The sequence below is a fragment of the Enterococcus sp. DIV0174 genome (assembly GCF_050529065.1).
GTDB lineage: Bacteria > Bacillota > Bacilli > Lactobacillales > Enterococcaceae > Enterococcus_B > Enterococcus_B thailandicus.
The window spans coordinates 2,075,318-2,132,988 of the sequence record NZ_CP172881.1 but is presented as its reverse complement, the minus strand read 5'-3'; the positions used below and the strand labels follow the sequence as shown (position 1 = coordinate 2,132,988).

Genomic DNA, 57,671 nt, shown 5'->3' with positions numbered 1-57,671 from the left:
TTACGATAAATTTATTCGAACAACGGATGATTATCACAAAGTAGCTGTTCAAAAAATCTTTGATCGTTTACTAGAACAAGGCGATATTTATTTAGGTGAATACGAAGGCTGGTATTCAGTTTCTGATGAAGAATTCTTTACAGAAACACAACTAGCTGAAGTTTACAAAGACGATGAAGGCAACGTGATTGGTGGGAAAGCCCCAAGCGGACATGAAGTTGAATTAGTCAAAGAAGAATCTTATTTCTTCCGCATGAGTAAATACGCGGATCGTTTGCTTGAGTACTATGAAGCACATCCTGAATTTATCCAACCAGAATCACGCAAGAAAGAAATGATTAACAACTTTATCAAACCTGGTTTAGAAGACTTGGCTGTTTCAAGAACGACATTTAGCTGGGGAATCCCTGTGACACGTGATCCAAAGCACGTTGTATATGTTTGGATTGATGCATTATCAAACTATATTACAGCGTTAGGTTATGGTTCAGATGATGATAGTTTGTTTGAAAAATATTGGCCTGCTGATGTCCATATGGTTGGGAAAGAAATCGTTCGTTTCCACACAATTTATTGGCCAATTATGTTAATGGCGCTAGACTTGCCATTACCTAAAAAAGTTTTTGGACATGGTTGGTTATTGATGAAAGACGGCAAAATGTCCAAATCAAAAGGAAACGTTGTTTATCCTGAAATGTTAGTTGAACGTTACGGCTTAGACGCATTACGTTATTACTTATTGCGTGCAGTTCCATTTGGCTCTGATGGTGTCTTCACACCAGAAGATTTTGTTTCTCGTGTAAATTACGATTTAGCCAATGACTTAGGTAATCTATTGAACCGCACTGTTGCGATGATCAACAAATATTGTGAGGGTATCGTTCCTGATTATGCTTCATTAGTAACGCCTTTTGATAGTGAACTGTCAACAACTGCTGCAAACGTAGTTGGACGTTACCATGATGCCATGGAAAAAATGGAATTTAATACAGCTTTAGCTGAGGTCTGGGTATTGATTTCTCGTGCGAATAAATACATTGATGAAACAGAACCTTGGGTATTAGCAAAAGACGAAGAAAAGAAAAATGAATTGGATAGCGTAATGGTTCATTTAGCTGAAACATTACGAATTGCAGCCATTCTGTTGCAACCAATCATGACTGAAACACCAGTCAAAATCTTCAAACAATTGGGATTGGATGCGGAATCCATGAACTTGGAAGGCTTACACTTTGGTGAGTTTCCTTCTGGAACAAAAGTTATTGCTAAAGGTACACCAATTTTCCCACGTTTAGATATGGACGAAGAAGTTGCTTATATCCAAATGAAAATGTCTGAAGGAACCCAAAGTACAGAGGACACAGTGAAGTGGGACCCAGAAGAAACAGAATTTGTTTCTTCAAAAGAAAAACAAATCAAATTTGATGTATTCGACAAAGTTGAATTAAAAGTTGCTGAAGTTATCAGCTGTCAAAAAGTGGAAGGTGCAGATAAATTACTGCAATTCCGTTTAGCCGCAGGGGATAGTCAGGACCGTCAAATTTTATCTGGAATCGCAGAATATTATCCTGATCCAAGTGAGTTAATCGGCAAAAAGCTTGTGATCGTGGCAAACTTAAAACCACGTAAGATGCGTGGTCAAATCAGCCAAGGAATGATTCTCTCAGCAGAAGCACCGGATGGCTCATTGCAAGTAGTTGAAGCGCCAAAAGGCATGCCAAATGGTTCAGAAATTGCGTAAATAAAAAAGGAATCCAATCGTAATGATTGGATTCCTTTTTATTTACATATAAATGATTTTGTATCACTTTACTGAAGGAAATCTTTTCAATCGTTTTTTCAAGCGAGTAGGTAGCAACGCACTTAAAACGGTGAAAGGAATCGCAAAGATGTACCAAGAAATTGTTCGTCCAATGCCATATCGTTGGTAGAGGCTCATTAACATCAAGTGAAGTAAGCACAAACCAATAATTAACGAACCGGCGAGAAACCATTGATTATCCCATTTGAAATAACGTAAGCTCATGACAAAAACAGGATAAAGGTAAAAATAGATGCCAACCAAGGTGACACGCCAATTTTTAGTAAAGGTTCCAATGTTAAGCAAAAAGAAAATTGCAGATAAAATAATTCCTAGCGGTGGGAAAAGACTAACTAAAAAAGAATAGACGATGCTCCATAGAATCAAACCGGGTCCTCTGAATAACGCGACTAAAATTACTAGACCAGTGAGTAAAAGGAGCTGTTGACTAAACGAAGCGATGGTCAAAAGACCAAAAAGAATCAGCGTGGCCCAATGCCAGCGCGACTGTTGTTGTTCTTTTCGTGTAACTGAAACATGATCTGTGAGAAAATTTGCTAATTTTGGATGTGAACGTTGAAAGTCCAAAAGCAAAACCTCCTTTAAATAGAAACTGGCTAAATTGTAATCAAAAAGGAAAGAAAAAACATCCGACTTAAGGGGGATTTTTTTGAAAACCCTTTATTAGATTTGTGCGTAGCCAAGGGGAAAAAACTCGGTTATACTAGCAATTATATTAATAAAAATAGGAAAGAGGATGAGGAATGGGAAATAAATTAAAACGTGAAATTAATTTGTTTGGCGCATTAGCAACAGTTATGGGAACTGTTATTGGAGCAGGAGTTTTTTTTAAGACCGCTTCAGTAACTGCTAGCACACAATCACCGAGTTTAACACTTTTTGTATGGTTATTGGGTGGCTTTTTGACCATTTGTGCCGGGTTGACTGTTGCAGAATTAGCCACAGCAATTCCAGAAACAGGTGGAGCAGTTAAATACATAGAGGCTGCGTATGGAAAATTACCAAGTTTCTTATTAGGTTGGGCGCAAAGTCTGATTTATTTTCCAGCAAACATTGCGGCTCTTTCAATTATTTTTGCAACACAGTTGACGAATCTCTTTCAGTTATCCACTGATTATCTGGTATTGATTGCAGCTGTGACTGCTTTGTCAGTAACTGGATTGAATTTATTGGGGACAAAAGTTGGTGCAACTGTTCAATCTGCTACACTTATTATCAAATTGATCCCGATTGCAGTAATTGTTGTTTGGGGGTTAATGGTTCCCGGATCTGGTACGGTTCAGCTCTTTCCAATTGAAGCGGGGAAAGATGTTTCCTTTATGGAAGGATTGAGTAGTGCGTTACTGGCTACTTTGTTTGCGTATGATGGTTGGCTAGGTGTCGGCGCAATTGCTGGTGAAATGAAAAAGCCAGAAAAAGATTTGCCTAAAGCAATTATTTTAGGATTAAGTTTTGTGACAGTGGTCTATTTGTTGATTAACTTTGTTTTCTTGAAGACTTTACCAATCGAAGGAATTGCTGGAAACTTGAACGCAGCATCGGATGCTTCAGCAGTGATTTTTGGTTCATTTGGTGGAAAGTTAGTTACGATTGGTATTCTGATTTCTGTTTATGGCGCGCTGAATGGCTACACGTTGACTGGAATTCGTGTTCCTTATGCGATGGCCTTAGAAAATGAACTGCCATTCAGTAATCAGTTAACAAAATTATCAAAGAAATTCACAGTTCCTTACGTGCCAGCAATGTTTCAGTTGGTGATTGCCTGTATCATGATGACGATGGGTTCATTTGATTTTCTGACAGATATGTTAATTTTTGTGATGTGGCTGTTTAGTTTACTGATATTTATCGCTGTTTTTGTTTTACGCAAGAAAGCGCCAGAGATGAATCGTCCTTACAAAGTGCCGCTTTATCCGGTGATTCCGCTAATTGCGATTATTGGCGCAATTTTTATCTTAGGAATGACAATCTTAACGCAGACATCACTTGCGATGATTGGGATTGGCGTGACGTTATTAGGAATCCCAGTTTACTTATATAAAAATAAGAAATAAATAAAAAAGAGATTGGGGCTTACTCAATCTCTTTTTTACTTGTCTAACGCATTGCTAAGCTTAAAGATGGTTTTTTTAGCACATTTCTTCAGTTTATTCGTAACAAAAGAACTTGAAAATGAATTGTTGTTCATCAGGTAGTTTCCTGAAAAAATAAAATAAAAAGCAGTGATTTCTAAAAAGAATTTCTTGTTTGCTAGAATGAGAAACTTGAAGTTCTGAAACTCTCACAATCTTTTTTTCCGTCCCACTTCTGTCTCAACCGTTTATGTGCTAAAGTAGGAAAGAAAAGGAGCGATTTGAATGATATTTGATTCTCATACTCACTTAAATGCGGAACAATTTAATGAAGACATTCCCGAAACAATTGAGCGTGCTAAAGAGCTGGGCGTGACAAAGATGGCTGTGGTTGGCTTTGATCAACCAACGATTGAAAAATCCTTACAGCTTAGTCAAGACTACCCAAATATTTATAGTATCATTGGCTGGCATCCAACTGAGGCTGGTAGCTATACCAAAGAAGTTGAACAACAATTACAAGAACGATTGACGTTACCTAAGGTTGTGGCATTAGGAGAAATTGGTTTGGATTATTATTGGATGGAAGATCCAAAGGAAGTTCAAGCAAAAATTTTTCGTCGTCAAATTGCGATTGCCAAAGAAATGAATTTACCAATTAGCATCCATACGCGTGATGCGATAGAAGATACGTACCAGATTTTAAAAGAAGAAAAAGTCCACAATATTGGTGGAATCATGCATAGTTTTAGTGGTGACTATGAGTGGGCACAGCGCTTTCTTGATCTGGGTATGCATATTTCCTTTAGTGGTGTTGTGACATTCAAAAAAGCTTTAGATGTCCAAGAAGCTGCAACGAATGTTCCTTTCGATAAGATGTTGGTAGAAACGGATGCCCCTTACCTTGCGCCGGTACCTTATCGTGGTAAGCGAAATGAACCTGGGTATACTCGCTATACGGTTGAAAAAATTGCGGAACTTCGCCAAGTACCTTTTGAAGAAATTGCTACACACACATGGCACAATGCACATCGCTTATTTGGGATTTCAGAAAAATGAGTAAATTGACTATTGAAGAAATTGTAGTCGTTGAAGGAAAAGACGATACCAGACGATTGCAAGAAGTCGTGAATGTCGATACGATTGAAACAATTGGTTCAGCAATTAACGAAGCGATTTTGATGCAGATCGAGCATGCACAAGAAACAAGAGGGGTGATTGTTTTTACAGACCCAGATTTTTCAGGCGAAAAAATTCGTAAAACAATTATGGAAGTCGTACCACAAGCGAAACATGCCTTCTTACCTCGAAAGCAAGCTCAGCCAAAGAAAAAGGGTAGCTTAGGTGTTGAACACGCAAGCAATGAAGCCATTCTTGAAGCATTGAAGAAAGTTGTGACACCTAGCGAGGAAGAGTTTGACGAAATCCCTAGACAGATGCTTTTGGACTATGGTTTAATAGCGGGAGCACAAGCCAAAGAAAAAAGAGAAAAACTTGGGGATGAACTTAGGATTGGTTACACCAATGGCAAACAATTAGCGAAACGCTTGAAAATGTTTCGCATTACACCAGAAGAATTGACACAAGCAATGAAAAAAGTGGAGGCAAAACATGACTGAATATCGTGAGATCGCAACACCCTCTCGAACAAAAGAAATCTTGAAAGAACATGGATTTCAATTTAAAAAAAGTTTAGGACAAAATTTTTTAACAGAGCCTAACATTCTACGAAAAATCGTTGAAACAGCTGAGATCAACCATGAAACAAATGTAATTGAAGTAGGGCCAGGAATTGGCGCACTGACTGAACAATTAGCCATGAATGGAAATCAAGTCGTCGCATTTGAAATCGATGATCGTTTGATTCCAGTATTAGCAGATACACTTCACCGTTATCAAAATGTTAAGGTTGTTCACCAAGATATTTTAAAAACGGACTTGGCTACTGCTGTCAAAGAATATTTTACAGAAGATTTACCATTAAAAGTGGTCGCAAATCTTCCCTATTACATTACAACGCCAATCATGATGCACTTTCTTGAATCGGACGTACGTGTGGATGAAATGGTTGTTATGATGCAAAAAGAAGTTGCAGATCGAATTTCTGCAAAGCCTGGTACCAAAGCTTACGGCTCACTTTCAATTGCCGTGCAATATCATATGGATGCGTCCTTAGCATTTATCGTTCCTAAAACAGTTTTTGTACCACAACCAAACGTTGATTCAGCGATTTTAAAATTGACACGCAGAGAAGAACCAGCTGTTGAAGTCACGGATGAAAAAGAATTTTTCCGTTTGACGAAAGCCTCATTCCAATTGCGTCGCAAAACATTATGGAACAATTTGCAACACGCTTATGGAAAAGACGAAGCAACCAAAGCGTGGTTGACTCAAAGTTTAGCTGATGCAGGAATTGATCCAAAACGTCGTGGGGAAACACTGTCATTAGAAGAATTTGCTGCATTAAGCAATGCGATGATGGCGAATAAACAAGGGTAAGAAGTATTGTTCAAAAAATAGTTATCACAGAAAAGCGGAGCAGGATGCTCGCGTTTTTCTGTGATTTTTTTATCAAGTAGGATAAAATTTGGAGGAAAATGCGTACTTATAATAGGGATAGGATGAAAAAAGCAGCACAACTAAGTCACTTTCTAAATCATCTTTCGAATGACGAAAGGATGCTTTTGAAGTAAGTTAGCAACACAATTATTTTAATTGGAAAAGAAGAATGACTTGATAGCTCTATAATAAAATTGATGAGCTGACAGACATATCCAATTTGAAAAACATTTATACGATCCAACTAAGTGAGTAAAAAAAGAATTTGTCGAAGATTGTTGGCAACTTCTTTAAGTGTCTTGACAGATACATGGAATATCAGTACAATAAACAACATCAATGTGTCAAGACACATAAGGAGAGAAAAAATGAAAAAAAATTCTGTTCGTCACTTAACTATTTCTGCACTGCTGATTGGGATGGGAATCATCATTCCTTTAGTTATGCCAAAAATCATGATTCCACCAGCATCTTTTACCTTAGCTTCGCATGTGCCATTATTCTTAGCAATGTTTTTTTCACCAGGGGTAGCTGTTGCTGTCGCTTTAGGAACAACGTTTGGGTTCTTTTTATCGACACCAGTCATTATTGCATTAAGAGCATTGTCACACATTATTTTTGCAGTAGTTGGTGCTTGGTATTTGCAAAAGAAACCTGGAATCGTCTTGAAGGATGGAAAATTTACGCTAGCAAACTGGAAATTTCAAGGCTTTAATTTTGTCATTGGGGTTATCCATTCAATTGCCGAAATGTTGGTTGTGAGTGCTTTTTACTTTATGGGTAATATGCCTGATACGTATTATTCAGAAGGTTATTTCTACACAGTATTTATTTTGATGGGAATCGGTGGATTGATTCACAGTTTGGTTGACTACAATATTGCTTACTTTGTTGCGGGCACGTTGAGCAAATATTTTGATATTCCTGTATTTACTGCAGCGAAAGAACAGGCGAGGAAGATGGAGAAGCTTGGCTAAAAATAATTGAATGAGAAAAATTGATTAGATTTAGTTATTGTTGAATTTTTCAAATACATTAGTAAAAAATAGGTAACCTAAAACAGATTTTGTTTTAGGTTACCTATTTTTGTTTAACACGTTTGGCTAGTAAGTGAGAAAAAATAGTTGTAAAATCATTTGCGCTAAAATCTTTTGATTCATCAATTGTAAAATGCTGTCATTTGGGATTGAATAAGAAAATTAGTAAGAAAAAAGAAAGTTCACTATTAGCTAAGCTTTGTTTACAACTTGAAGAATGCAAGAGCACTTACTTTTTTTTACATTAGCAATCAATTAGCTTATGGCATCTAGAAAAGAGCTGCCAAAAAAAGTGAGCGATTTAATGGAAAAATATTTTTGATTGTTCTTTTAAAATGAATTTTCGAAAAATATTTTTTCTAAAAAAAACAAATTTTAAAATAGAAAGTCTAAGATGCGTACCCAAAATTAAAAATAATAAAAAAACTTATTGAAAGCGCTATCTTTTTATGGCATAGTGTAACTGAAGGTGCCTGATAAATAAAATCGTACGATTGAATGAAGAGGTGGTTGGAATAAAAATAACTTTTATTTGGCGTGGTTGGCGTACATATTGTTGTTTAATGGCTATATAATATTGTTATTTATATGCTCAATTATCTTCCTGATTAGTCATTTAGTTCGTTTGCTATGTAAAAAAGCACCAAATGGCTACGATATGTTTTGTAGCAAGCCTACTAGCTATGAATTTTGTCTTAACTTGGTTAACAACTTCCGTTAGTCTGATTGAGACAACTATTTAATGGAGGGAACAAAAATGAGTCTAGGAGACAAACTGAAAGAAGAACGTCTAAAGAATGAGTATACGCAAGAAGATATTGCCAAAATATTGAATGTTGCACGCTCCACTGTTTCAAGCTGGGAAGTGTCGAGAACATATCCTGATCTTTCTTTCCTGATTACTTTAAGTAAATTATATGGAGTAACAGTCGATTATTTAATTAAAGATGAAGAAGAGACAATTGACAACAATCAGACAATAAAAACAATGGGTTCTTTGAATCAGAAACAAAAATATTTTGGATTTGGCTTTTTGGCTTGCTTCATCTGCGCACTGTTGATTGGCTTATTTTTTCTGAATACGGCGAATCAGAGTACAAAAAAAGAAAAAGGACAAAAAGAACCGGTCGAGTATATTATTCCTTTGACGGATATCATGGATGTTACGGTCAAAGAAATCCCTTACGGTAAAGATAATAAATATCAAGTTCCTGAAATAACTGCAAATGTAAAATTACGTGAAGGCTGGAAAGAACCGGGATGGGTTTTTCATTTTGATAATAATACGGGAGCTGCGTATATTCATCTTTCACAAAATAAAGTGTATAAAGGTGAACCTTTTCCGACCAACTATTTTCCAAAATTGAGTTTTGTCGCTGCACAGTATGTTAGGGATACCGAGTACATGGATATTCCTAAAAAGATTATCTTGATTGACGATAATACCGCAGATCCCCCAAGTACAGCAAAAGAGCAACGGGTGATTTGGGAAAAATAAAAAAGGAGTGTTTAGAAATGAAAAAATTTGTTTGTCTGGGCTTGGTTACGTTTGGAATGTTACTGTTTGGTCAGCCAGCACAAGCTGCTGAAATTACTAACGATGTGGCACCAGAATTGGGGAAAATTTACATAGATGAGCGTGAGTCTGACTTGACTGACATTCTTTGTACGACTTCTGAAGGTAGATATGTGATTAATGAGAATAAGCTCGTCTTACTAGATAAAGAAATCCCAGGTGTAACGCCTTTTATCTATCATGATGTACAGCTTTTAAGCGGTGATGTAACAGGCTACAGCTTTACGATTGCAGGAAACACTCGATATACTTACCTAACTACTAATCATAATAGTGATTGGAGTCCGAGAGCAATGATTGTAAATCAAAATGGCGCGCAAATCCAATATTGGGAAGTGTACGGGACACCAGCTTCAATCGCTGATACAACATCAGCTACTGCAACGTATTATTTCGGTTTAAGAAACTTATCTTCCAGTGCCATGAATTATGGAATGAATATGATGTTTTAAAATAAGCAAACGAGTGTCTGGAACATCATCATTTTGATGAATGTTCCAGACACTTTTTTACGAACAAATGATGTTCAAAAAGTAAATTTCTCGAAAAACAAGCCGAATAATTTCAAAAATAGGCAGAGCTATTTCCAAACTGTTTTTCTTTTTTAGAGCTGAACGCGTTTGTCACAAGCTCTTTTATCTTTTTTTGTAATCGAACAAGGCCCTAGTATTGCAAAAAAAAGAACTGCACCGTTGGTTGCGGTACAGCTCTTAAAAAGGGGGCATCAATTAAAATTAAGGTAAAGTAATCACATCTTCTGTTTCTTTATCGAAGAAATGTCCTTTATTGATATTGAAAGCAAGGTCAATCATCTCGCCTGGTTTGTGGAAATCACGTGCATCGACTTTTGAAATAAATTCAGTTGAGCCAGTTTTTGTGTAAAGCATTGTTTCTGCACCTAGTAATTCTGAAACCACAACTTCAGAATGAACGACTGCTTCTGGTGAAGCATCTAAAGCAATTTGTTCGCTATGGATGTCTTCAGGACGAATACCGAAGATGACTTCTTTGCCGTTGTAGCCTTTTTCTACTAAGATTTTATTTTTTCCTTCTGGAATGCGAAGTCTTAATCCGTGACCATCAGTAATCACACCGTCATTTAGCGTTACATTGAAGAAGTTCATTGCAGGTGAACCAATAAATCCAGCAACGAAAACATTCACTGGTGTGTCATAAACTTCTTTTGGTGAACCAATTTGTTGAATAAATCCGTCTTTCATAATAACGATTCGATCTGCCATTGTCATCGCTTCTGTTTGGTCATGGGTAACGTAGATTGTTGTTGTTTCTAAACGTTGGTGTAATTTAGCAATTTCTGCACGCATTGCTACACGTAATTTAGCATCTAAGTTTGATAAAGGTTCATCCATCAAGAAGACTTTGGCATCACGAACGATTGCACGACCTAAAGCAACACGTTGACGTTGTCCACCAGATAATGCAGCTGGTTTACGAGATAGGTATTCGGTTAGACCTAAAATTTCTGCCGCATTTTCAACCCGATTTTTGATTTCAGCTTTGTCATATTTTCTCAATTTCAAACCAAATGCCATATTATCAAAAACAGTCATATGAGGATAAAGAGCGTAGTTTTGGAAAACCATTGCGATATCACGATCTTTTGGAGCTACATCATTCATGACTTTTTCGCCAATTTTTAATTCGCCTTCCGTAATATCTTCTAAACCAGCAATCATACGTAAAGTAGTTGATTTCCCACATCCAGATGGTCCAACAAAAACAATAAATTCACGATCTTGAATATTTAGATTAAAATCAGTAACTGAATAATTTTCTGCATTATCGTATTTTTTATAAACATGTGTCAACGCCATTTCTACCATAGTAAATTCCACACTTTCTATAAGTTTTATTTGACTAAAGTATAAATGAAAGCGCTAACCTGTAACAACGGCAGAATGAACAAGAATTTGTCTGTTTTTTGGTCAGAGTGACGAAGAAGCAAAGAAAATCAAAAAAATGGTAACAAAAAATTTAAACGGTTTCCTAAGTTTGTTACACTAAAGAAAAGAAAGGAAGTGTGACTGATGAAAATTGCTTTGATTGCACATGATCGAAAGAAACCATTGATGATTAAATTAGCGACAGCTTATCAAACGATTTTAGCGAAACACGAGCTTTATGCAACTGGGACGACAGGTTTACGAATTCAAGAGGCAACTAATTTGCCAGTTCATCGTTTTAAATCAGGTCCGTTGGGAGGCGACCAACAAATTGGGGCAATGATCTCGGAAGACGAAATTGATTTAGTCATTTTCTTGAGAGATCCACTGGCAGCGCAGCCACACGAACCAGACGTAACAGCGTTGATTCGTTTATCAGATGTATACGAGATTCCTTTGGCAACCAATATTGGCACAGCTGAAGTTTTACTGCGTGGATTAGCAGCGGGATATTTAGATTTTCGGACGGTCGTTCATGAAATGGAAAAAGAAGCGATTTCAACGGAACATGAATGAATTTTCGGTATTTTATCCAATAATATGAATAAATACTAATGGAAGTTGTTGAATAGCGAACATAAAAGACGGAAATCATAGTAACATTCAGTTTTCCTGTTTGCTAGTCAATGATAATTATGTTATATTTTGTGAGGGAATTGTTTCCCAAAATAAAATCAGAGTAGGAAATAAAGCGTTAAGTGCTGGGAGGATGGGATGTTGCCACCTGGACGAAGGATAAGGGAACTTATTCGCGGTTTTATTTTCGCATTCGCTGCATATTATTGTGTAGCAGCTCTTAAAGGAGATGCTAAAATGAAAAAAAATCGATTAGACGCACGGATGATAGCGATCATGGGGCTGTTGATTGCCTTAATGGTTACTTTATCACGACTAATATCTATCGAAACACCTTTTATCAAACTCAGTGTAACATTTATTCCACAGGTCATCATGGGGATTTTATTTGGCCCTTTTTGGTCTGGTATTGGATCAGTGTTAGCTGACCTTGTCGGAATGGCATTATTTTCAAAATCAGCATTCTTTATTGGGTTTACCTTGAATGCTTTTATCGAAGGTGCGATTTACGGCTTCTTTTTCTATAGAAAAGAAATTACTTGGAAAAATGCTATCTTAGCAACACTGAGTGTCACGTTGATTATCAATTTGATTTTGACGCCACTTTGGCTAGCTTTGATGTATCATGTCCCACTGTTTAGTTGGGTCGTTTGGGCACCACGATTGTTGAAAACAGTTATTTGGATCCCGCTTCAATCAATTGCAATTTACTATGTTGGACGAAGTATTCCTTATAAAAAGATTTTGCAAAGTCTAACAGTTCGCACGAAATAAAAATAAAAAAACAGGCAATCTTCCCATCCCAGAAGATTGCCTGTTTTTTTATTGATGTGTAAATTGTGCTTGATAAAGTTGATTGTAGTAACCAGCTTTTTTTAATAATTCATCATGTGTACCCATTTCAACGATTTCACCATGATCCATGACCAGAATTTGGTCCGCATTTTTAATAGTGGAAAGTCGGTGCGCAATTACAAAGCTGGTTTTCCCTTCCATCATTGTCAAGAAGGCTTGTTGGATTTTCTTTTCGGTTAGCGTATCAACAGAACTAGTTGCTTCATCTAAAATCAGCATGGGCGGGTTACTAATCATCGTTCGTGCAATCGTTAATAGTTGTCGCTGACCATCGGAAATTTTTAGTCCTTGACCACCGATTTTGGTTGAAAGTTTTTCTGGTAGTCGCTCGACAAATTCATACATATAGGCAGCTTTTAATGCTTCATTGATTTCCTCATCACTAGCACTTGGATTGCCATAGCGAAGGTTCGCACGTAAGGAACTGTCAAATAGCCAAGTGTCTTGTAAAACCATACCAAAGCTTTTGCGCAAAGTCGTTCGTTTGATGTCACGGAGATTGTGACCATCAATCAGAATCCTTCCGCTAGTGGTATCATAAAATCGCATTAAAAGATTGACCAGCGTTGATTTCCCGGCACCTGTTTTTCCGACGATTGCAATTGTTTGCCCAGGTTTTGCTTTGAAATTAAAGTCTTCAATCAAACGCTGATTTGGATCATATGAAAACGAAACGTGTTCAAAAACGACTTCTCCTTTGATTGTGTTGGGATCCAAAGCAAACGCATTAGGGGCGTCAGGTGTCTCTTCGGGCTGATCAATCAACTCGAACGCTCGATCCAATCCAGCAAAGGCCGTTTGAATTTGCGTAGTGATTCCAGATAATTCGATAAAAGGCTTAGAAAATTGACTCGAATAGATGGTAAAACTGGAAATAACACCAACGGTAATTGCTGACCCGCTTCGTAAAGCAAGCAAGCCGCCAACTAAACCAATTGACAGATAAGCTAAATGATCGACAAAACGGGAAGAAGGATTTGTCAAAGAAGAAGAAAATTGAGCACGCTGTCCCTTGACGTAAAGTTCTTGATTCAATGTTTCAAATGCCTGTTGACTAGCTGTTTCTTGTTGAAAAGCTTTTACGATTTTTTGATTTCCAATACGTTCAGTCACAAATCCGGAAATGTCACCAATAATTTTTTGCTGTTGATTAAAGTCGTTTTGGGAAGAACGTGCGACCAGAAAACTGACTAAAAAGATAATCGGGGTGGCACATAAAACGACAACTGTTAGCAACGGACTCAAATGAATCATAAAGATAAAAGATAAAATGATGATCGCAACGCCAGAAAATAATTGATTGAAGGCTGCTGCAATGGCGATAGAAATGTTATCCATATCATTGGTAAAACGACTGACGATATTTCCGTGTGCTGTTTGGTCATAATAGCGAAGAGGCAAACGGTTCAATCGTTCAAAAGCATCTTTTCTCAGCGCCGCTACCGAGAGATAAGCAAGCCGGTTACTTAAGACTTGAATCAACCACTGACTAAGAACATTGACGAGTACTACACCACCAAAGAGTAACAATAAATGAAAGAGTTCTTGAAATTGAACCCGTCCGATACCAATCATCAGATCAATACTTTGGCCAATTTGTAACGTCATGACGACGGTCGCGATACCGTTCAGCAAACCAAAGAAAATCGCTAAAGTAATTTCTTTAGGATAAGCCATCAGGTAGGGGATAAATCGTTTGAATAACTGCATTGAGAATTTTTTTTGTTTCATTTTATTCCTCCTCCTGCGATGCCACGATTTCTTGGTATTCTTTTGATGTACGCAACAGTTCAGCATTTGTTCCTTGAGCGACAATCCGTCCTTGATCCATGACTAAAATAGTTTCTGCTTCTTGGATTGAACGAACTCGTTGAGAAATAATCAGTACGGTACAATCAAGGGAAGTTTTCAAAGCTTTGCGTAAATTCAAATCTGTTTGATAGTCAAGTGCACTTAATGAATCGTCAAGAATTAGTAACGCTGGTTTTGCAATCAAAGCACGTGCGATGGTCAAACGTTGTTTTTGACCACCAGAAAAGTTTTTCCCGTTTTCCATAACTTTGGTGTCCAAACCATCAGGAAGTTGACGAACAAAATCGTCAGCTTGTGCAATTGTTAAAGCTTCCCAACATTCTTCATCTGTGGCATTCGTTTTGCCCCAATGCAAGTTGTCTCGGATGGAGCCAGTGAAAAGCACAGCTGTTTGAGGAACCATGGCAATTTGCGCTCGCAATTTTTCCATTTCCCATTGTCGGACATCTAGCTCGTCAACGAGAACCTCACCATTACTTACATCGTAGAAACGAGGAATGAGCTGAGTCAGAGTTGTTTTACCACTACCAGTGGGTCCAATGATGCCGACAATCGCATTTTTTCTCACTTGAAAATTGATGTTTTCCAAAGACAAACCAGAAGCTGGTGTATAGCGGAAATCAACGTGCTTAAATTCAAGGATTATCTGACTGTCAAGCGCAGGTGTGCTTGCGTCTGGCATTTCTTGGATTGAATTTTCCATGGTCAAGACTTCTTTGACACGTTTTCCTGAAGCTTCAGCACGGGTAAAAATCACGACTAAATTAGAAACAACAATCAAAGCTAACAACATTTGGTTCATATAATTGATTAACGCTAACACTTGTCCTTGCTGTAGTCCGCCAATATTGACTTTGATTCCACCAACTGTCAACAGGCAAATAATGCCTACATTCATGATTAATGTTGTGGCAGGGGTCAAAAGTGCAGAAATATTTGAAACGAGCAAATAATTTTTTGCCAGATCATCGGTACTTTCGTCAAAGGTTTTAACCTCTGTCTTTGTTCGACCAAAGGCGCGAATGACACGAACGCCACTAAGATTCTGACTAACGATTTCGTTTAAGTGATCTAATTTTTCTTGTACTTTTTGGTAAAGAGGAATTGTTTTTTTAATAATGAAATACAAGATTACCGCAAAAATGGGTAAAAAGAGTAAAAAGAACAAGCCAATTTGCCAATCAATGATAAAGGCCATCACGACAGAACCAATGCTTAAAAATGGCGCGCGGATCAATAGCCGGATAACCATCGCTAAAGCTAGTTGCAATTGATTGATATCATTGGTCATTCGGGTAATCAAGGTATCTGTTCCAAAATGATTTAGCTCGCTGTGGGAAAGTGTATTGATTTTTTTCATGAGTTGGTTACGTAACTCCGTACCGAAACCTTGCGAAGCAACTGAGGAATAGTATTGACAAATAATAGCACAAATCAGTCCGATAATTGACATGACAACCATCCAAATACCCATTTGAATGACTACACCTGTATCATTTTTTCTAAGTCCGTTATCAATCAACGAAGCCATCAATAAAGGGAGAATTAATTCAAAAACTGCTTCAAGAAATTTGAAAAAGGGTCCCAAAATGATTTGCTTACGATAGTCTTTTGCATAACGCAATAATTGAATCATATGATTCCTCCTAAGTAGTAAAATTTTCTATATTTATAGTAGAAAGAAAAACGATAAGTACATTACACATTGTAGCTTATGAAATTTGGAATGAAAAGCCAGCAAGCTCTTTCATTAGAGTTTCTTTTCATTTTTCCAGCTTATTGATACAATAAAAAGAAAAAGGAGGCACTTATGACCGAATTTATCCGTGTAGTATTGCTATTTTTTATTTATTCATTTGTCGGTTGGTTATGGGAAACAGTTTACTGTTCCATTAAAGCCAAACATTTCGTGTATCGAGGATTCTTAGTTGGTCCAATTACGCCAATCTATGGTTTTGGGATTTTAGGGGTATTGTATTTTATTGAACCATTCCAATCGAACCTTGTTTTACTGTATGTTTTATCAACTGCTCTGGTCACGATTTTGGAGTACCTGACTAGCTTTGGCTTAGAAAAATTATTTCATGCCACTTGGTGGGATTACCATGATGTTCCATTGAATATCAATGGAAGAGTTGCTTTACCAGTTTCACTTTTCTGGGGTGTGGGCTGTGTCTTGATCGTGAAAGTAATCCATCCGCATATTTTGATTTTGGAACGATTTTTGGCGGAACACTTTAGTTTTTACTTGCCAGTTCTTTTGATTGGGCTAATTATGATGGATCTTGGTTACACATTAGCGAATTTACAAAGTTTCCAAAAAGCAGTCACAGATTTACAGAAAGCAATTAATGAACAAAAAGCAAACTTGCAAGAAGTCTTTGAAAAAACCAAAGACGAATGGGAAGAACGACAAAAAACTTCTGGCACAGTTTTTGGCAAGGGAATTGTCTCAAAACCAGAGAAAAAATCTGCTGGTGATTGGTTACAAGCATTTAAAGAATCGACGAAAACCAATGATTATTTGCCACGTTTGAATTATACGCAACGACGCTTCTTAAAGAATTTCCCACAATTGTCATTGAAAGAAGGAAAAGATGTCAATGAAATTCGCCAATTAGTAAAAGAATTGCGCAAAAAAAAATAACTAGCAAATTTGCTCAAAAATAAAGCAATTGAACGAAAAAAAGTTCAATTGCTTTTTTATTTTAGCTAACAGTTAATCGAAAATGGATGTGAACGAATTATATTTGTAATAAATTGTAATATTTCTGACATATGAATTGTAATAATCATTTGTATAATGTAAGAGTTGGTATTTTAGGAGAAAGGTGTTGGAGTTCGTGAAGGCAAAAAAAGCCTTAGTTATGCTTGCTGTCTTATTGTCAGCAAATTTAGCACTACCCTTAGTGACTCAAGCAGAATCTCTTGATTCTTTAAATGAAAAAGAACAAGTTGCAAAACGTCAGGGTGAAGAAATCAGTGTCGAAGTACAAGTGGCATTGAATGATGTTAATGAAAAGTATCAAGAAGTTGAAAAAATAAAACAAGAGATTGTTCAAAACAAAAAAACGATTGATCAATCAAAACAAGAAATCAAGGAGACCGAAGCAACGATTGAGAAACGCAAAGAAGCCGTTGCACAACGACTAAAAGATGTTCAAATCAATGGTTCAAACGAGCGAAATTTACAAGCACTTTTAGACGCTGAAACTGTGGCCGAATTTATCAATCGTGCATACGCTGTTCGTGTTCTTCATCAAGCAGAAAAAGATAAAATTGCTAGCTTAGATAATCAAAGACAAAAGTTAGTTGATCTCAATCAAAAATTAGAGGATACACAAACTTCATTAAAGGATAATCAAGTTTCCCTAGAAGTCGAAGCGGACTCTTTGAATGAAAAAGTTGATTCTTTAAAACAAAAACTAACAGATAATCAAGTGACGCTTAGCGAAATTGCTAAGAATAAAGAAGCTGAAAAAACGCGAATTGCTACAGAAAACGCGAAAAAAGAGGCTGCTGAAAAACAAGCAAAAGAAGAAGCACAAAAACAGGCTGAAAAAGCAAAAGAAGAAGCAAAAGAAGAAGCACAACAAGCAAAAGAAGAAGCACAAAAATTGGCAGCAGAAAACGCAGAGAAGGAAACTGAGCCAGCCAAAGAAGAGTCAAACGAAAAGCCAAAAGAAGACACATCAAAAGAGGAAGTACCAACGTCAGGTGCTACTCGCATGATGGAATCTACGGCATATTCTTTTTCAGAACCCGGTTCAGGACATATCACTGCAAGTGGGTTAGATTTGTATGACAATCCACAAGCAATTGCCGTTGATCCAAGCGTGATTCCACTGAATTCAATCGTAAATGTTGAAGGCTATGGTGTAGCAATTGCCGCTGATACAGGTGGAGCAATCAAAGGAAATATTATTGATGTTCACTTTACAACGGTTGAGAAATGCGTTGCTTGGGGACGTCGTCAAGTAAAAGTAACCGTCATGAGTTAAAACTTTTCATAAATAAAAAAGAGGCTGAGACAAAGCGCATGCGCGTTTTGCCTCAGCCTTTCTTTTTATTGTGCTAAATTAGTCAAGCGATTTCCTTGTTTGACGTTTACATCAATTACATTGTAAAACGCATTTGGTGTGTCATCAATATCCCAAACGGCTAAAACCACGTGGTAGCCTAGATGATCTGTAGGAATTGTTACCTCATGAGTTTTATCTGTTGAAGCAACATCACCATCGTGATCGATTGTATCAATTAATTGTAATTCATCGCGAGTTAATGGTTTGTTTTGATCCCAACCATTTTTCGTAATATAGTAATGCCATTTTGTTGTTGCATGGTCGGCAGTAAATGTCCAAGAAAAATTATTTTTACCGGTGAATACTGTATGTTTGGTCCAACGATCAGCTGTTTGTTTGTCTAAAGTATAATCACCCAATACACCATCAGCTGAAGCAATGTGCCCATCAGCAGGTCCAGCTTGTGGGAACCCTTTTTTTCCTTCCAGTGATTGTGGGTCATCAATTACAGCACCATATTTATCATGCGCGGCACTCCAACCTAGCTGATTTTTGTCTAAAAAGCCTTGATAACCACGACTGGCTGGTTCTTTGACATACCCATGTGCATCAACAGAAACAGTTGTTAATGCAGTCAACCCAGTTGCAACTAAAACGAAACTTAACCCTAGCAGTGTACTCTTTTTCATCTTGAAACCCTCCAAAATAAATAATCTGTTTGAAATAAAACTCAGTTATTTCAACAACAAGTAGTATAAAATGGAACAGTTTTGAAAAATTATTTTGTATGTTATTGCAACAAAAATTATTTAATCAACTATAAGTTGTCTTCAATCGAATGATGAAGTCCGTCATTGCTGTTAGACCTAACCAATCAAAAAAATGAATTCCTTGATCGATTTCGGCAATTGCGCTTTGATCGCCTTGAGCTAAACGATCCAAGGCAGAAAAAATTTTATAATAAGCTATATTTAAGCTATTTGTATGTAATTCTGCTAGTTTTTTTAGTTCAGTAAGAAAAAGAGTTCTTAAAGTAGCTGATGAACGAGTAAAAGACAGTCTGACGCCATTTAAAATAAAATTGGCTAATAAGTTTTGCTGGACAGTTGTATCTTGATAAATCCCCATTTTAGTGACGCTATGATAGAAGGAACGTACGATATAATCTGTTTTAAAAATAAAAAGACATCTTGAAAAGATTGAAAGCTCAAAACGCCCCCAGGTATCAATATGTTCTAAATAGTTCATAATCAGTTGTATTTCTTTTTTCACCTCAGGAGTGGTTGCTTTGTTTTCCAAATGATTAAGGATGATTTTTCGTTGGGCGTAAAGTAAACGGTAAAAAATATTTCCGGTTTTTTCATATTCTTTTAGTAATTCGTCTTCTTGTGCAGAAGTGAGTCCAGGAGTCATAAGAAAATAATTGGTTAATTTTTGCTTTGGCGACAGCGAACCCTCGTTTAGTAAAAATTCGTATTCCTCTAAGGTCACATTCATTTTTTCTAAATAATTAATCAAAAGCTCAAAACTGATTTTTGTTCCACGAGATTCGAAAGCAGCGAGTGTTCCTCGTTGGGAAATTCCCATGGTCAACTGCTCCTGAGTAAAGCCACGTTCTTTTCTTAACTTCCGGATCAAAAAAGCATGTTCTGGCATCTTTAACACTCCTTTTGTTATTTTATTTCTAGTTTAAGATAACACACTCCAATTCGAATGAAGAAAGTCTTCTTTTGTGCTGCCTTTTTATTAAAAAGTGTGAACACCCTTTTGTTTTAAGGATATTTTGTTGCAATAGCGTACAAAAAAATCTTTTTTACAGGAGGCTGTTTATAATTGAGAAGGCTTTTAAAATAAAATAAGTGTTGGAGGGTAAAGAATGCAAAAAAAATTATTGTTATTTTCAATTAGTGTCATGGGAGGATTACTTGGCTGTGCTAATGGTGTTGCTGCGGATACCGCAGATGAAATGCCAAGTATTGCGAACAAGCAAATTTCAGTTGGTTATTATCATAACTGGCCTGGAGAAATGGGGGCAGGTTATGTGGGCGGAGCCCCCGCTGATATCCAATTAGAACAAATCAATCCTTTTTACAATGTCATTTCGGTTGCGTTTATGAAGGGTGAGGGAATTCCAACTTTCAAACCGTATAATATGAGTGATCAAGCATTCCGAAACCAAGTGGCAACCTTAAATGCACAAGATCGTGCGGTTCTTTTATCATTAGGTGGCGCAGATTCACATATTGAACTTTCAACTGGACAAGAACAAGCTTTTGCAAATGAAATTATTCGCTTGGTCGATACTTATGGCTTTGATGGATTAGATATTGATTTGGAACAAACGGCTGTAGCGGCAGGTGATAATGCGAAAGTAATCCCAGCAGCGTTAAAAATTGTGCGCAACCATTATGAACAACAAAATAAACACTTTATTATTTCAATGGCTCCAGAATTCCCGTACTTAAGAACAGCAGGGAAATATGTCCCTTACATTACTGCCTTGGAAAACGATTATGACTTTATTGCTCCACAGCTTTATAATCAAGCAGGAGATGGTATTAGCGTTGGCTCAGAGTGGATTGCTCAAAACAATGATAGCAAAAAGTTTGAATTTTTATATGGAATCTCAGATGCATTTGATAAAGGAAATAATGGCTTCATTCATATCCCAGCCAATAAATTAGCTTTAGGACTTCCAGCAAACCAAGATGCAGCAGCAAATGGTTATGTCAAAGATCCGAATGTTGTCTATCAAGTATTTGAAAAACTAGCGGCAAAAGGGACGCCTTTAAAAGGAATCATGACTTGGAGTGTTAACTGGGACGAAGGAAAAAATTCAGCAGGAATTGGTTACAATGAATCATTTGCACATGCGTATCAAGGATTATTTGAAGAACAGGTACCTGATACAGAGAAACCATCTGTTCCAACCAATTTAACAGCATCTGCGACCTCAAACAGTGTTTCATTGTCTTGGAAAGCGTCTACTGATAATGTCAAAGTAGATCATTACACTATTTATGAAAACAATCAGTTAGTTGGCACAAGTAAAACAACAAATTTTGTGCACACTGGTTTATCAGCAGCAACAAACTATAGCTATACAGTCGTAGCAGTAGATACGTCAAATAACCAATCTGCGCACTCAACTAAGCTAGATGTGATTACAAAAGAGGCATCCGAGTTAAACAAGCCATCTGCACCAACAAATGTAGAAATTAGCAAAGCTACAGCAAATAGTTTAACTTTAGCATGGGACAACAATGCACCAGAAGAAGAAGTAACCACCTATGAGATTTATCGTGAAAATAAAAAAGTGGCAACGACAACTGATAATCAATTCACGGATCAAAATCTAACACCAGAAACAACGTACATGTATCAGATCAAAGCGGTAAATCGAGTTGGTCTATCTGATTTTAGTCAGCAAGTGACAGGAACGACAACATCTGACAGTGGTCAAGTAGGTGAATGGAAAGTTGGCGTGACTTATCATATTGGGGATATTGTGACTCATCAAGGACATCAATATAAATGTTTACAAGAACATACTTCGATTTCCGTTTGGAGCCCAGACCAAGCACCAGCTTTATGGGAAAAGTTAAATAAATAAATTTGAATCAGTCAATTGAGCAAACATCTAACTACTGAGAAAAAAGGCGTGAGGTCTTTTGATTCGTGGTTAGATGTTTGTTTTTTTAAATAACATCAATTAAGCTGCATTTTACGAGGTTTAAAGATATTGTTTTTGATTTAGTCATTAAAAATACAATATAGCTGTAGATTTATGGTTTTATCAACTAATAAATAACAGTAATTAAAAAGCAGTACTTTACAAATAAGACTATAATATTAAATTATTATTACGTAAGTATTTCTCGAGTATTACACATAACGAATCACCTTTAAATTCTTTATATTATTCTGTATAATTAGATCAAATATTGCCTTTTTATAGACCGAAAATTGATTTTTTGTCGATTAGTTTGTGTGCATTTTGTGTATAAACTAGGATAGAAAATGTTGATTAGGTGACAAAATTGTTAGGTTGGGAAGGAGTAGTTCAGTGATGAATATATTGAAAAATGGATATATGACCGCTGCAATGCTTTGGCCTAAGAGAAAATTGACCTCGACGATTGTGTACATTATGAGTTTTTCGTTTAATGAAGGCGACTTGATTAAGCAGCTTCACTTGAACTATCCAGGAAAGGTGACTGTTTTTTTTGTAGACAAGTGCCGCGAGTATGCGGAAAAGTTAAAGAGTGAAGGAATCGATGTTCGCCCATTTACGCCCAAAAGTCTTTTTTTAGGAAGAAATCTCACGTTATTAAAACAAGCAAAAGTAATTATTGTTGATAACTACTTTCCTGAGTTAGCCGTGATGACGCCAAATCAAGTAGTCATTCAAGTCTGGCATGCTGATGGTGCAATCAAAAAATTTGGCTGGGATGATCCACAGACGAAACAACGTAGTCGGCAAGACAAAAAAAGATTTCAAAAAGTTTATGACTCCTTCAATTATGTAGTAGTCAATTCGGATAAGATGGCAGAGGTTTTTCAAAAAAGCTACAGTTTAAATCAAAAAGTGATTCAAAAGTTCGGTTCTTTGAGATTAGAAACAGCTCAAAAAGTAGCAGGATCAGTTGAACAAACAAAAAAATTTATTTTATATGCACCAACGTATCGTCCAGAAAAAAAAGATATGGAGCAAATTCTTAGTCAAGTATTAGCTACATTTTCTAAACTACCTGAGGAACAATTTTATGTACATCTGCATCCGACAATCCAGCAAGAAAATTGGGTATTACCTAAAAATGTACATTGGTGGAACCAAAACATTATGAAAAGTTATCCAAATGTCAAACTATTGATTACGGACTACTCGGCAAGTACTTTTGAGTATCTTACTATACAGGAACAGTCAAAAATTATTTTTTTCTGTCCTGATTTTGATAAATATAAAAAAAATCCAGGAATTCAAAATGATTTTCTTGAGTGGGCACCTGGACCAGTCGTGAAGAATCAGGAATTGTTGGGGCAAACAATTCAGACCTATTCATATGAAGCAAATGAACAAGGGGTAAAACAAGCAAAACTGTTATGGAATCAATATGAAAATGGCAAAACTGTTGGAAAGATAATGACGTTAGTGAAAAAGGAACTGGGTGAGATTGGTGGAAAAGAAGAGTAGGACAGAATACATAAGTGGAGTCCCTGTTGATAATTTGACCTATCAAACAATTGTGGAGGACATCCCCAAATATCTAGCTGCAAACAAAAAAATGTTAATCACAAGTGTTAATCCTCAAATTACATTGCAAGCTTATCAGTATCCAGAGGTAAAGGCTTATTTAGAACGGGCAACACATCGAATTGCTGACGGAATTGGCGTGGTTAAGGCTTCTAAAATGTTACGAGGAAATATTCGTGAACGGATAACTGGTATTGAAGTGATGGAAAGAAGTTTGCAGTTTGCGAATCAATTTGGCTACCGGATTTTCTTATATGGAGCGAAAAAGGATGTTGTGAATCAAGCTGCACGAAATATTCAAGAAAAATATCCGAATATTGAAGTAGCAGGTACACTTCATGGCTACACAAGTAGAAATACAGAAGAAGTGATTAAAAAAATCAATCAAGCAAACTGTACCTTTCTCTTTGTCGCTTTGGGTTCACCTAAGCAAGAAATCTTTTTGGAAAGAAACGTAGATCAATTGAATGCCAAAGTTTTTCTAGATGTTGGTGGTACTTTTGATGTCCTTGCAGGAGCAGTCAAGCGGGCACCAAAATTTTATTTAGACAACAATCTTGAATGGCTCTATCGTTCGCTTTCGATGAAGCGTTATGATCGTTTGGTGCAGATTCCGAAGTATTTGTATTCGATTGTGCGACATAGGGACGCCAAAATGGAAAACAAGGTGCAACAACTAGATGTAGAAATCAAAAAAGAGATAAAAGAGTGGAGACATTGATTTAACATTTTATATGAAAAAGGTGAAGTATAAACTTGCAAATATTAGCAGTAATAGATAATGATGAGAAAAGCACTTTTTTTGTCGCTTGTTTAGATAAAAAAAGTTTTGAAGTAGAAAGGATTCTTCCAATGTATACGATGAATGATAAAACGATCAGTCAAATATACAAAGAGAACTCTATGGAAGATTTTATTGCTATTCTCAACGGAAAAATAAATTATAGGATTGAGAATTTTATTGTAATATCCATAAACGTTCTAATTGACGTCCTTTTTTCATTAAAGTCCACTGTAATTATTTCAAACAAGAAAGATTTTATTCATATTGATGAATCAAGTGGGAAAAAAGCAGTCTTTCCAAAGGGGAAAATGGAACTCAATAAGTGTGAAATATATAAATATTTAGAATTTATACCAGAAGAATTGGATTATGATGCTTTTTTTTCTCGCCAAGAGCATGTTCTTAGGTTAGTAAAAAATGAGTTAACTGCCTCAAAAAATCCAATTGTGATTCAGAAAAAATATAAAGAACTAAGGAGTCATATACAAACGAATCTCACTGTAGGTCAAGTACTGAAACTGCTAACTATATACGTTTCAAGTGAACAAAAAAAAATAAACAAAAAAACATTAGCTTAGGATGGATGATAAAAAGTGGTAGAAGTTAGGCAAAAAATGGAACATATCTATCATAAATTTGTATGTGTATCTTTTAAAATTTTAGGTAAATTACCTAAAAAAAAACAGATTATTTTTGAAAGTTTTCATGGTAAACAATACAGTGATAATCCACGTGCTATTTATGAATATGTTCGAGAAAATCATCCTGAGTACACCTGTATTTGGGCAGTAAAAAAAGGTTTTGAAACTCCTTTTATTGAAAATAAAGTTCCTTATGTAAGACGAATGGGACTGAAATGGTTGATAGCGATGGGGATATCAAAGTATTGGATATTTAATACAAGAATGCCTGCATGGATGTTCAAATCTTCTCAAACAAAGTACATTCAAACTTGGCATGGAACACCATTAAAAAGATTAGGCTTAGATATCAAAAATGTAACGATGCCAGGAACGGATACAAATAAGTATCGGGAAAATTTTAAAAACGAAGCGGCCCGTTGGGATTATTTGATTTCACCTAATGCATACAGTACGGAAATTTTTCGAAGTGCGTTTGCATATGAGGGAGAGATATTAGAAATCGGTTATCCAAGGAATGATATTCTTCTGTTACCTGATAATAGTGAAAAGATCAAACAAATCAGAAAAAAGTTAACTATTGCTGAAAATCAAAAAGTTATCCTCTATGCACCTACTTGGCGAGATAACCAATTTATAAAAAAAGGTGCTTACAAATTTGACAACCAATTTCCGTTTGCTGAAATTTTAGAGCAAGAAAAAGATACGATTATTTTGACTAGATTGCATTACTTAGTGGCAGAAAAATTTGATTCTAAAAAATATGGAAACCGTGTAATAGACGTTTCTAGTTATGAAGATATCAGTCATTTATATTTGATTGCAGATTTGTTAATTACTGATTATTCTTCTGTTATGTTTGACTTTGCCTTAACGAAAAAGCCGATGATTTTTTATATGTATGATTTTGATTCTTATGGTCAAGAAATCAGAGGTTTTTATGATGGAGTGCTTGATAATTTGCCAGGACCGATAGTGAAAGATACAAATGAACTAGTTCAAATAATAAAACAAATTGTTGACATAAATGGGGAAGATGAAAGTTATTCGTTATTTAGGGGGAAATTTTGTGCTTTTAATGAAAAAGCTGCAACCCAAAAACTATGGGATATTATCACAACAGAGTAAGTTGACTTTCTTAGTACCTAAAAATGTTTTTGAAAGGAGCAATTAAGTTAGTGGAAGATAGTAATAAACTGAAAGTCAAAGCTACTTTAATTACCAAAGAATTTGATTTATTAAAGAAAAAATCAGATAAAATAAAAAGATTATTTATTGGTAACAAAGAAGAAATCGCTACTTTTTGGGCGCTAAAAGGTGTGAGTTTTGAAATCTATGATGGCGAAAGTGTTGGCCTTATCGGTGTGAACGGATCTGGAAAGTCTACATTATCTAATATTATCAGTGGTATTTTACCGCAGAGCTCTGGAGAATTAAGGATAAATGGCGAAACATCAATTATTTCAATTGGGGCTGGACTTAAAAATCAATTGACTGGAATAGAAAATATTCGTTTGAAAAGTTTAATGAGTGGAATGAGTAATAAAGAAATCGACGAAAAAATGGCAGATATTATTGACTTTGCTGATCTAGGCGATTTTACAAATCAGCCCGTCAAGAGCTATTCAAGTGGAATGAAATCCAGACTGGGGTTTGCAATAGCCGTTCATCAAAATCCAGATATTCTGATTATTGATGAAGCGTTATCTGTTGGTGATGAAACTTTTTATCAAAAGTGTGTAGATAAAATCATGGAATTCAAAAAACAAGGAAAAACAATTATCTTTGTCAGTCATTCACTAAATCAAATATCAAAACTTTGTGATAAAACAATTTGGATGCATTATGGGGAAATGAAACAGTTTGGACCAACAAACGAAGTTATTTCTGAATATAAAAAATTTATTAATTGGTTTAAAAAACTAAGTGCAAAAGAAAAAAAAGAATATCAAAGTAGAAAGAAAAAAGAACAAAAGGAATTTAGTTTAGATCAATTAGCGGAAAGAGAATTAGAAAAGACGACCAAAAAAATTGTTTCTAGAAGTGCTGTGAAAAAAATTAAAGAAGAAACTACAAAAAAAGTAGTGGGCGAAAAAATGACAGTACCAACGAAGTTAATTTTAGTTTTCTTGGGAATAATGATAATGTTTTCCAGTTTAGTCAGTTTTAACAATAATGCTTTTTCTAGTATTGCAAAATCACCTATTCAATTTATTGGTCAGCAGTTTAAAGAACTGAAACAAACTGTTTCTGGAAAAGATGAAGCTAAGGCCAAAAAGAAATCTGACAAAACATCAGATTCTGCAAAATCTAAAAAAGAAAATAGTATAGCAAAGAGTTCAACTGAAAATTCAACAAAGATTGATTCGAGTACAATTACTGAAACAAGTGGCTCTGAATTAGTGCCTAATCCTAACTACTCAATGAGTGGAACATATATTGTTCAACAAGGAGATTCTTGGAGCAGTATTTCTGCCAATAATGGTATTCAGTTGGATGAGCTTTTAAAGGCAAACAGTGTAACAGCCGAATATCAGTTACACGAAGGAGATACGGTATATATCCCAACTAATAATTGAATGAAATATGAAAGGTGACAAAAAATGGCAGAAGCTTGGTTAATTATTAAAGAGCAAATAGCAAACTATCGAACAATATTTAGACTTGCAAGATATGAAGAAAAAGCGACTTATCAGAGTCATTACTTAGGGTTAGTTTGGCAAATACTAAATCCTTTAATTCAAGTCGCAATTTATTATTTGATTTTTGGATTAGGAGTAAATGGTGGAAGAAAAGTTGAAGGAACACCATTTATTATTTGGATGTTAATTGGTATCATTGCTTGGTTTTTTATCAATTCTTCTTTATTAGGTGCATCAAATAGTATCTATAAGCAAGTTAATCTTGTATCGAAAATGAAATTTCCGGTCAGTATTTTACCGATGAATAACATTGTTAGTAACTTATCTTCATATTTTCCAATGATGTTTTTTTTAATTCTGGCATTATTTGTATATGGAATTTATCCTACTATATTTTGGATCCAATATTTCTATTATTTTTTTGCAATGATCATCTTCCTTTTTTCATTTGGAATACTGAATGCAACCATTACAACAGTAATTAGAGATTATCATATTGCGCTACAGTCTATTTTACGTTTATTATTTTATGTCTCTGGTCCAATTTGGGATATCAATAATAGAAATTTACCAGATGCTCTAATCAAAATTTTAAAACTGAATCCTATTTATTACTTAATTGAAGGTTTCCGAGATTCATTGCTATCTAGAGCTTGGTTCTGGGAAAAAGGAACATATGCATTGATATTTTGGGGAATAACTTTATTCATGCTAATTTTGGGAAGTCACCTACATCTAAAATTTAGAAATCGATTTGTTGATTTGGTATAGCAGAAGACTATTGCTATGAATAGAGGGGGATCAAATTGAAAAATAAAATAAGTGTTATACTTCCTGTATATAACTCTGAGAACTACATTTTAGACACATTAAATTCTATAAAAAAACAAACATATAATGAAATTGAACTGATAATAATTAACGATGCTTGTACGGATTCTACGAATGAAATAATTAAACAATTCATGACCGATAACCAACAAATAAACATAAATTATATAGTGAATGGTATGCAAGAAGGAGTATCGGTTTCACGAAATATTGGTATTAAACATGCTTCTGGGAACTTTATTTCATTTATAGATAGTGATGATTTAATTCCAACTGATTATTATAGAAGTCTTCTAGATACTGCTTTAAAAAATAACGCAGATTTTGTAACAAGTTCTGTATATAGATTTATTAGAGAAGTAAGTGAAAAAAAAGCATCGATTCTTCATAGAAGAGCGTTTAAGAAGAGCTATAAGAATACCGATTTACTTAGAAATCCACGCTTTGTTTTTGATTCATCTGTATGGAATAAATTATACCGTACTGATTTTTTGATAAAAAATAACATTATTTTTAAGGAAAAAACTGTGTACGAAGACTTACTTTTCTCAATACAGTGCTATACAAAAGCTCAGAGTGTTTCAGTATGTTATAACTTATTTTATTTCTGGCGTATCCGAAAAACAGGAGACTCGATAACTCAAAATATGGATAGTGACAAAAATTTCTATGATCGCATGAAGATTATCAACGAAATTGTAAGTATTCTAGAATCCTATGATTTTGTTGTATACAAAGCATATAAAGAAAAACTATTAGTACATGATTTATTTATATTCATAGAAAATTCTATAAATATGGGTGTGTTTAATAAGCAAAAGTTTAATAGTATTAAAAGCATTCTAGAAAGAATAAATTATAATTTTAATTTGAAAATACCTAATGAACTTCATTTACTATACAGTAGATTTCTTAGAGATGTTCCTAAATCAATTGAATCTATTAACGAAGTTTTACTATTAATAAAGTCAAAAGATATATATATAATTGATAATGATAAACTTCGATTTAATTTTAATAATATAACTGAAGAAGAAAATAAATTAATTAAATTGGAACAAAAGAGAATACGAATTCAACATCATATTACTGATTTATATATTAACGATAATTTTATAGAAATTGAAATAGCTTTATATGGTAAAAATTTTGATATTAACATAGTAAATTGGCTAAAAAAATTAAGAATATCAATGATTACGTCTGAGGGAGAAGAATATATTTTTGATGACAATGTTGTAGTTAAAGACTCTAAAACACGTATAAAAATAGATACTTATTATTTAAATAAGATAATAAATAATTCGAAATTAAGAATAGTATCTGAATCGGAGATAATCGATGACGTTTTAGGAGAGCCTATCAAAGCTAGCAAAATAGTAAGGGATAGTGTTGTTATTGGAACTGGATTATATTCTTTAGAGTTTGATGTTGACTGGAGATTAATAATAAAGAAATTGGTGAGTGATAATTTTGAGTGAACGAGTACTTCTAGATATAGAGTTTGAAGAGATAAGTGATATAGCTGGGTTTCAAGATTTTGTTTCAATGATTTCGGAGTCCTGTAAAGAAACGGGGTCTAAGCTATATTTATCTAGCTCTAGAGAAAGAAAAATTAAGATGCAAGGTGTGCAAAACATTAATGATACGTCATTAGCGTATGAGAAACTTTTAAAAAATGCAAAAACAATTTTTTCAAATAAAATGTATACAACTTATGGCTTACAAAAAGGTCAAAAGTTAGTTTTATTAGATAGTTTTAAAAATGATTTTGAAAAAGATATTGATAATATAAAGATTAGTATTTTACAAAGTAGACTATTGAATGCTTCATATATATTTTTAAATTCACAAACAGATTTATCACGTGTATTAAAAAAGCTACGATTAGTTAATGCTTACTTACCAAAGACTATACTTTATGACTCTTTGAAAAAATCCGATATTTTACATTTATTGGCTGAAAAAAATAGTAAAATGAATAAAAAATATGATTTTATTATTCATTTTGGTAGAAAAAGTCTTAAAGAATTAAGTAAGAAAATAGAATACGTAAAGAAAATAAGTCGTAGTAAAAAAGCATTAATAATGATTGATGTAACTAATGAATCTATTTTAGACTTTTTTAAGCTCAATTGTTTAAAACAATATGATATTTTATTGAATAATGAAAAGCTATATATTCATAGCAAAAAATATAGCACTTATAGAAATATTAATGTTGATAAATTTATTAATTTTGACAGTGATAATCATATTAACATAGGTAATTTATTTAGAGAAAGTGATAAATTTTTGTTTTTAGACAATGTTGGTGCTACTAATAAAGATATACTAGAAAATTATGATGTAATTGTTGTAAATAATGAAATTGAAAGAAGCCGTTGTATGGATATTTTTGATAAAAAAGTAATTATACTACACGATTTTCTAAACTTGAAATTCATGAATAAATTTTTAAGAAATAAAGAGAGCAAAGAAATGGCTATTAAACACATTACATCAACAATTAATGGGGAAAGCTATATTTTCGATAGAGAGATGATTAACGAAAATGGAATTTCAGAAAGAAGTTATCTTTTAGAGCCTCAGCAAGATAACTATAATATTTTTTCAATAGATTATAATTTAAATAATGAGGATAAAATAATTTCATTAATCAAACAGTTTTCCATAGTGAATAAATTGTATGGGAAAACGCATCTATATATTTTAGGTGGAGGGGATAAACGACGAATATTTAAAGAAATTGACTCTTTAAATTTAGAGGAAAATGTCACTTTATATGGTTATGTTAAAGATTTTGAAATAATCAAAAATTATATTGATATGGTGATACTTCTTAATAATATGTATGATCAAAAGATTCCTTTCTTAAAATTAATACAGGTAATCAACAACACTCCTACTATTTGCTTAGAAAACGATGATGACATGTTAAATATAATATCTTCTGTTGGGGGAAAGACCGCTGATTTGGAAACTCTTTCAGAAGTTATTTTAGAATTAATAATTGATAAAAATGGTATAAAGCAGTTTGATAGTGAATATTATAATCAAATAAACTATAGTAATTTTAAAAAGATTTTTGAATAGAGATTGGAGTAATACTGAGGTGTATATATTTTGAAAATAAAGAAAAAAATTAAGTATTATCGTGAGGTTTTGTCTTTTTTTGGTAATCCAGTAATGGAGAACATGACGAATAAACGTGTTAAGCAAAACAGCATTTATTTAAAGGAGCTAAAGAAGAAAACAATAAAAAAGAATAATGTTTTGTTGGAATCTTACCATGCAGTTAGTTTGACAGGGAATGTTTACGCCTTATATCAAGAACTAAGAAAAAGAGAAGAATATTCAATGTATTGGGTATATAAAGACAAAAACGATCCTATGATAGACCAAATCAAACAAACAGATAAGAAAGTAAAATTTGTAAAATACGAGTCTAACAAATATTATAAGTTACTAGCTAGCTGTGAATATTTAATAAATGATACTTCATTTATGCCCTATTTTATTAAACAAGAAGGTCAAATTTATATTAATACTTGGCATGGCACCCCATTGAAAACATTGGGCTTAGATATAAAAGATGCTGGTTTTTCAGACCATAAAAATATCCAGCGTAATTTACTCCATGTAGACTATTTATTGATGCCAAATGAATTTACTGCAGACAAGTTGATTAATAGTCATGACCTAAAAGGAATATTTCCTGGAAAAGTATTTGTTACTGGCAATCCAAGAGTAGACATGATTTTTAAAGAAAAAAAAGAGTTATTAGTGAAATATAATCTTCCAAAGGACCAAAAGATAATGCTTTATGCACCTACATGGAAGAAAGACATCGATTCTACAACGGATGAGGATATAAAAGAATTAATTAATGAGCTAGATAAATTACAAGATGCTGTTGGTGAAGAATATAAAGTACTTCTTAAAACTCACTATTTTATTTATGACTTATTTGTTGAAAAAGGATATGCCAATAAAATATTGCCTAATTGGATTGACACCAATGAATTATTGGCTTGTGTGGATAGATTAATAACCGACTATTCTAGTATTTTCTTTGATTTCTTACCTTTAAAAAAACCTATATATTTTTATATTCCAGATAAAAAAACATATGATAAAAAAAGAGGATTTTATTTAGATATAGACAATCTTCCGGGAGAGGTTAGCATGGATTTTGACTCTCTATGTAGTAGCCTTAAAGTGCCAGAAAAAAAATATTTAAAAAAATATAGTAGTAAAATCCACAGATATATCCAAAATTTTTGCTATCTAGACAATGGTGATAGTAGTAAGAGAGCCATAGAAGTTTTATTTAATAGTAACAGTAGTAATGTTAAGCAGCTGAATTATTCTAGCGAAAAAAAAGTGATATTGTTATATCCAGGAGGATTTTATAATAATGGTATAACTAATTCAATAATCAATTTATCACACAGAATTGATTATTCTCGTTATGAACTTGTACTTTTAGATTTTGCTAATATCAATACAGAAAAAAAGGAAAATATGAAAAGGTTACATCCAAAAGTTCATTTTATTTATAAATTTTCATATGTGAATAGAAGTATCTTAGATACCATAAATCAAAACATACTTTATAGACAAGGATACTCATCCAAATATTTAGATAAAGAAAGAATTCAAAGTACGTTAAATTACGAGTTAAAGAGAATTATTGGAAATCTTCAACCGGATATAGGTGTTGATTTTGGTGGGTATAATAAGATGTTTAATGCTTTAATTGGGCTGTCAAATATAAATCAAAAAACAGTTTATTTACACAATACTATGAAGAATGAATATGAAAAAAAAATAGGCAAAAAGTTTAAACATAAATGGAATTTAAAAGTCATATTCAGTTTGTATGATAAATATAACCGAATTATTTCAGTATCAGAAAGTGCTAATGAACAAAATATCTTAGATTTATCACAATACGTTAAGGATATTTCTAAAATGAAGTATGTAAATAACATAATTAATGATACAGAAATATTGAATCAACTTCAACAAACCTCTAAAATTGCGGACGGAAAGGTAATAATTTCTGAAATTGATCAAAAAGAGCGAGTACCATTTAAAGAAGAAAGCACAGATTACGGGGTAATAAAAATAAAATCAATAGTGCCTCCTGATAAACTGAAAATTAATTTTGTAAATGTCGCTAGGATTAGTCCAGAAAAAAACCATTTGGGCTTAATAAGTGCTTTTTCAAAATTATGTGAAGATTATGATAATTGTGTTCTTCACATTTTGGGTGCAGGCCCTATTGAAAAACAGGTATATAAATTGATTATAAAATTAGGACTATCTGATAAAGTCTTTCTCCATGGATTTGTTGAAAATCCTATGTTTTTTGTATCTAAATGTGATTGTTTTATTTTGCCATCAAATTATGAAGGACAGGGGCTCTCGTTAATTGAGTCGATGATTTTAAAAGTCCCTGTTATAGGTACAGATGTTCCGGGAATTAGAAGTGTTATAAATTCTAAAGAACGAGGCTTGCTAATCAACAATACTGTTGAGGATATATATATGGCTATGAAAAAATATATTGAGCATCCGTTTGAAAAACCTATTTTTAATTCTGAAGAATATAATGATGAGGCTATGGCTTCATTTTATAAATATGTTTGTAATGAATAGGTAATTCTATTCATAGAAAAGGAGAAAAAATGAAACGCGTTATTACTTATGGTACATTTGATTTGTTACATTATGGACACATTAATCTTTTAAAAAGAGCAAAAAAACAAGGGGATTACTTAATTGTAGTGTTATCTACAGATGAATTTAATTGGGATAAAAAACAAAAAAAATGTTATTTTTCCTATGATAAACGAGAAAAGTTGTTAGAAGCAATTCGATATGTCGACCTAGTCATTCCCGAGAACTCTTGGGAACAAAAAGTCTCAGATATTAAAGAATTTAAGGTTGATAAATTTGTGATGGGCAATGATTGGCAAGGAAAATTTGATTATCTTCACGAAGAAACTGGCGTGGAGGTAATCTATTTAGATCGAACTCCAGAGATTTCAACAAGTCAGATAAAAGAAGACTTAAATAAACAGTTAAAACAATAAAATTACTAAACATGTTTTGTTTTTCTGTATTATAATGAAAGATAACGATTAGTTTACTGGAGGAAATTTAATGAAAAAAATCGCAGTTTTAGGCCCAGGTTCTTGGGGGACTGCCCTAGCGCAGACCTTAGCAGAAAATGGTCATGATGTTCGAATTTGGGGAAACGTTCCTGAACAAATTGATGAAATCAATAACTATCATACCAATAAACATTTTTTACCAGACTTGCAAATTCCTGAATCAATTGTCGGATATAAAGAATTAGCGGAAGCTGTTGATGGCGCCGATGCTGTGTTATTCGTTGTCCCAACAAAAGCGATTCGTTCAGTTGCACAAGAATTGTTAGAAAAAATGAATACGAAACCAATCATCATTCATGCAAGTAAAGGTCTGGAACAAGGGACACACAAACGTATTTCAGAAGTGATTGCAGAAGAGCTTCCAGAAGAAAAACGCCAAGCAATCGTTGTTCTTTCTGGCCCAAGTCATGCGGAAGAAGTTGCTGTTCATGATATCACGACAATTACGGCTGCAAGTATTGATCAAAAAGCAGCAGAATTTGTTCAAGATTTATTTATGAACGATTATTTCCGAATCTATACAAATAACGATGTGATTGGTGTAGAAACAGGTGCTGCATTAAAAAACATTATCGCGATTGGCGCTGGTGCCATCCATGGGCTAGGATTTGGTGATGACGCAAAAGCGGCTATCATGACTCGCGGCTTAGCTGAAATCAGTCGTCTGGGTGTAGCTATGGGTGCTAACCCACTCACATTTATCGGTTTGAGCGGTGTCGGTGATTTGATTGTTACTTGTACAAGTGTTCATTCTCGTAACTGGCGTGCAGGAAACTTATTAGGACAAGGGCATAAATTACCAGAAGTTCTAGAAAACATGGGGATGGTTGTTGAAGGTGTTTCAACAACCAAAGCCGCTGTTGAACTAGCTAAGCAATTAAACGTGGAAATGCCAATCACTGAAACCATCTATAGTGTGTTATATGAAGATAAAGATATCAAGCAAGCTGCAAAAGACATCATGTTGCGCGATGGTAAAACAGAAAATGAATTTATGTAAATAATTAAAAGAGAGCGAGCAAAAGGGAAACGTCATCTTGCTCTCTTTTTTACTGAGTATAAAACCGAAAGAAAGTAGGGTTCCTATTTTACCTCTGCTATAATATTTGAATGAGAACTTTATTTTAAATGGATGATTGTGAGAAAGGAACGAACAAATCATGACAAAAGTTAGAAAAGCTGTGATTCCAGCAGCAGGATTAGGCACACGTTTTTTACCTGCCACAAAAGCGATGGCAAAGGAAATGTTGCCAATCGTTGATAAGCCGACGATTCAGTTTATTGTTGAGGAGGCTTTGGCTTCAGGGATCGAAGATATTTTAATTGTTACCGGAAAAGCAAAGCGACCAATTGAAGACCACTTTGATTCAAATGTTGAATTGGAAACAAACTTACGTGAAAAAGAAAAAAATGAATTATTGAAATTAGTCGAAGAAACGACAGACGTTAATTTACACTTCATCCGTCAATCTCATCCAAAAGGTTTAGGTCATGCTGTATTACAGGCGAAAGCTTTCGTAGGAGATGAACCTTTTATTGTGATGCTGGGGGACGATTTAATGGTGGATGATGTACCTTTGACAAAACAATTGATGAATGATTACGAACAAACAACATCTTCAACAATCGCTGTTATGAGTGTTCCGCATGAAGATACATCGAAATATGGCATTATCAATCCTGGTGAAATTGTTTCAGATGATGTTTACAGTGTGAAAGATTTTGTGGAGAAACCAGATCCAGCAGACGCACCAAGTAATTTGGCTATTATTGGACGTTATCTGTTAAATCCAGAAATCTTTACTATCTTGGAAACACAAAAACCTGGTGCGGGTAACGAGATTCAGTTGACGGATGCGATTGATGAACTGAACAAAAGTCAACGTGTATTTGCACATGAATTTAAAGGTACACGCTATGATGTCGGAGATAAGTTTGGCTACATGAAAACGAGTATCGAATATGGATTGCAGCACCCAGAAATTGGTGAAACGCTAAAAGAATATCTGATTGAATTAGGAAAAGAATTAAAGTAATTGATCGAGTAATTGATTTGAAGTAGAGGCCGGGTTGTTTGGTCTCTATTTTTATGTTTATCTGGTTTGAGTTGCGTGTTTTATCTCTTGATTTGACCTTTGATAGTCAAGAAGCTGTGTCTTCAAAGTAAGTTTAAATGATCAATAAACTGGTCCACAATATCTAATAGCGTGATTTCATTCTTGGAGGGCAACTATTTTTTTCTATTTGACAGCTGACTGGTTTGCTATAAAATAGATAGCAGACATCATTTTTACTTAAGATTAGTGGAGGGAAGTGTGGGTGGCTGACGTTGTACAAGCCGATTGTGATGAATAAACAAGACAAAGCTTTGAAAAAAGTTGCCCGAATGCAGTTACTTGAACTCTTGAATGAAAATCCTGAGTGGTATCATTCTCAAAAAGTAGCACCTAAAAAAATAAAACAGTTAGCCACACTTTTAGTAGAGAATCAGAAAATAACGAATCGTGTTCCCAAAAAAGAAACAGTAATCAATCCTCGCTATTTTTTATTACTTCATTTTTTGGGTTTTACCAATAAAGAGGTACAAGAAATCTTATTTCCAACGAAACAAAGTTATTTGCTGTGGAAAGAGGACTATGGGTATGACAAATTAAAGAGTACTGCCATTGTGAAAAAGAAACAGTTGTTGATCCAGACGCTGGCAGATCAGTGGCATGTATATGAGCTCGCAGAACATTCAGTGCAAACAGTTAACGATTTTTGGCGAGAACAAAAGGCATTAGCTGAAGCTGGACATAAAGCTGTGGATGGATTGAGTGTACAAGAAATTAATGAGATTTTAGGTTTTTATGAAGTGTTGGACGGTATTACTGATTTTTCTCGAATTCAAAAACAGCTAGTACTAGAAAAAAAGAATCGTTTTGTCTAAGGAAGTGCACGAATCTGTGCTTAAAAGAAGCTTTAATTTTTGCTTAAATGTACAAAAATAGAACGATATTAAAGAAGAAACGTTAACAATTTTTTTGAATTAGTAGTAAACTAGTGAAGAGTTTTTGTCGAACGGAATTTAAATAGAAGGTGTGAAGTTCATGGAGAAACTAATAGCAATCGCTCAATCATTATTAGATGGACTGAAGTGGTTACTGGAAGGAAGCAATTGGCTGATTTTATTACCTTTCTTTTGTGTCAGTTTTTATATCATGTTTCAGATGGTCAGACGCAAAGAAAAAGGATTGATTTTCGTATGGTATTTAGCAACGATTGCACTTGGTAGCTTAATGTTGCAAATAGCAGTTAACATCGAAGTGGCGCTGATCTTTGCAGCCGTTTTGATTAGTTTATATGTAGTAGTTTGTATCCCTTATCTGGGGCATCGAATGCATTTGATCAAAAAAGGAAAGCATGCGGCTCCGTATCGCTCAGTGAAAGAAGAAAAAGAGGTTGGATGAGTAGTCTATTCCAAAAGTTAGATGTTTGATCTAACTTTTGGGTGTACTATGTTGACTCCAGCCTCTTTTTTAGTCATTTTGTAGGTGAGTGTATGTGAATGAAATTTATTTAATTAAATTTTGACTGCTTGTTATTTGAAAAAGTGTTATGATAAAGGCTTTGTAACGGCTGATAAGCTAGTAAAAATAGTATATAATAACAAGATTATAATTATGAAAAGATAACATACTCTTGTTTTTTTAAGATTCACCTCTTGCACTCAGCAAATAGTTTCCTTACAATGGTGACAGATAGAAACAGCTGAATAAAAAAAAGGCTCCCTACTTCTTAGTTGGCGCTAAGAAGCAGGGAATGACTTGTCAGTACGCGCTGACCAATCATTTTGCCATAGTCAATGCAGTGCATCGACCTTTTTTATTGTACCTAATCTAAGGTGAAATTTCTACCCCTATGTAGATTTTTGTGAAGGTTGCACGCTTGTTTATTTGCTATGTCAAGGTATTGGGCTAGACGCTCAATACCTTTTTTTGTTGGGGAAAAATAACGACAAGTAAAAATAAGGCGTCAATCACTAATTCGTTGTTTTCCTTTTAGTGGGCAGCTGTTTCTATTGATTTTGATTCGTGGGGGAGACTAATGAGTTTACGTTATTTTGATTATTATCAGCAGTTGGAAGAAAAACTACGAGTAGAAGAACAATTAATGATTCAAGCAGGAACTTGGATTGCTCAGCGGGTAGCTGTAGGGGGACGATTACAGATTTTTGCTAGTCGAACGTTGGGTGGCGTTGCTTTTGAATTTTGGGAACAGCTTCCAGAGCTTATTCCTGGAAAGTTGATCAAAAATCCAGCTAATGGTATTTATGAGAGGTTAGAGGGAACCGGACAAGCGATTATTGAACAGGTAGATGCCCAGCCGCAAGACATTTTTTTATTGTTGTCAAATGAAGGGCGTAACCCAGCTATTATTGAACTTGCACAGTGGATCAAGGAACATGAATATCCATTAATCATCGTGACGGGTTTTGATTTATCCAGAAGTATAAAATCACAGCACAGCAGTGGCTTACGGTTATTTGAGATTGCGGATTTGGTTTTAGATAATCATGCAAAATTGCATGATACAGTGCTGACTTTACCTGAGTTAGATCCAGCAATTTGTGGAACAGCCTCCATTTCTAGCATGCTTTTACTTCAGCAGATGCTCTATTTCATTGCTCAGTTTTTACTTCAAAAAGAGACATATTCAGATTAAGGGATTGTCAGTCAAAGAGTTTTCCACAGTAATTAGTGTGGAAAATGGGCAAAAATTCTGTGTTCCACAGCGAGAGAAACAGTTTTATGAAAAGAAAACGATTTTCTAAGGTGTAAATCCGTGACAAGTAATGAATGGTTAGTTATTTTTAGTAGTTAAATAGCTTATATAATAATGTTTTTATTATATATTCTGTTATTTATTTTGGTGTTTCACAAAAAAGTGTGGATAACAGTCGACCAAATGATTGATGTGGATGAATGGCTGATTGAATAAAAGAATAATCCACAAAAAGTTAAGGCCTTCTTATAGACTTTAAAGCAAACCTTTAATTGTTTGAAATCTCATTGAAAAGTTAGAATCATTTTGGTATCGTTATCTAAGAAAGTGAAGCGAGATCAACTTGTTATCTTAATAACTGTTGAGAAAAAATTAAAGGATAAGTGGGAAAAAAGATGAGAAGAGCTGAGAAAAAACGAATGGGCACGGGACGAAAAGTTTTTTTATGGATTTTAAGTATTTTGTTGATTATCATTGCGGGGATTGCCGTGTACGCAGGAAAAATTTATTTTGATGTGAAGTCAACAGCGGATAAGACTTATGAAACAGTTGATCGAATTACTGAATCAAAACGAGATAAAAAAATTGATTATGACGCAGGCGATCCATTCTCAATTTTACTATTAGGTGTGGATACGGGAGACTTTGGTCGAACGGATCAAGGCCGTTCGGATTCAATTATGGTTGCAACGGTCAATCCACAGAAGAAGACCACGACTTTAGTAAGTATTCCTCGTGATACCTACACGGAAATCGTTGGGCATGGGACAAGTGATAAAATCAACCATGCATATGCGTTTGGTGGTATGGCAATGTCTATTGCGACAGTTGAGAACATGTTAGATATTCCAATTGATCATTATGCGGAAATCAACATGAAAGGAATGCAAGACTTGGTTGATGCAGTTGGTGGCGTTGATGTAAATAATAAATTGACGTTTAGTTATGATGGAACTGATTTTCCAATTGGTAAACAAACCTTGAATGGCGCAGATGCTGTGAAATATGCACGGATGCGTTACGATGATCCAAAAGGCGATTACGGCCGTCAAGATCGTCAACGTCAGGTGATTTCTGGGATCATCAACAAAGTGAAATCAGTCGATACATTGACAAACTATACAAACTTGCTGGAAGCTTTGGGCAATAATGCAACGACAGATGTTTCTTGGGATACGATTAAAGTGTTAGCGACAAATTATCGTGATGCCTTTTCAACAATTCATTCAGAACAGTTAGCTGGAGATTCATTTACTGGCGATGGCACAACTGGAGAAAATGGCATTTCTTATCAACGAGCAAGCAGTGAAGAATTGGCTCGAATCCAAAAAGAATTAAAAGAACAATTGAAATAGAATAAATAAAAAAGAATTATTAACGAAAAACTCAGAGCAACCTTTTCACTGGTTGCTCTGAGTTTTTTTAGCGATAAGCTGGGGAAGATAAAAAAATAAGGGTCGGCTGAAAGGTTCTTTCCTTTTGTCCAATCCTTATTTTTGTTTGCTGTTAGATTAGATGAGTCCAAAAAATAAAGCGAAAGCAGCCAAGCAAAATGCTTTTGCAAAAGACATGATTTTTCGTGGATCCCGAACGATCGTTTTAGCATCAACAAATGCTTCGGAACTTAAAATATAAGAACTCACAATAATCAATAAAATAGCAATTAGTAATAGTACTAACATAACTCTCACTCCTTCAAGTTCTCAGCAGTAGTATAGCATGCTGACCTAGAAGTTGCGAGTTATTTACAATTTCTTAAATAAATTTATAACAAAATGGGTAAACGATTTAACATGATTACTATTCAAAATCTTGTTGTCCTTCCTGAAAAATGATTTGTTGATATTGGCGAAAAAAAGTGCCACGACGATAATGTTGCTGATGTGTCAAAACCTGTTGGAAGGAACGGACTACCCAGTTTGATTTTGGAAAGAATGGGAAAAATGTTGGACTATTGATTGGCGTGAAGTCTGTGTAGATCATCAAATGACAAGAAAACGCGAGGCGAATTCTTTTTGTTAAGTTTCGCTTCTTGATTGGAGAAAGAAAACGGAGCTGATTCGTTAACTGAATCGTTGTTTGAAAAGCTTGTTCTTCAATTAGCTGAATTTGTAATGGGTTAAACCAAATGGTGGTTACTTTTTTTGCAGATTCTAATGGTAGCAAACTTTGAGTACGAATCGCTGCCGGTAATTTGTAGTGGTTAACGGAAAGAAGTGTGCGCATCGTTTTGAGATACCAGCTTAATTTTAGCTGGTGATGGCTGTCTAGTAGATAAGTAATGATTTCTTGTGCAGAGCTTGCCACTAACATGCATTCATGCTGAAAAACGATCCAGCAACGCTTGAAGTTTGTGGTTGTGTCTGGAAGCAGTGCATAAATTTCGATATCTAAAGGAATTTGGTATAAAAAATAAAGTTGTTCTGATTTGGAAAAAGATTCTTTTCTTTCAATAGAAGAAACAAATGCCGATTCACAATAAATAGTTGTTAAATCATTGATGGTATAACGATTTTTGCAGGATATAATCATAAACTACCTCCAAGAATAATGTCATAATTCCTCGTGTAGCTACAGTTTAGCATATGGGGATAGGACAATTTGTGACGAGTAAAAGCTCTTTTTATTTTTTACAGTGAATTCATTTTTTCTTAAGCTGTGGGTACCGGCCGGAAAAATGGAAAAGGTAGAAAAAGATGGAGCAAAAAGAGTTAGAAGATCTATGTCAGAAATACGAAAAGCTGTATCACAAGGTGGTAATGAAATGTGGGATTTATCAAAACAATCAGGAATACGAGGAGTATGTTCAATTAGCGCGGATTGCTTTCTTTGAAGTGGTACGGGAATTTGCAACGCAAAAAAGTTTTGAAGCGGCTTATCCGATAGGTTATTTATTTCAAAAAATTGTCTGGAAAATAAAAGCACATCAACGAAAATTATGGCGCCAGCAAGAAATTTTAGTAGCAGCGAATGAGGAAAAAGAGCAACAGTTAATAAGTGGACTTTCTACTGGATCATCTGATTCTTCGTATGAATTCGCAGATCAAAGACTGGCAATGTGTTTTCTTTGGCACAAACTATCAGTAAAAGAAAAACGATTTTTGGAGTATCGCTTAGAAAAAGCTCGAAGTAGTCACTATCCTGCGCCAGCAAGTAGACAAACATTAGCCAATTGGCGAAAAAAACTAAAAAAACGGTGGCAGGATGAAAAAATCAACTAAAATTTTGACATTGTTCATTCTGAACGCGTTACTAGTGGTGTGAGTAAACGAATGATGAATGAACCGGTGCAGACGTTGTTCAAACTACTTACGAATCAAGAAGGGAGAAACTGATGGAGAAAAAATTAGAAAGTACCAAATTAACAATTTATTTTACAAATTTGGAAACAGAGGAAGAATATCGTCAAACGATTGGGTCGATCATTCCTAATCCAGAAGATGAAAAGGTGTTGGCTTTAGGAGATATTTTTCAATTATTGACGCCAAAAGAAGTAAAATTCGCTTCTGTGTTGAAAACGGAAGCAACGAGTTATCGAAAGAGTTAAGGGAGAAGAGAAAATGAAAAAACTACAGTTGATCTTTTCAGATAGTGAAGGGAAAAATCAAAGAATCAACCCCGTAATTGCGTCCCATTCATTGACAGCGGAGGAGGTTCAGGAAATGATGCGTCGCTTAAGTGAATTGAATCTTTCAGTCAAGGAAGGTGTGACGCTTTATGCGTATCCATTAGGTGCGAAGTATATTGAAACAACTGAAACGGTCTTGTTTTAACCAAAAATAAAAAGGAAAAGAGAGAAGAAAGAATTGTTGCCAATTCTTTCTTCTCTCTTTATACACGTTGATGAAAGAGTCTTCCCCAAAACTCTTTACACCATGATTATAATACATTTGTTATCAATTATGCAACGAAGTTTACCTTTTGTAATAAAAAAGTTTACAGATCAAGGTTTTACAGATAATGCATGTTATTTTTTCTGGTTATTAAAAAGAAATGTTAAGATTATTCGTTTGTTTTTAATGAAACAGTATGATAAATCCGTGGGAATTTTGGTTTAAATTTGCTTGGTGACGAAAAAAATTCTAATGAATTGGTTGCTTAATACAATGAAGTCAATGGTTTGTGTTGTATTATTCACTTATTATTTTCTAATAAATTATTCATGTGAGTGAAGAAGTTTTCCTGTATAATCTTTTTGATTATCCATTTTTTATTCATCACAATATCATTGTGAACAGAAAGGAAGAAACTACTTGAAGAAAAATCCTTCTTCGGAAAAAAACAAGCGAGACCTCACCAAGTTAACGACACCACATACGTATGTCATTATTTTTGGTGTAGTAATCTTTGCTTGGATCTTAACGTTTTTGGTACCAGCTGGTCGATTTAGCACACAGGAGATCGAATACCAAGACGCAAACGGAGAAACAAGTACACGAACAGTACTTCGTCAAGACTCTTTCCGTTATGCTTATGCACTTGATAAAGGGTATGTCTTCGATCAATTAGAAAAATTACAAGATAATCCAGCGGAACGTGAGAAATTGGATGTTCCAGAAGCCGGATTAGAAGATGTACTTGCTGCTGGCGAAAAACAGTTAACACAAGAAAAATTAGATGAGATTGCTTTAACAGATGAAGTACTTTATGACGAGTACGGAGATAATATTTATGACACGTCGAAAAAACTACACAAAACAGCAAGAGTTTGGGGAACGGACGATTTTGGTGGATTTGGCTTCCTGAATTTTGTGTTTGAAGGGTTAGTTTCCGGTGATAAATATGGTTCTGCAGTCGGAATTGCGGCACTGATCTTGGTTGTTGGTGGTGCTTTTGGGATTATCATGCGAACGGGTGCAATCGATGCAGGAATTTATGCCATTATTAGTAAAACAAAAGGACTTGAACGTTTAGCCTTACCGCTATTATTCTTTGCTTTTTCTTTTGGGGGCGCGACGTTTGGAATGGCAGAAGAAGTTATTCCGTTTTCAATGGTCATGGTACCGTTCGTCATTGCGCTGGGGTATGACTCGATTGTCGCAGTGACGGTCACCTACGTTGCTTCGCAGATTGGGAATGCAACATCTTGGATGAGTCCATTTAGTGTTGCAGTTGCGCAAGGGATTGCTGGGATTCCAGTATTGTCTGGGGCAACTTTCCGTTTGATTATGTGGGTGATCGTAACGGGGTTATCAGCTGTTTACTTAATGATTTATGCGGAACGAATTCGTAAAAATCCAGCTAGTTCTGTGACCTATAAATCAGATGCTTACTTCCGTGATCATCTTGAAAAAACAACAGACGAGAAAAAAGCTTTCACACTTGGTCATAAATTGATCTTAGCTGAAATGTTGATCGTTTTAGTTTGGATCATTTGGGGAGTAACACAAAAAGGATATTATATCCCAGAAATTGCTTCACAATTCTTTGTCATGGGATTAGCTGCAGGGATCATTGCAGTAATCTTTAATCTGAATGATATGAAGATTAATGATGTTGCTTCTTCTTTCCAATCAGGTGCAGCTGATTTAGCTGGAACAGCGATTGTTGTTGGTATGGCAAAAGGAATTTTACTCGTATTGGGTGGTTCAGATGCTTCGGTTCCTTCCGCATTGAATACGATACTGCACAGTATTGGAACAGTCTTAACTGGTGTACCTGCTGTGATTGGTGCATGGGCAATGTACCTGTTCCAAAGCTTGTTCAATTTAGTGGTCACATCAAACTCTGGTCAAGCAGCATTAACAATGCCAATCATGGCACCACTTGCTGATTTGGTTGGTGTTTCAAGACAAGTTGCTGTCTTAGCTTACCAGCTTGGTTCTGGATTTATGGATGCCTTCACGCCAGTTTCGGCTAGTTTGATTGGTGTGCTAGGTGTTGCTCGAATCGAGTGGGCCAAATGGGCGAAGTTCCAAATCAAAATGCAAGGCTTCTTATTTATTTTGGGAACAATTTTTATTATGATTGCGATTGCAATTGGGTTACAATAAAAAATAAAGTGAAGGGATGGACAGGTCAGCTAGCTGAGCTTCGTTCATCCTTTTTTTAAAAGAAATGGAGGAAAATCATGAAAATTATTCGACAGGCACAAGTTTATGCACCAGATTATTTAGGCGTAATGGATGTTTTACTTTCAGGAAATGAAATCATTGCCATGGAAGAACAATTGACTGGTGATTTTGCAGAAGTTGAGCTAGAAGAAATTGATGGTCAAGGGAAAATCTTGACTCCAGGTTTTATTGATGGTCACTTTCATATTTTAGGTGGTGGCGGTGAAGGTGGTTTTCAAAATCGGACGCCGGAAGTAACTCTTAGTCAGTTAACTAGTGCTGGCGTGACGACAGTCGTTGGATGTTTGGGAACTGATGGTCAAGGACGTGATATGACTGCGTTGATTAGTAAAGCACGAGGACTGGAAGCAGAGGGAATCACGACATATGTTTATGAAGGTTCGTATCGTTTGCCAGTCAAAACGATAACAGATTCATTGATCAAAGATTTTCTAGTAGTTGATAAAGTAATTGGAATTGGAGAAATTGCGGTTTCTGATCACCGTTCTTCCCAACCAACATTTGAAGAATTTTCTCGAGCAGTTGCAGATGCACGCGTTGGCGGTATGTTGTCTGGCAAAGCAGGAATTACCAACGTCCACTTAGGTGGTGGTTCAAGAAAACTGGAATTGTTGACACGTGTTGTGGAAGAAACTGAAATTCCAATTACACAATTTTGGCCAACGCATGCGAATCGAACAGCAGATTTATTTGAAGCTTGTTTAGCGTTTGCTAAGCAAGGGGGAACGATTGATTTTACCGCAAGTGAAGATCCTGATTTTTGGGAAAAAACCGATGGCGAAATTCGGTTTAGTCAAGCTTTAAAGCGAGTGATTGAAGAAGGTGTTTCTCTAGATAACTTTACGATGACTTCGGATGGTCAAGGAAGCTTACCTTACTTTGATGAAAATAATCATTTCTTAGGAATGGGTATTGGAAGTGCCCGCGCATTATTGGTTGGAATCAAAGAAGCAGTCGAGAAAGAGAATATTCCGTTGGAAATCGCACTAAGAGCAATCACTTCTAATCCGGCACGTGTGCTGAAGCTAGCTAAAAAAGGACAAATCAAAGTCGGAAATGATGCTGATTTATGTTTACTTGATGCAGACACACTGGCAATTGATACAGTGATCGCCAAGGGAAAAGTAATGGTCCAAGAAAAAGAAGTCAAGGTGTGGGGAACATTTGAACAACTTCGTTAATGAAAAAATAATGGACTGAGGTGTTCTATTTGTCTGAATAATTGGTTGATGTTACTCTATAAATAGAACAAACATTAATCATTATTTATCAAGGAGGAAGCATCATGGCAGATTTAAAAGGACGTTCAGAAGACTTGAAGGACAAAGTAGTCGGTGAAGGTAAAGAAGCTTATGGTAAAGCAACTGGTGATAAATCAAAAGAGGTTGAAGGTAAAGCACAATCTTTAGGTGCAGATATCAAAGAAAAAGTTCGTGACCTTGGTGACGATATCAAAGAAGGCTTTGAAGATGTCAAAGATAAGCTTTCAAAAAAAGATAAATAGGTCATTACTTTTGATACCTTAGACTAAAAAATAAAGGATGGAGCAAAACGTCATTGCGTTTTGTTCCATCCTTTTGTTTTTATTATTCAAACATGCTTGTAATTGAGTCCCACAGGCCACTGAAAAAGTTTTTGATTTGTGCCCAGAGTCCTTTAGATTTCTCTTCAATTTGTTTTTTAGTTTCAGTTAAGTCTAGTTCATTCACGAAGTCTTCAAAAATATTTTTGTCTTTCATATCGCTCATGAGTGAAGTTAATTCACTGACTTGATCTGTCGTCAGAATGTCTGCAAGTCCGTGATCCTTTAAAGCTGTTTCGACAGTTTGCTGAATTTCCTCTTTGGTTAGTTGCTGGCCGTCTTTGGTTTTAGTTGCTAATTCTGCTTTGGCTTGTTCTTGTGCTGCATTCAAGGCCTCATCAGAGTAGCCTTCTTTGTCCTTGTTTTCTTCGGTGATTGAAGAAAGAACATTCATCTCATCTTGCGCAACTTCTACGCGGTCTTTGTTGATGATTCCGCCAGACTCTTCGACGATTTTGTAGACACCGGCTAGTGCACCAGAACCGTCGATTGGAACAGCAGAGGCAATCGTTAGCTGAGCATCCGTGATTCCAGCTGTCAAAGCAGCATTTTGATATTGTGCTGCGGTAATTTTGGTAATATTTTCGGGTGTGGCAATGTCAACGTTGATTCCTTTTCCATCTGCCAAGGTTTGCATACGAACCGAACTGTAGACTGCCCATTCTTGATTAAAGCCACCATCAGGAATATAGTTCATTAGATCAGTTCCGTTGGTTGTGTAAATTGGTGTTTCACCTTTGATTCCTAATTTATTCAAGGTATAGTCTTGTTGCTCTTTTGTTAATGCGTTGCCAAGTGCAACAGCATTGATTTGAATTTTTTCTGATTGGCTGTTTGATTGACTCGTTTCTTGACTTGTTGTTGAAGTAGTCGCAACGGTTTCACTTGTTGTTGTGTCTTGAGCAAAAGCTAACGGTGTACTTAAAAGGACCTGACCTGTGATTAAAGTTGTGGCAAGCAGTGTCCATGTTTTTGGTTTAGTTTTTTTCATGTTGACCTCCAAAAGTTGTTAAAAATGAATTGAATAAGTAATTCAATGATTTCACTTAGTTTACTACAAGGTGCTTGAGAAAACTTGGGACTAGAGGCGGATTTAGGGAAATTTAAAAAAGGTTGTGGCTCAAAACGCTTAGCTCCGACAAGATAGCACGCAAGCACTCAAAATAGATTTTCATATTTTGCAGTGCTTGCAAGCTATATCAAGGAGTTGTTTTGGGAACACCGTGGGTAGAGGTTGTGGCGCAAAGCGATTAGCTTCAAGCAATAAGAAAGTTTTTCTAAAAATAGTCTCCCATATTTTTCTGAAAAGAGAGCTTATTGCCGAAGAAGCTGCTTTGGGAACACCGTGGGTAGAGGTTGTGGCGCAAAGCGATTAGCTTCAAGCAATAAGAAAGTTTTTCTAAAAATAGTCTCCCATATTTTTCTGAAAAGAGAGCTTATTGCCGAAGAAGCTGCTTTGGAAACACCGTAGGTAGAGGTTGTGGCGCAAAGCGATTAGCTTCAAGCAATAAGAAAGTTTTTCAAAAATAGCTTTTCATATTTTGGGAACATCGTCTATTCAAAAAAAGGCTGCGACAATACGTTTGTCACAGCTTTTTTGGTTTCATTATTCGTGATCAAAAGAGAGCATTTTACGAGTGAATTCTTTGTTTTTTAACTCATAAACTTCATCACATTTTTTGGCGACTTCTAATTCATGAGTAACAAGGATGATGCAACGATTTTGTTCATGTGCGATTTCTTGGAACAACTGAACGATTTCTTGAGACGTTGTTTCATCCAGATTTCCAGTGGGTTCATCAGCGACAATCAACTGATGATCACAACAGATTGCGCGAACGATAGCTACTCGCTGCTGTTGTCCACCGGAGAGTAATGTTACTTTTTTTTGAGCCATTTGTTCATCAATGGCAACTCGTGCTAAGTGTTCAAGTGCGATTTGGCGCCGATTTTTTTGTTTTGTTTGAGAAATTTCCATGGCTGCCACAACGTTATCGACTGCAGAAAGGTAAGGAAGCAAGTTGTATGCTTGAAAAATAATCGAAACGTCATTTTTGCGATAATTTCGCAGACCAATTTTTGCTAAGGGTCGATCTTCATAATACACTGTGCCTTCTTTAGGATTGTCTAAACCAGAAATCAATGAAAGAAACGTTGTTTTTCCGGAACCACTCGCCCCTAAAATTGCATACATTTTGCCTGTTTCAAAAGTTAAAGCCACAGCTTGATAAAGTGCATCTGCTGGATTTTGATACCAAAATCCTAAGTTTTCTGTTCGTAACATGTGTGTACCTCCTTTAATTCAATAAAATTTTTCGTGGATTCAAACGCAAGATTCCGATCGAAGCTAAGCAAACGGAAAGTAAGCTGATTCCTAAAGCAACTAAGGCAAGGAAACCGATTTGCGTTGGCGTTACATTGATAGAAAGTTCGCTGACTTCATCGGAAACAGCGAATGGATTACTGTTGCCACCAGGTGCACCCATTTGCCCACCGCGTCCACCAGGATTTTCACCGTCTGGTCGCTGAGATTTTGCATCATTGGTTTGTGTGTTTTGATCAGAGCTTGTTTGTTGCTCTAGCAGTTGTTGCCCAACCACATTGGCAACTACGTTTCCGCTAACTGCTGCCACACCTAGGGCTAAAATCATACATAAAGCTACTTCAGTGAATAATTGTAAAATGATTTTGATTCGAGATTCGCCTAATGAAAGTAAGACACCAAGTTCATGACGACGTTCACGGATGGTGATCATGATGATCAAAGTCAAGATAATAATGCCGGCAACAGCAACTAACAAGACCACATTTTTGGAAAAACTTGCGACATTGTTCAAAGGTTCTAACATTGATTGGTAAGCCGCATCATTTGATTGCAAGCTGAAAGTATCTGTATCAATTAGTTTTTTTGCTTTTGCTAAAAAATCATCCATGTTTTCTGGGTCGGCTAGCGTATAGACAGCAGAATCAATTGTATTGTCTTCGGCTGTGCCATTTAATTCATTGGCTAATGTGTAAGAAGTATACAAAGTATTTGAGGGATTCATCATACTGAATTGCATGCCCATACTATTACTGCTTGCACTAGATTCATAGATTCCTTTTACGGTCAGTTCATAAGTCGTTTCTTCGTCCTCAGAACTAGTAATCGTAAATGTATCACCAACAGCTAAATCATTGGCAGTTGCTAATGTTTGTTCAATCAAAACCTGATTCGTATCTTTATCGCTTTCATCAATTCCTTCACCATCAGTAATCGTGGCTGTTCCACTTGAAAAAGTACTGTTTTGTGCGGAAGCTAAAACACCAGTGACTTGAAAGTCGGCTTGTGTCATTTGACCACCACCAGGCATGCCGCCTCCCATTGGCTGATTTGCATCGGTTGATTCTGCAGAACTATCTGTTGAATCAGAACTTGAAATGGCTGTGATCCCATCACTTGCTAATGCAGAAGCGGAACTTTCAAAAGAGTAGCTCTTAACATCTGCTAAATCAGCAATTTTTTGCGCATCTTCTAATGAAACAGGTGTTAATGAAAAGCTTCCCGGGTCAATTCTTTCTTGGGTTGTCCCATCTGAATCTGTTTCGCTAGTTGCTGTTTCAGCTGGTTTTTGGAAACTTGCCTCGCGATTAGCACTTAGTGTGACGGTTGCTCCGACTTCTTTTTGTGCTTCGCTAGCGGCTTGTTCTGCTGCACTGCGAATGGTTAGACCCGCGAGAACAAAGACTAGAATAGCTGTAAAAACGGCGAATAAAAGGAGCGAACGCCCCCATTTCACCTTGGTACTTTTTAGTGCGCGTTTGATAAAATTCATTGTTTTCAATCCCTCCTATAGTGTTGCATTGCCAAATTGTAAAAGGTCTAACTTAAATGAACCTTAATGACGAGGAAAGAAAATCAAAGGAAATCAATCGGAATAAAAACAAGCTATAGTTATAGCTCAAAATGTGCTAAAATGTAACAAGTATGTTTCGAGCAAGTGGCAAAAAATCAGTAAGAGCGAAAATTGCAGGTGCTGGTCCATTCAAGTCTTTCCTGTCTTTGATTGTGTTGAATGAAAAGAAAAAGGTCTAGGACTTTTTTAGAAGGCTGTAGGAAACAAATTGTAGATGCTAGCGATTTGCTGATTTTGTTGTATAATGATAGCGACAGCTAAATTATTTGGCTTGGATGCAATCAGTTATTGCTTAAGGAAAGATTCATTGTAAAGCGAGAAACACTTATCCAAAACGAACAAGATGAATAATGGCAAAAGAATAGATAGGAAAGCAACAGTTCTATGTAAGGATTGCCTTTAGAGTCTCGTTGACTTTTGTATAAGCAATCAAAAAAATAGTTTTATTTTTGATTATTTACTGCAATGAATCAGTCAGCAATAAAGTAATTCGTTAATAAATTAGTAGTTAAATAGATTAGTAATTAATATAAGTAGAGAATTGGCATCATTTGAAAGTGATGTCATAGAAGAGGTGAAATTTGTGAGTACCATTAAAATTATTCCATTAGGCGGTGTCCGCGAAAATGGGAAAAATATGTATGTCGCAGAAGTTGGAGAAGATATTTTTGTATTAGACTGTGGATTGAAATATCCAGAAAATGAACTTTTGGGGATTGATGTCGTTATTCCTGACTTCACATATTTAGAAGAAAATGTGGATCGAGTGGCTGGTGTGTTTTTGACACACGGACATGCTGATGCTATTGGCGCGTTGCCTTATTTCTTATCTAAATTAGCTGTTCCAGTTTTTGGGACAGAGTTAACGATCGAATTAGCGAAAATAAGTGTTAGTCGCAATGAAGAGGCAAAGGGGTTCAAAGATTTCCATGTTGTGGATGAACACACTGAGATTGATTTTGGTGAAACAATCGTTAGTTTTTTCCGCACAACACATTCGATTCCCGATTCTGTCGGAATCAATTTGAAAACGCCAGAAGGAAATATTGTGTATACAGGTGATTTTAAATTTGACCAAACGGCTATCCCGATGTATCAAACAGATTATGCACGCTTGGCAGAGATTGGTAAGGAAGGCGTCCTAGCACTTCTTAGTGAATCAGCGAATGCTGAAAACCCAGCACCTGTTGCTTCTGAATTGCAAATCGCAGATGAAGTTTTCGATACAATCAAGTACTGGGAAGGCCGAATCATCGTTGCTTGCGTGGCAAGTAACTTACAACGAGTGCAACAAGTGTTGAATGCTGCAGCCAAAGCAAATCGAAAAGTTGTTTTGACTGGTCAAGATTTTGAACGAATCATCCGGACAGCTATGCGTTTGGAAAAAGTTCAATTACCAAGTGAAGATTTATTGGTAACCTTAAAAGAAATGAAAAACTATGAACCAGAAGAATTAATCATTCTTGAAACAGGTCGAATGGGTGAACCAATCAAGTCATTACAAAAAATGGCGAATGGCACACATCGCAATCTGAAAATCGAAGAAGGCGACTTAGTTTACATTACGACTACACCAAGTACAGCAATGGAAACAATGGTTGCAAAAACGGAAGATATGATTTATCGCGCTGGCGGAACAGTGAAGCTGATTTCAGAAAACATGCGTGTTTCTGGTCATGCAAATCCGAATGACTTGCAATTAATGTTAAACTTCATGCGTCCAACTTACTTTATCCCTGTTCAAGGGGAATATCGTGAATTAGCAGCACATGCGGACTTGGCACATGCTGTTGGCATTCCTTACAAAAACATCTACATCACTGGTCGTGGTGACATTTTAGAATATAAAAATAAACGAATGAGCGTTGCTGGTACAACTAGTGCTGAAAACGTAATGATTGATGGACTTGGTGTTGGTGACATTGGGAATATCGTGTTACGCGATCGCAAAATTTTATCTGAAGATGGGATTTTTGTGGCTGTCGTTACAATCAGTCGTCGAGAAAAGAAAATCGTTTCAAAACCACAGATTACTTCGCGAGGGTTTGTTTATGTTAAAGCCAGTCGTGATTTGATGAAAGAATGTACGGTGATGATTGAAGAAATCGTCAATAAACACTTGGAAAGTGATGATTTTGAGTGGAGCAAATTAAAACAAGACATCCGCGATCAATTGAGCCGTTACTTATTCGAACAAACAAAACGTCGTCCAGTGATTTTACCAGTCATTATGGAGGCAACACAACGACGTGGTAAAAAATAAGCGCTAGAGATTTTTCGTTCTAAACAAGCAAAAAGGTAGAAGATTTCCCCAGTTTGGTGGTCTTCTACTTTTTTCTTATGTCAGAGAATAAATCCGTTAGAATAATAATCATGGAAGGAATTGATGATGTATGACTAAAACCAGAGTAGAACAATATCTAGAAGAACAGGCGATTCCGTTTGAAGTTATTGATTTAGCAAGTGTCGAGGAAACAGACTTTTTATCTGCATTAGCCGCGAAAGGTTTGTCGGCTGATCTCGTTTGCAAAAATCTAGTATTAAAAGGGGACAAGACCGGCATTATTATTGCTTTAGTGCCACTGGATGCACGCCTTGATTATAAAAAAACACGAGAAATTACAAAAAATCATAAGGTAGGATTACCTGATATGGATTTTGTTTTTGCACACACTGGGTATGTACATGGTGCAAATACACCGATTGGTATTAAACTTCAACATCCAGAAGATCTTTTTGTGTTTGATCATTCTTTAAAAAAACAGTCCAAACTTTTGATTTCTAGTGGGGAATTAGGTCGAGGAATTTTATTAGCGCGGACAGATTTGGATGCAATTGTCGAACCGACCTATGCAGATTTGATCAAAGGCTCGTAAACTCCAGTGATCAAAAAGATGTGTGGAAAAAGGTTGTGGCGCAAAACGCTTAACTCCGACAAGATAGTGAGCAATCACTCAAAATAGCTTTCCATATTTTGAAGTGAATGTAAACTATCTGGAGGAGTTGTTTTGGGAACACCGTGGAAAAAGGTTGTGGCTCCAAGCGTTCAACTTTGAAAAAATAAAGAATAACTGGTAAAAATAGCTTTTCATATTTATGAGCAGTCATGAATTATTTCGAGGAGTTGCTTTGGGAACACCATTTATTCAGGAACAGAAGGTATGACAAAGCATTTGTGCCACCCTTTTCTGATTTGCTAAGATTGTTTACGAGAACAAATTACCCATTATTTTGGAAGAAGAGACAGAGATTCTTGGAATTTTAGCCAAGAATCTCTGTTTTTTTCTAAAAAAATAAGAAGAGGTCTGCTTGGTGAATTCTGTATTATCTGTTACAATAAAAAAGAACATACTGTACTAAAATTTCAAAAAAAATAAGTGAGGAAAGCGGTTTGTTTCATTGAAGCAATGAGGTTGAAATCGTTTTATTCTTTTTAGGTACACAAACCAAAAATCTGTGAGGAGTGAAGAAATGAAAATTACTTATCATGGTCATTCTTGTCTTTCGATTGAGATGGAAAACAAGCAACGTTTGTTGATTGATCCGTTTATTACTGGAAACAAATTAACGGATTTAACAGTTGATGAAGTGCAGACAGATTGGATTTTAGTAACCCACGGTCATAGCGACCATATTGGAGATATGATTCCAATTGCACAAAAAAACCAAGCGACAATTATCAGTATCGTTGAAATTGCCGACTATGCCCAAACAAGAGGTGTGAACGCATTTGGGATGAATCTTGGCGGTAAGCATGCGTTTCCTTTTGGTGAAGTAAAACTGGTTCCTGCGCAACATAGTTCAAGTTATGAGGTCAATGGAATCATTCAATATATGGGAGAAGCTAGTGGAATCATTCTTCAAGCAGAAGGAAAAACGATTTACCACGCTGGTGATACAGCTGACTTTAGTGACCTAGCTTTACTGGCAGAACAATTTGCTATTGATGTTGCTTTCTTACCGATCGGTGATATTTACACGATGGGCCCAGAGGATGCAGCGCGCGCAGCCAAACGAATTGGTGCAAAACAAGTTGTACCAATCCATTACAATACTTTTCCGGTAATCGAGCAAGATCCGCAAGTGTTTCTTGATTTATTACCAGCAAATGTCGGAAAAATAATGAGCGTATCAGATACGCTGGAAGTGTAGGGGAAAAATGGCGACAAAACATGATTTGATTTTAGAATATATCGAAAGTTTACCAGTGGGCAATCGGATTTCTGTGCGGAGTATTGCGAAGGAACTGAATGTCAGTGAAGGTACAGCTTATCGAGCAATCAAAGATGCTGAAAATATTGGCTTAGTATCAACCATCCAGCGTGTTGGAACGATTCGGATCGAGCGAAAATTAAAGAAGCATATTGAACGTTTGACCTTTGGTGAAGTTGTCCGAATTATTGAAGGAGATGTGTTAGGGGGCGCAGCTGGGTTAGATAAAGATCTCAACAAGTTTGTGATTGGTGCAATGACGAAGCATGCGATGGAACGCTATATCACTCCTGGTTCGCTAATGATTGTGGGAAATCGAACGGATGTCCAAAAGTTAGCACTAGAAGATGGTGCAGCTGTGTTGATTACTGGGGGATTTGAAACAACACCAGAGATTTCTCAATTAGCAGACGAGCTAGCAATGCCGATTTTGCGGACAACTTATGATACCTTTACTGTTGCAACCATGATTAACCGTGCGCTAAGTGACCAATTAATCAAAAAAGATATTATGTTAGTCAGCGACATTTATATGCCAGCAGAAAAAACATATCATCTTTTGCCAACGGAAACCGTTGCTGATTTTCAACGATTGTCAGAAGAAACCCAGCATTCACGCTTTCCAGTTGTTAATCGCCACCAACGGTTGATGGGAATCGTGACAGCCAAGGACATTTTAGGGAAATCTGAAAATCAGCTCATTGAACGAGTAATGACGAAAGAGCCAATTAGTGTCAAGAAAACGATGAGTGTTGCTTCGGTAAGCCATCAAATGATTTGGGATGGACTTGAAGTGATGCCCGTAGTCTCAGATGATTTGACATTAGAAGGTGTCATTACGCGTCAAGATGTGATGAAGGCTATGCAGCTGGTTCAGCGTCAACCACAAATTGCTGATACGATTTCGGATCAAATTTCGGGGGATATCCAAACGATTGAAACCGATCGTGAAGGAAGTCGTCTGGACAATCCCAAATTCAAATTTACAGTAACACCACAAATGGTTAACGGCGTAGGGACGATTTCATTTGGGGTATTAAGTGAGATTATTTCAGATGTCGCCCAAAAAACGATGTTGTTGAACCAACGACGTAATATTTTGATTGAACAAATGAACCTTCATTACTTACGCTTAATCCAGTTAGAGAGTGAATTAGATATTCAACCACGTGTGCTAGAAATCGGGCGTCGTTCAGCAAAACTAGATATTGAAGTGTACATTGAAAATATTATTGTGGCAAAAGCAATTGTTGTTTGCCAAGTAATGGAACGTTCTTAGAAAGCAGGGAAGACATGAGAAACACAACGGAACTAACGATCCAACAAGAAATTTTAACAGCAATTCAGGCAGCAAAACGAATTATCATTCATCGCCACCAACGCCCCGACCCAGATGCAATTGGTTCACAGGTCGGGTTGGCGGAGATTTTGCGAGAAAGTTTTCCAACAAAAGAAATTTATCAGGTAGGTGAAACTGTTGAAGGACTTCGTTTTTTAGCAGAAATGCAATCAATTGATGATGCACTTTATCAAGGGGCATTAGTCATTGTAACGGACACAGCGAATTCGCCACGAATCAGTGATGACCGTTATCCATTAGGCGATCAGTTGATTAAAATTGACCACCATCCAAACGATGAGCCTTATGGTGACCTCGTTTGGGTAGACACGAAGGCAAGCAGCTGTAGCGAAATGATTGCTTCATTTGCTTTGATGTTTCCAGATGAACTAACGATCAACGCAACTGCAGCCCGCTTACTCTATGGTGGGATTGTTGGCGATACGGGAAGATTTTTATATCCGGCAACAACTCCACGAACATTAGAAATTGCCGCTGTCTTAATGAGCTATCCATTTGATGCTGGTCAATTAAATCGTGAATTAGAGCAAATGCCAATGAAAGTTGCCAAACTTTCAGGATATTTATACCAACATCTTGATGTTGACCATAACGGTGCTGGTCGCGTGCTTTTATCAAAGGAATTGTTGGCTGACTACGGGATTGATGATTCTGAAACCGCAGCAATCGTTGCTTTGCCTGGTGTCATAGATGAAGTCTTGGCTTGGGGAATCTTTGTTCAACAACCAGAAGGACATTACCGTGTTCGTTTGCGTTCAAAAGGTCCTGTAATCAATGAGCTAGCAAAGCGTCATCACGGAGGCGGACATCCACTAGCAAGTGGTGCAAATGCAAAAGATTTACGTGAAGTAGAAGAAATCTATCAAGAAATTCAAACTTTGTGTCAGGATTACCAACAAAAATAATCGAAAAAGGTAATAAGTGAGTAAAGAAAAGCGACTTTTGGGAGAATTACAGCACATCAGTCATTTTCTTTGCTCTTTTTTGTACAAAATTCACAAGCACTCTTTTCAAAGTAACTTTTTTTCGTTACAATGATGCTCAATAATAGATTTTAAAGGAGAAAGAAGATGACATTACCAAATTGCCCAACTTGTGGGTCTGAGTATACTTATGAAGACAGAGGATTATTTATTTGTCCAGAATGCGGT

General features: G+C 35.7%; 52 protein-coding genes and 1 riboswitch (2 of these 53 running past the window's edge). Of the genes, 41 read left to right on the top strand and 11 right to left on the bottom strand.

Translation table 11 applies throughout. From position 1 onward, the window contains the following. Nucleotides 1-1,741, top strand: the 3' portion of a protein-coding gene (gene metG / locus IGJ93_RS10225; protein ID WP_071868866.1) for a methionine--tRNA ligase. The gene continues 269 nt to the left of window position 1, outside the view; the window shows 1,741 of its 2,010 coding nt (coding positions 270-2,010); the start codon falls outside the window, past its left edge; its stop codon occupies nt 1,739-1,741. A 63-nt stretch (nt 1,742-1,804) separates the two neighbouring features. On the opposite strand, the gene IGJ93_RS10220 is transcribed toward metG, so the two are convergent. Further along, the gene (locus IGJ93_RS10220; RefSeq protein WP_071868867.1) at nt 1,805-2,389 is read right to left on the bottom strand and encodes a hypothetical protein; all 585 of its coding nucleotides are present in this window, start codon (nt 2,387-2,389) and stop codon (nt 1,805-1,807) included. A gap of 176 nt (nt 2,390-2,565) precedes the next feature. On the opposite strand from IGJ93_RS10220, the gene IGJ93_RS10215 reads away from it, so the two are divergent. The 7 genes from IGJ93_RS10215 (at nt 2,566) to IGJ93_RS10185 (ending at nt 9,518) form a co-directional block, all read left to right on the top strand. Then, nucleotides 2,566-3,876 carry an APC family permease gene (locus IGJ93_RS10215; RefSeq protein WP_075491674.1) on the top strand — a complete coding sequence of 437 codons (1,311 nt, stop codon included), beginning with the start codon at nt 2,566-2,568 and terminating at the stop codon, nt 3,874-3,876. A 303-nt stretch (nt 3,877-4,179) separates the two neighbouring features. Continuing rightward, entirely contained in the window at nt 4,180-4,953 is a 774-nt protein-coding gene (locus IGJ93_RS10210) for a TatD family hydrolase (RefSeq protein WP_086270735.1), read from the top strand. Next, nucleotides 4,950-5,513 carry a ribonuclease M5 gene (gene rnmV / locus IGJ93_RS10205; RefSeq protein WP_067482567.1) on the top strand — a complete coding sequence of 188 codons (564 nt, stop codon included), beginning with the start codon at nt 4,950-4,952 and terminating at the stop codon, nt 5,511-5,513. The genes IGJ93_RS10210 and rnmV overlap by 4 nt, the downstream gene beginning before the upstream one ends. Continuing rightward, entirely contained in the window at nt 5,506-6,393 is an 888-nt protein-coding gene (rsmA, locus tag IGJ93_RS10200; protein ID WP_075491678.1) for a 16S rRNA (adenine(1518)-N(6)/adenine(1519)-N(6))-dimethyltransferase RsmA, read from the top strand. Before rnmV ends, rsmA begins: the two co-directional genes overlap by 8 nt. Before the next feature lie 428 nt (nt 6,394-6,821). Then, the gene (locus IGJ93_RS10195; RefSeq protein ID WP_067482563.1) at nt 6,822-7,430 is read left to right on the top strand and encodes a hypothetical protein; all 609 of its coding nucleotides are present in this window, start codon (nt 6,822-6,824) and stop codon (nt 7,428-7,430) included. Nucleotides 7,431-8,247: 817 nt separating this feature from the next. Next, entirely contained in the window at nt 8,248-8,988 is a 741-nt protein-coding gene (locus IGJ93_RS10190; RefSeq protein ID WP_071868869.1) for a helix-turn-helix domain-containing protein, read from the top strand. 17 nt (nt 8,989-9,005) lie between these two features. Beyond that, on the top strand, nt 9,006-9,518 hold the full coding sequence (locus IGJ93_RS10185; RefSeq protein ID WP_071868870.1) for a hypothetical protein: 513 nt from the start codon (nt 9,006-9,008) through the stop codon (nt 9,516-9,518). Between the two features lie 282 nt (nt 9,519-9,800). On the opposite strand, the gene IGJ93_RS10180 is transcribed toward IGJ93_RS10185, so the two are convergent. Next, nucleotides 9,801-10,910 (bottom strand): ABC transporter ATP-binding protein, encoded by a 1,110-nt coding sequence (locus tag IGJ93_RS10180; protein WP_067482557.1) that lies wholly within the window; start codon nt 10,908-10,910, stop codon nt 9,801-9,803. A gap of 204 nt (nt 10,911-11,114) precedes the next feature. On the opposite strand from IGJ93_RS10180, the gene IGJ93_RS10175 reads away from it, so the two are divergent. Both IGJ93_RS10175 and IGJ93_RS10170 read left to right on the top strand, forming a co-directional pair. Then, nucleotides 11,115-11,546 (top strand): methylglyoxal synthase, encoded by a 432-nt coding sequence (locus IGJ93_RS10175; protein WP_067482555.1) that lies wholly within the window; start codon nt 11,115-11,117, stop codon nt 11,544-11,546. 157 nt (nt 11,547-11,703) lie between these two features. Next, nucleotides 11,704-11,807, top strand: a riboswitch (THF riboswitch). A 36-nt stretch (nt 11,808-11,843) separates the two neighbouring features. Continuing rightward, the gene (locus tag IGJ93_RS10170; RefSeq protein WP_067482553.1) at nt 11,844-12,380 is read left to right on the top strand and encodes a folate family ECF transporter S component; all 537 of its coding nucleotides are present in this window, start codon (nt 11,844-11,846) and stop codon (nt 12,378-12,380) included. 48 nt (nt 12,381-12,428) lie between these two features. On the opposite strand, the gene IGJ93_RS10165 is transcribed toward IGJ93_RS10170, so the two are convergent. Further along, on the bottom strand, nt 12,429-14,192 hold the full coding sequence (locus IGJ93_RS10165; protein ID WP_071868872.1) for an ABC transporter ATP-binding protein: 1,764 nt from the start codon (nt 14,190-14,192) through the stop codon (nt 12,429-12,431). Nucleotide 14,193: 1 nt separating this feature from the next. Continuing rightward, a complete protein-coding gene (locus IGJ93_RS10160) occupies nt 14,194-15,909 on the bottom strand; it encodes an ABC transporter ATP-binding protein (protein WP_067482549.1) in 1,716 nt (571 codons plus the stop codon). 174 nt (nt 15,910-16,083) lie between these two features. Here IGJ93_RS10160 and IGJ93_RS10155 point away from each other — a divergent pair, with 174 nt between their 5' ends. Next, nucleotides 16,084-16,920, top strand: a complete 837-nt coding sequence (locus tag IGJ93_RS10155; protein WP_270344617.1) for a putative ABC transporter permease — start codon at nt 16,084-16,086, stop codon at nt 16,918-16,920. A 196-nt stretch (nt 16,921-17,116) separates the two neighbouring features. Further along, nucleotides 17,117-18,274, top strand: coding sequence for a 3D domain-containing protein (locus IGJ93_RS10150; protein WP_430596936.1), 1,158 nt, complete (start codon nt 17,117-17,119; stop codon nt 18,272-18,274). A gap of 65 nt (nt 18,275-18,339) precedes the next feature. Here the strand turns inward: IGJ93_RS10150 and IGJ93_RS10145 are convergent, their stop codons facing one another. Continuing rightward, on the bottom strand, nt 18,340-18,984 hold the full coding sequence (locus IGJ93_RS10145; protein WP_067482545.1) for a lytic polysaccharide monooxygenase: 645 nt from the start codon (nt 18,982-18,984) through the stop codon (nt 18,340-18,342). A 124-nt stretch (nt 18,985-19,108) separates the two neighbouring features. Further along, a complete protein-coding gene (locus tag IGJ93_RS10140) occupies nt 19,109-19,951 on the bottom strand; it encodes a helix-turn-helix domain-containing protein (RefSeq protein WP_086270740.1) in 843 nt (280 codons plus the stop codon). Nucleotides 19,952-20,171: 220 nt separating this feature from the next. Between IGJ93_RS10140 and IGJ93_RS10135 the strand changes: the two genes are divergently transcribed. From IGJ93_RS10135 to IGJ93_RS10055, 17 genes are all read left to right on the top strand, one after another. Further along, on the top strand, nt 20,172-21,908 hold the full coding sequence (locus IGJ93_RS10135) for a fibronectin type III domain-containing protein (protein WP_086270741.1): 1,737 nt from the start codon (nt 20,172-20,174) through the stop codon (nt 21,906-21,908). 456 nt (nt 21,909-22,364) lie between these two features. Further along, nucleotides 22,365-23,489 carry a CDP-glycerol glycerophosphotransferase family protein gene (locus tag IGJ93_RS10130; protein ID WP_311801899.1) on the top strand — a complete coding sequence of 375 codons (1,125 nt, stop codon included), beginning with the start codon at nt 22,365-22,367 and terminating at the stop codon, nt 23,487-23,489. Then, on the top strand, nt 23,473-24,270 hold the full coding sequence (locus tag IGJ93_RS10125; RefSeq protein WP_086271088.1) for a WecB/TagA/CpsF family glycosyltransferase: 798 nt from the start codon (nt 23,473-23,475) through the stop codon (nt 24,268-24,270). The genes IGJ93_RS10130 and IGJ93_RS10125 overlap by 17 nt, the downstream gene beginning before the upstream one ends. A 35-nt stretch (nt 24,271-24,305) precedes the next feature. Next, nucleotides 24,306-24,911 carry a hypothetical protein gene (locus tag IGJ93_RS10120; RefSeq protein ID WP_086270743.1) on the top strand — a complete coding sequence of 202 codons (606 nt, stop codon included), beginning with the start codon at nt 24,306-24,308 and terminating at the stop codon, nt 24,909-24,911. A 36-nt stretch (nt 24,912-24,947) separates the two neighbouring features. Next, nucleotides 24,948-26,102 (top strand): CDP-glycerol glycerophosphotransferase family protein, encoded by a 1,155-nt coding sequence (locus IGJ93_RS10115; RefSeq protein ID WP_095803778.1) that lies wholly within the window; start codon nt 24,948-24,950, stop codon nt 26,100-26,102. A gap of 50 nt (nt 26,103-26,152) precedes the next feature. Further along, entirely contained in the window at nt 26,153-27,553 is a 1,401-nt protein-coding gene (locus tag IGJ93_RS10110) for an ATP-binding cassette domain-containing protein (RefSeq protein WP_244897441.1), read from the top strand. Between the two features lie 24 nt (nt 27,554-27,577). Further along, a complete protein-coding gene (locus IGJ93_RS10105) occupies nt 27,578-28,387 on the top strand; it encodes an ABC transporter permease (RefSeq protein WP_095803776.1) in 810 nt (269 codons plus the stop codon). Nucleotides 28,388-28,422: 35 nt separating this feature from the next. Then, nucleotides 28,423-29,928 carry a glycosyltransferase family 2 protein gene (locus IGJ93_RS10100; RefSeq protein WP_157729259.1) on the top strand — a complete coding sequence of 502 codons (1,506 nt, stop codon included), beginning with the start codon at nt 28,423-28,425 and terminating at the stop codon, nt 29,926-29,928. Next, nucleotides 29,921-31,543 (top strand): hypothetical protein, encoded by a 1,623-nt coding sequence (locus tag IGJ93_RS10095; protein WP_157729258.1) that lies wholly within the window; start codon nt 29,921-29,923, stop codon nt 31,541-31,543. The genes IGJ93_RS10100 and IGJ93_RS10095 overlap by 8 nt, the downstream gene beginning before the upstream one ends. A gap of 30 nt (nt 31,544-31,573) precedes the next feature. Further along, the gene (locus IGJ93_RS10090) at nt 31,574-34,114 is read left to right on the top strand and encodes a CDP-glycerol glycerophosphotransferase family protein (RefSeq protein WP_411372662.1); all 2,541 of its coding nucleotides are present in this window, start codon (nt 31,574-31,576) and stop codon (nt 34,112-34,114) included. Nucleotides 34,115-34,143: 29 nt separating this feature from the next. Beyond that, nucleotides 34,144-34,551, top strand: a complete 408-nt coding sequence (gene tagD, locus IGJ93_RS10085) for a glycerol-3-phosphate cytidylyltransferase (RefSeq protein WP_095803773.1) — start codon at nt 34,144-34,146, stop codon at nt 34,549-34,551. Nucleotides 34,552-34,621: 70 nt separating this feature from the next. After that, nucleotides 34,622-35,632 carry an NAD(P)H-dependent glycerol-3-phosphate dehydrogenase gene (locus IGJ93_RS10080; RefSeq protein ID WP_071868877.1) on the top strand — a complete coding sequence of 337 codons (1,011 nt, stop codon included), beginning with the start codon at nt 34,622-34,624 and terminating at the stop codon, nt 35,630-35,632. A gap of 160 nt (nt 35,633-35,792) precedes the next feature. Continuing rightward, on the top strand, nt 35,793-36,668 hold the full coding sequence (gene galU, locus IGJ93_RS10075) for a UTP--glucose-1-phosphate uridylyltransferase GalU (RefSeq protein ID WP_067482517.1): 876 nt from the start codon (nt 35,793-35,795) through the stop codon (nt 36,666-36,668). Nucleotides 36,669-36,961: 293 nt separating this feature from the next. Next, nucleotides 36,962-37,561, top strand: coding sequence for a hypothetical protein (locus IGJ93_RS10070; protein WP_271027409.1), 600 nt, complete (start codon nt 36,962-36,964; stop codon nt 37,559-37,561). 160 nt (nt 37,562-37,721) lie between these two features. Next, complete coding sequence (locus IGJ93_RS10065) at nt 37,722-38,081, top strand: hypothetical protein (RefSeq protein ID WP_067482513.1); 360 nt, start codon at nt 37,722-37,724, stop codon at nt 38,079-38,081. A 637-nt stretch (nt 38,082-38,718) separates the two neighbouring features. Next, nucleotides 38,719-39,336 (top strand): SIS domain-containing protein, encoded by a 618-nt coding sequence (locus IGJ93_RS10060; protein WP_067482511.1) that lies wholly within the window; start codon nt 38,719-38,721, stop codon nt 39,334-39,336. 455 nt (nt 39,337-39,791) lie between these two features. Beyond that, nucleotides 39,792-40,751 carry an LCP family protein gene (locus IGJ93_RS10055; protein ID WP_244897437.1) on the top strand — a complete coding sequence of 320 codons (960 nt, stop codon included), beginning with the start codon at nt 39,792-39,794 and terminating at the stop codon, nt 40,749-40,751. A gap of 156 nt (nt 40,752-40,907) precedes the next feature. On the opposite strand, the gene IGJ93_RS10050 is transcribed toward IGJ93_RS10055, so the two are convergent. Continuing rightward, nucleotides 40,908-41,078 carry a hypothetical protein gene (locus tag IGJ93_RS10050; RefSeq protein ID WP_157495844.1) on the bottom strand — a complete coding sequence of 57 codons (171 nt, stop codon included), beginning with the start codon at nt 41,076-41,078 and terminating at the stop codon, nt 40,908-40,910. A gap of 118 nt (nt 41,079-41,196) precedes the next feature. Then, nucleotides 41,197-41,928, bottom strand: coding sequence for a hypothetical protein (locus IGJ93_RS10045; RefSeq protein ID WP_095803771.1), 732 nt, complete (start codon nt 41,926-41,928; stop codon nt 41,197-41,199). Nucleotides 41,929-42,155: 227 nt separating this feature from the next. Between IGJ93_RS10045 and IGJ93_RS10040 the strand changes: the two genes are divergently transcribed. From IGJ93_RS10040 to IGJ93_RS10015, 6 genes are all read left to right on the top strand, one after another. Further along, nucleotides 42,156-42,617: a hypothetical protein gene (locus IGJ93_RS10040; RefSeq protein ID WP_157495842.1), complete on the top strand. Its 462-nt coding sequence runs from the start codon at nt 42,156-42,158 to the stop codon at nt 42,615-42,617. A gap of 113 nt (nt 42,618-42,730) precedes the next feature. After that, nucleotides 42,731-42,943, top strand: a complete 213-nt coding sequence (locus IGJ93_RS10035) for a hypothetical protein (RefSeq protein WP_067482505.1) — start codon at nt 42,731-42,733, stop codon at nt 42,941-42,943. A 13-nt stretch (nt 42,944-42,956) separates the two neighbouring features. Then, a complete protein-coding gene (locus IGJ93_RS10030; protein WP_067482503.1) occupies nt 42,957-43,169 on the top strand; it encodes a DUF2922 domain-containing protein in 213 nt (70 codons plus the stop codon). Between the two features lie 480 nt (nt 43,170-43,649). After that, nucleotides 43,650-45,389: a putative basic amino acid antiporter YfcC gene (gene yfcC / locus IGJ93_RS10025; RefSeq protein WP_071868881.1), complete on the top strand. Its 1,740-nt coding sequence runs from the start codon at nt 43,650-43,652 to the stop codon at nt 45,387-45,389. Between the two features lie 77 nt (nt 45,390-45,466). Continuing rightward, nucleotides 45,467-46,651 (top strand): beta-aspartyl-peptidase, encoded by a 1,185-nt coding sequence (iadA, locus tag IGJ93_RS10020; protein WP_067482499.1) that lies wholly within the window; start codon nt 45,467-45,469, stop codon nt 46,649-46,651. Between the two features lie 104 nt (nt 46,652-46,755). Next, nucleotides 46,756-46,974, top strand: a complete 219-nt coding sequence (locus tag IGJ93_RS10015) for a CsbD family protein (RefSeq protein ID WP_067482497.1) — start codon at nt 46,756-46,758, stop codon at nt 46,972-46,974. Nucleotides 46,975-47,056: 82 nt separating this feature from the next. Here the strand turns inward: IGJ93_RS10015 and IGJ93_RS10010 are convergent, their stop codons facing one another. The 3 genes from IGJ93_RS10010 to IGJ93_RS10000 all read right to left on the bottom strand — a co-directional run bounded on the left by IGJ93_RS10010 (nt 47,057) and on the right by IGJ93_RS10000 (nt 50,867). Then, complete coding sequence (locus IGJ93_RS10010) at nt 47,057-48,043, bottom strand: DUF1002 domain-containing protein (RefSeq protein ID WP_086270758.1); 987 nt, start codon at nt 48,041-48,043, stop codon at nt 47,057-47,059. A 615-nt stretch (nt 48,044-48,658) separates the two neighbouring features. Further along, the gene (locus IGJ93_RS10005) at nt 48,659-49,336 is read right to left on the bottom strand and encodes an ABC transporter ATP-binding protein (RefSeq protein ID WP_430596935.1); all 678 of its coding nucleotides are present in this window, start codon (nt 49,334-49,336) and stop codon (nt 48,659-48,661) included. A 13-nt stretch (nt 49,337-49,349) separates the two neighbouring features. Next, complete coding sequence (locus IGJ93_RS10000) at nt 49,350-50,867, bottom strand: ABC transporter permease (RefSeq protein ID WP_411372661.1); 1,518 nt, start codon at nt 50,865-50,867, stop codon at nt 49,350-49,352. Nucleotides 50,868-51,531: 664 nt separating this feature from the next. Here IGJ93_RS10000 and IGJ93_RS09995 point away from each other — a divergent pair. The 6 genes from IGJ93_RS09995 to IGJ93_RS09970 all read left to right on the top strand — a co-directional run. Beyond that, nucleotides 51,532-53,211: a ribonuclease J gene (locus IGJ93_RS09995; protein ID WP_067482489.1), complete on the top strand. Its 1,680-nt coding sequence runs from the start codon at nt 51,532-51,534 to the stop codon at nt 53,209-53,211. 130 nt (nt 53,212-53,341) lie between these two features. Continuing rightward, nucleotides 53,342-53,824 (top strand): YbaK/EbsC family protein, encoded by a 483-nt coding sequence (locus tag IGJ93_RS09990; protein WP_430596934.1) that lies wholly within the window; start codon nt 53,342-53,344, stop codon nt 53,822-53,824. Nucleotides 53,825-54,419: 595 nt separating this feature from the next. Beyond that, complete coding sequence (locus tag IGJ93_RS09985; RefSeq protein WP_430596933.1) at nt 54,420-55,100, top strand: metal-dependent hydrolase; 681 nt, start codon at nt 54,420-54,422, stop codon at nt 55,098-55,100. Between the two features lie 7 nt (nt 55,101-55,107). Further along, nucleotides 55,108-56,439 (top strand): DRTGG domain-containing protein, encoded by a 1,332-nt coding sequence (locus IGJ93_RS09980; protein WP_067482483.1) that lies wholly within the window; start codon nt 55,108-55,110, stop codon nt 56,437-56,439. A gap of 14 nt (nt 56,440-56,453) precedes the next feature. Continuing rightward, nucleotides 56,454-57,425 carry a DHH family phosphoesterase gene (locus IGJ93_RS09975; RefSeq protein ID WP_075491295.1) on the top strand — a complete coding sequence of 324 codons (972 nt, stop codon included), beginning with the start codon at nt 56,454-56,456 and terminating at the stop codon, nt 57,423-57,425. 165 nt (nt 57,426-57,590) lie between these two features. Next, nucleotides 57,591-57,671, top strand: the beginning of a protein-coding gene (locus IGJ93_RS09970) for a zinc ribbon domain-containing protein YjdM (RefSeq protein WP_067482479.1). It continues 255 nt past the right edge of the window; 81 of the gene's 336 nt are visible here — the first part of the coding sequence; it begins with the start codon at nt 57,591-57,593; its stop codon lies beyond the right edge, outside the window.

What these genes read in the sequence shown, in the direction of transcription:
- IGJ93_RS10215 (WP_075491674.1), top strand. Translation starts at nt 2,566, where the DNA reads ATGGGAAATAAATTAAAACGTGAAATTAATTTGTTTGGCGCATTAGCA.
- IGJ93_RS09990 (WP_430596934.1), top strand. Translation starts at nt 53,342, where the DNA reads ATGACTAAAACCAGAGTAGAACAATATCTAGAAGAACAGGCGATTCCG.
- IGJ93_RS10155 (WP_270344617.1), top strand. Translation starts at nt 16,084, where the DNA reads ATGACCGAATTTATCCGTGTAGTATTGCTATTTTTTATTTATTCATTT.
- IGJ93_RS10015 (WP_067482497.1), top strand. Translation starts at nt 46,756, where the DNA reads ATGGCAGATTTAAAAGGACGTTCAGAAGACTTGAAGGACAAAGTAGTC.
- tagD (WP_095803773.1), top strand. Translation starts at nt 34,144, where the DNA reads ATGAAACGCGTTATTACTTATGGTACATTTGATTTGTTACATTATGGA.
- IGJ93_RS10005 (WP_430596935.1), bottom strand. Translation starts at nt 49,336, where the DNA reads ATGTTACGAACAGAAAACTTAGGATTTTGGTATCAAAATCCAGCAGAT.
- IGJ93_RS10045 (WP_095803771.1), bottom strand. Translation starts at nt 41,928, where the DNA reads ATGATTATATCCTGCAAAAATCGTTATACCATCAATGATTTAACAACT.
- IGJ93_RS10115 (WP_095803778.1), top strand. Translation starts at nt 24,948, where the DNA reads ATGGAACATATCTATCATAAATTTGTATGTGTATCTTTTAAAATTTTA.
- IGJ93_RS10135 (WP_086270741.1), top strand. Translation starts at nt 20,172, where the DNA reads ATGCAAAAAAAATTATTGTTATTTTCAATTAGTGTCATGGGAGGATTA.
- IGJ93_RS10105 (WP_095803776.1), top strand. Translation starts at nt 27,578, where the DNA reads ATGGCAGAAGCTTGGTTAATTATTAAAGAGCAAATAGCAAACTATCGA.
- IGJ93_RS10030 (WP_067482503.1), top strand. Translation starts at nt 42,957, where the DNA reads ATGAAAAAACTACAGTTGATCTTTTCAGATAGTGAAGGGAAAAATCAA.
- iadA (WP_067482499.1), top strand. Translation starts at nt 45,467, where the DNA reads ATGAAAATTATTCGACAGGCACAAGTTTATGCACCAGATTATTTAGGC.
- rnmV (WP_067482567.1), top strand. Translation starts at nt 4,950, where the DNA reads ATGAGTAAATTGACTATTGAAGAAATTGTAGTCGTTGAAGGAAAAGAC.
- IGJ93_RS10010 (WP_086270758.1), bottom strand. Translation starts at nt 48,043, where the DNA reads ATGAAAAAAACTAAACCAAAAACATGGACACTGCTTGCCACAACTTTA.
- IGJ93_RS10160 (WP_067482549.1), bottom strand. Translation starts at nt 15,909, where the DNA reads ATGATTCAATTATTGCGTTATGCAAAAGACTATCGTAAGCAAATCATT.
- IGJ93_RS09985 (WP_430596933.1), top strand. Translation starts at nt 54,420, where the DNA reads ATGAAAATTACTTATCATGGTCATTCTTGTCTTTCGATTGAGATGGAA.
- IGJ93_RS10195 (WP_067482563.1), top strand. Translation starts at nt 6,822, where the DNA reads ATGAAAAAAAATTCTGTTCGTCACTTAACTATTTCTGCACTGCTGATT.
- IGJ93_RS10210 (WP_086270735.1), top strand. Translation starts at nt 4,180, where the DNA reads ATGATATTTGATTCTCATACTCACTTAAATGCGGAACAATTTAATGAA.
- IGJ93_RS10080 (WP_071868877.1), top strand. Translation starts at nt 34,622, where the DNA reads ATGAAAAAAATCGCAGTTTTAGGCCCAGGTTCTTGGGGGACTGCCCTA.
- IGJ93_RS10180 (WP_067482557.1), bottom strand. Translation starts at nt 10,910, where the DNA reads ATGGTAGAAATGGCGTTGACACATGTTTATAAAAAATACGATAATGCA.
- IGJ93_RS09980 (WP_067482483.1), top strand. Translation starts at nt 55,108, where the DNA reads ATGGCGACAAAACATGATTTGATTTTAGAATATATCGAAAGTTTACCA.
- IGJ93_RS10185 (WP_071868870.1), top strand. Translation starts at nt 9,006, where the DNA reads ATGAAAAAATTTGTTTGTCTGGGCTTGGTTACGTTTGGAATGTTACTG.
- IGJ93_RS10130 (WP_311801899.1), top strand. Translation starts at nt 22,365, where the DNA reads ATGAATATATTGAAAAATGGATATATGACCGCTGCAATGCTTTGGCCT.
- IGJ93_RS10165 (WP_071868872.1), bottom strand. Translation starts at nt 14,192, where the DNA reads ATGAAACAAAAAAAATTCTCAATGCAGTTATTCAAACGATTTATCCCC.
- IGJ93_RS10000 (WP_411372661.1), bottom strand. Translation starts at nt 50,867, where the DNA reads ATGAATTTTATCAAACGCGCACTAAAAAGTACCAAGGTGAAATGGGGG.
- galU (WP_067482517.1), top strand. Translation starts at nt 35,793, where the DNA reads ATGACAAAAGTTAGAAAAGCTGTGATTCCAGCAGCAGGATTAGGCACA.
- IGJ93_RS10060 (WP_067482511.1), top strand. Translation starts at nt 38,719, where the DNA reads ATGAGTTTACGTTATTTTGATTATTATCAGCAGTTGGAAGAAAAACTA.
- rsmA (WP_075491678.1), top strand. Translation starts at nt 5,506, where the DNA reads ATGACTGAATATCGTGAGATCGCAACACCCTCTCGAACAAAAGAAATC.
- IGJ93_RS10065 (WP_067482513.1), top strand. Translation starts at nt 37,722, where the DNA reads ATGGAGAAACTAATAGCAATCGCTCAATCATTATTAGATGGACTGAAG.
- IGJ93_RS10170 (WP_067482553.1), top strand. Translation starts at nt 11,844, where the DNA reads ATGAAAAAAAATCGATTAGACGCACGGATGATAGCGATCATGGGGCTG.
- IGJ93_RS10140 (WP_086270740.1), bottom strand. Translation starts at nt 19,951, where the DNA reads ATGCCAGAACATGCTTTTTTGATCCGGAAGTTAAGAAAAGAACGTGGC.
- IGJ93_RS10050 (WP_157495844.1), bottom strand. Translation starts at nt 41,078, where the DNA reads ATGTTAGTACTATTACTAATTGCTATTTTATTGATTATTGTGAGTTCT.
- IGJ93_RS10145 (WP_067482545.1), bottom strand. Translation starts at nt 18,984, where the DNA reads ATGAAAAAGAGTACACTGCTAGGGTTAAGTTTCGTTTTAGTTGCAACT.
- IGJ93_RS10190 (WP_071868869.1), top strand. Translation starts at nt 8,248, where the DNA reads ATGAGTCTAGGAGACAAACTGAAAGAAGAACGTCTAAAGAATGAGTAT.
- IGJ93_RS10035 (WP_067482505.1), top strand. Translation starts at nt 42,731, where the DNA reads ATGGAGAAAAAATTAGAAAGTACCAAATTAACAATTTATTTTACAAAT.
- IGJ93_RS10040 (WP_157495842.1), top strand. Translation starts at nt 42,156, where the DNA reads ATGAAATGTGGGATTTATCAAAACAATCAGGAATACGAGGAGTATGTT.
- IGJ93_RS10055 (WP_244897437.1), top strand. Translation starts at nt 39,792, where the DNA reads ATGAGAAGAGCTGAGAAAAAACGAATGGGCACGGGACGAAAAGTTTTT.
- IGJ93_RS09975 (WP_075491295.1), top strand. Translation starts at nt 56,454, where the DNA reads ATGAGAAACACAACGGAACTAACGATCCAACAAGAAATTTTAACAGCA.
- IGJ93_RS10175 (WP_067482555.1), top strand. Translation starts at nt 11,115, where the DNA reads ATGAAAATTGCTTTGATTGCACATGATCGAAAGAAACCATTGATGATT.